The sequence below is a fragment of the Streptomyces sp. NPDC046876 genome, assembly GCF_040645035.1.
Classification (GTDB): Bacteria; Actinomycetota; Actinomycetes; order Streptomycetales; family Streptomycetaceae; genus Streptomyces.
In genome coordinates this window covers 1-54652 of sequence record NZ_JBEYXK010000043.1, presented here as the reverse complement: position 1 = coordinate 54652, position 54652 = coordinate 1, and the positions used below count along the sequence as shown (strand labels likewise).

Below are 54652 nucleotides of genomic sequence, written 5' to 3'. Positions count from 1 at the left end.
CGGAGCCCCCGCATCTTTGAGCCGCGCCAGCGATTGAGGCGGGCGGGGCCGGGGCCGCAGGTCCCGGTTTCGGGAAGGGGCGGGGTGGGGGAAGGCCCCGCAAGGGCTCGGGGCGGCGGACGCCGACAGGGAGGCAGCGGCGGCCCTGCCCGGGTCGGGCGGGGGATGGGGGGCGGCCGGTGGGACGGGCCGCCGGCCTCGGCCGTGACCACCGATCCGCCCCGCCCTGGCGATCATGGACGATCGAACAAACGTTTCGCACGGGTATTCGAATTGCCTTATGGTGGAGACGGGGGAGGTGTTCACCAAGGGAAGCAGGAGGCCGCGGGTGCCCGGGTTTACGCATCTGCACACCGTTTCGGGGTTCTCCATGCGCTACGGAGGCTCCCATCCGGAACGGCTGGCGGAGCGTGCCGCCGAGCGCGGTATGGACGCCCTCGCCCTGACCGACCGCGACACCCTCGCGGGCGCGGTGCGGTTCGCGAAGGCGTGCGCGCAGGCCGGGATCCGGCCGCTGTTCGGGGTGGACCTGGCCGTGTCGGCCGCCCCCGTCCCGGCGCCCGGCTCCGGCCCCGGCCCCAGCCCCAGCCCCGGAGCCGAGGTGTCCCACCGCCGCCGGACCCCCGTCAAGGGCGGGGCCTTCGTGGACGAGTCCGCACCCCGCGCCGTCTTCCTCGCCCGCGACGGCGCCACCGGCTGGGCCGAGCTGTGCCGGATGACCACCGCCGCCCACTCGGGCGCTCCCGGCACCCCGGGCGGCACCCGCGCCGCCGGCGACCAGCCCGTCCTGCCCTGGGAGGCCCTGCACGGCACCGGCGTGTACGTCCTGCTCGGCCCCGACTCCGAGGTGGGCCGGGCCCTGGCCGCCGGCCGACCCGACCGGGCCGCGCGGCTGCTCGCGCCCTGGCGGGAGGTCCACGGGGACTCCCTGCGCCTGGAGGCCGTCCACCACGGCCGCACCGGAACCGGCCCCGGCTCGCTGCGGCTGGCCGCCCGTACCGTCGGCTTCGCCGCCGAGCAGGGCGTCCGGGCCGTGCTCACCAACGCCGTCCGCTACGCCGACCCCGGCCAGGGCCCGGTCGCCGACGTCCTCGACGCCGCCCGCCGCCTCGTCCCCGTCGACCCGCGCGGCCCCCTCGACAGCGGCGAGCGCTGGCTCAAGCCCCCGGCCGCCATGGCCGAGGCCGCCGACCGGATCGCCCGCGCCGCCGGCCTCGGCCCGGGCGACGCGCGCCGGCTGCTCGAGGAGACCCGGCGCACCGCCGAGGCGTGCACGGTCGACCCCGAGGACGACCTCGGCATCGGCTCGGTGCACTTCCCCGAGGCGCACCTCGTCGGCGCGGCCCACCGCACCGCCCAGCGGGTCCTGGCCTCCCGGGCCGCCGCGGGCATGGTGCTGCGCGGCTACGCCGGCGACCCCGCGTACTGGGAGCGGATGCACCACGAGCTCGACATCATCGCCTACCACGGCTTCGCCTCGTACTTCCTGACGGTGGCCCAGGTCGTGGACGACGTACGGGAGATGGGCATCCGGGTGGCCGCGCGCGGCTCCGGCGCCGGCTCCCTCGTCAACCACCTGCTCGGCATCGCCCACGCCGACCCCGTCGAGCAGGGCCTGCTGATGGAGCGCTTCCTGTCCAAGCGGCGCCACGTCCTGCCCGACATCGACATCGACGTGGAGTCCGCCCGCCGGCTGGAGGTCTACCGGCGGATCATCGACCGCTTCGGCACCGAGCGCGTCGCCACCGTCTCCATGCCCGAGACCTACCGGGTCCGCCACGCCGTCCGCGACGTCGGCGCCGCCCTGTCCATGGACCCGGCCACCGTCGACCGGCTGGCCAAGGCCTTCCCGCACATCCGCGCCCGTGACGCCCGCGCGGCCCTCGCCGAGCTGCCCGAACTGCGCGGCGTACGGGACGAGGAGCACGGCCGGCTGTGGGAGCTCGTCGAGGCGCTGGACGCGCTGCCGCGCGGGATCGCCATGCACCCCTGCGGGGTGCTGCTCTCCGACGCCTCCCTGCTCGCCCGCACCCCCGTGGTGCCCACCAGCGGCGAGGGCTTCCCCATGTCCCAGTTCGACAAGGACGACGTGGAGGAGCTCGGCCTGCTCAAACTCGACGTGCTGGGCGTACGGATGCAGTCCGCGATGGCGCACGCCGTCGCGGAGATCCGGCGCACCACGGGGCGGGAGATCGACCTGGACGACCCGGCGCAGGTGCCGCCGGGCGACCGGGCCACGTACGAGCTCATCCGCTCGGCCGAGACCCTGGGCTGCTTCCAGATCGAGTCCCCGGGCCAGCGCGACCTGGTGGGGCGGCTCCAACCCTCCACCTTCCACGACCTGGTCGTCGACATCTCGCTGTTCCGGCCGGGGCCGGTGGCCGCCGACATGGTGCGGCCGTTCATCGAGGCCCGGCACGGGCGGGCCCCGGTCCGCTTCCCGCACCCGGACCTGGCGCGGGCGCTGGCCGAGACGTACGGGGTGGTGGTCTTCCACGAGCAGGTCATCGAGATCGTGCACGTCATGACCGGCTGCGGGCGGGACGAGGCGGACCGGGTGCGGCGCGGGCTGTCCGACCCGGAGTCGCAGCCCCGCATCAAGGTGTGGTTCGCGGCGAAGGCCGGCGAGCGCGGCTACCCGGCCGAGGTGATCGCCCGGACCTGGGAGATCGTCGAGGCCTTCGGCAGCTACGGCTTCTGCAAGGCGCACGCGGTGGCCTTCGCCGTGCCCACGTACCAGTCGGCGTGGCTCAAGGCGCACCACCCGGCCGCCTTCTACGCCGGGCTGCTCACCCACGACCCGGGGATGTACCCCAAGCGTCTGCTGCTCGCGGACGCGAGGCGGCGGGGCGTGCCGGTGCTGCCGCTGGACGTGAACCGGTCGGCGGCCGCCCACCGCATCGAACTGGTGTCCGAGGATCCTGCGGTGTGGGGGCTCAGGCTGGCCCTGGGCGACGTCCACGGCATCAGCGGGGCCGAGGCGGCGCGGATCGAGGGCGGCCAGCCGTACGGATCGCTGCGCGACTTCTGGGAGCGGGCGCACCCCGGCCACCCCGTCGCCCAGCGGCTCGCCCAGGTCGGGGCGTTGGACGCGTTCGGCGCCAACCGGCGTGACCTGCTGCTGCACCTGTCCGAACTGCACGGGGCCCAGCGCGCGGCCGGCGTCGGTGCCGGGTCCCGCGGCGGCGGGCTGCGCGGCGGCGGGCTGCGCAGCGCACAGCTCCCGCTGGAGGGCGGCCGGTCGACGGCCTCGATCGGCCTGCCCGACCTGAACGATGCGGAGCGGCTCAGCGCGGAGCTGGGCGTCCTCGGCATGGACGCCTCGCGGCACCTGATGGGGGACCACCACGACTTCCTGGCGGAGCTGGGCGTGGTCCCGGCCGGCCGGCTGCGCGAGGTCGAGCACGGCCGGACGGTCCTGGTCGCGGGGGCCAAGGCGGCCACCCAGACCCCGCCCGTCCGGTCCGGGCGGCGGGTCATCTTCACCACCCTGGACGACGGGACCGGCCTGGTCGACCTGGCCTTCTTCGACGACAGCCACGAGACGTGTGCCCACACCGTCTTCCACTCGTTCCTGCTGCTGGTCCGGGGCGTCGTGCAGCGGCGCGGGCCGAAGAGCCTGAGCGTGGTCGGCGCGGCGGCCTGGAACCTCGCGGAGCTGGTGGAACTGCGGGCCGCGGGCGGCCTGGACGCGGTCGCCGCCCGGCTGGCCGAGCCGTCTGATTCCGGGCCGGCTCCTGCCGATTCCGATTCTGATTCTGGTTCCGATTCCGATTCTGGTTCCGATTCCGGTTCCGGTCGGCGGGTCCATCTGCCCACGGGTTACGTGATGAACCCGTGGGCCGACCTCCAGCCCGCGGGCGACGGCCCGGCCACCGGGCGCAAGCTGTGGCACTCCAGCCCGGGGAGCGCGGGATGAACGCGGAATCGGCTGCGCGGGGCCAGTCCCCCACCCCGCCCCTTCCCGAAACCGGGCTCCGCCCGGACCCGGTGCGCTCAAACGCCGCGCGGGCTGGATTTGCCGCGCAGCGGCAAAATCCAGCCCCGCCGGCGTTTGAGGCGCGGGGTCCGGGGCGGAACCGCTCCCCGCAGGGGGAAGGCGACGGCGGAGCCACCGTGCTGTGCATCCGGATGCGCCGGCTCGACGGACAGCCGATCGGAGCCCAGATGTACGCCGGCCTGCTGGAACTGCTCGGCGAGCTCACGCCCGCCGTGCAGCCGGCACCCCCCGACACCGCACTCGCGGACCTCCGCGGGGCCCTGCGCTACTTCGGCCGCAGCGCGCCCGAACTGGCGGCCCTGATCCGGGTCCGGGCCCTGGCCCGGTACGGGGTGGACTGCGCGATCGGCGCCGCCGGCAATCCGATGCTGGCCCGGATGGCGGTCGGCGCGGCCGGATACGGGCAGACCGTGACGGTCGGTCAGGATCAGACCGCCGTCAGCGAGTTCCTGGCCCGCAAGCCCGTCGCCGCCCTCGACGGCGTCGGCCCCAAGGCGGCCCGCACCCTGTGCTCGTACGGCCTCGACTCGGTCGGCCGGGTCGCCGCCGCCCCGCCCGCCGTACTGCGCCGCATCCTCGGCCCGCGGGTCGGCCGCGAGGTGCACGAACGCGCCCTCGGCATCGACCGGACCCCGGTCCGGCCCGGCGCGGCCGCCCGCTCGCTGGCCGCCGAACGGCCCTTCGCCCGCGACGAGCTGGACCCCGTACGGCACCGCCGTGCCCTGCTCTCGCTGACCGAGGAGCTCGGCGCGCGGCTCCGTACACGGAACCAGGTCTGCCGGGCCGTCTCCCTGACCGTCCGCTGCGCCGACCGCACCACCCTCACCCGGACCAGGACCCTGGCCGAACCCACCGCGCACTCCGCCGCCCTGACCGACGCGGCCTACTCCCTCTACGCGGGGCTCGGCCTCCAGCGAGCCCGGGTGCGGGCGCTGTCGCTGCGCGTCGAGGGGCTGACCCCGGCCGAACGGGCCGCCCACCAGCTGAGTTTCGACCCGCAGGACGAGAAGGCCCGGCGCCTGGAGGCCGTCACGGACCGGGTCCGGGCGCGCTTCGGGCCGCAGGCCATCGCCCGCGGCACCCTCGCGGCGTAGCGGAGTGCCGCCGGGAGGCGCGGCAGTGGCATAGCGGAGGCCCGCCGGCGGCGCGGTGGACACGTGACTTTTTTACCGACGCGTAACTTCCCTGTTTTGCTACTCGCCCGTAATTTGGCGGATGCAGCACTCCCTTGTGATCCGGATCACGGGATGAACCCCCACGTCCTTTCCCCTTGAGCCGCAAGGAGATCACTCGATGCTGCCCTGGCGACGCCTGCTCCGCCCGCTGGCCGTCCTCGTCCTCACCGCCGCCGCGCTCGCCGCCCCCACCGGCGCCGCACAGGCCGCTTCCGCACCGAGCAGCGGCTGGAACAACTGGTCCTGCAAGCCGTCGGCCGCCCACCCCCGCCCGGTCGTCCTCGTCCACGGCACCTTCGGGAACTCCGTCGACAACTGGCTCGGCTTCGCCCCGTACCTCGTCCACCGCGGGTACTGCGTCTACTCCCTCGACTACGGGCAGCTGCCCGGCGTCCCCTTCTTCAACGGGCTCGGCCCGATCGACAAGTCCGCCGGCCAGCTCGACGCCTTCGTCGACCGGGTGCTGGCCTCCACCGGGGCCCCCGAGGTCGACATCGTCGGCCACTCCCAGGGCGGCATGATGCCGAACTACTACATCAAGTTCCTGGGCGGCGCCGCCAAGGTCAACGCCCTGGTCGGACTGGCCCCCGACAACCACGGGACCACCCTGTCCGGGCTGACCCAGCTGCTGCCGTACTTCCCCGGCGCCGAGGACCTGGTCAGCTCCGCGACGCCGGGCCTGGCCGACCAGATCGCCGGATCGCCCTTCGTCACGAAGCTGAACGCGGGCGGCGACACCGTGTCCGGCGTGCAGTACACGGTGATCGCGACGAAGTACGACGAGGTGGTCACGCCGTACCGCAGCGCGTTCCTCCAGGGCACCGGGAGCAACGTGCGCAACGTCGTCCTGCAGGACCTCTGCCCGCTGGACCTCTCCGAGCACGTCGCCATCGGACTCACCGACCGGATCGCCTGGCACGAGGCGCTCAACGCCCTCGACCCGGCGCACGCCGAACGGACCACCTGCGCCTCGGTCTTCGAGTGACGGTGCGCTTGCGGGGGCGCCTCCGCTAGAAGCCGTCGCGCCGGCCTGACGTCGCCCGGCGGCGGGCCACGGCGAACAGCACGGCCGCCCCCACGGCCAGCACGCCCGCCCCGGCGATCGCGATCGCCGGGGTCGCGCTGCTGCCGCCGGTCTGCGCCAGGCCGGTGCCGGTGCCGGTGCCGGTGCCGCTGTCACTGCTGCCGTTGCCGTTGCCGTTGCCGTTGCCGGTGCTGCTGTCCGCCGCCAGGGGTCGCACGACCGGGGCGTCGGCGGTGGAGCCGTTGGTCTTCGGGTCGTTGTCCCCGTGCCCGTTGTGCTCGACGGTGGACTTGCCCTCGCCATCGGCGATCTGCTGGTCCGTCGGAGCCTTGGGCGCCTCGGAGGGCTGCCCCGAGGGCTTGGCGCTCGGCTTGCTGCCGGGCGTCGAGCTGCCCGTATTGCCCGTGGCTGCGTCCTTCCCACCGAACACCACGTCGGAGCACGTGTAGAACGCCTCCGGGCTGTCCGAGCGCTGCCAGATGCTGTAGATGAGGTGCCGCCCGGACTTGGCGGGCACCGTCCCCGAGAACACGTAGGCGCCGTTCTGCATGCCCGGGTCGGTGGCCTTCGCGAACGGCGCCGGCTCCAGGTCGGACCACTTCAGCGGCTTCGAAGGGTCGTAGCCGTCCTTGGTGATGTACAGCTCGAAGGTGCCCTTGTGCGGGGCCGTGCCCTTGTAGCGGAAGGTGTGGGCGCCGGAGGTCATCGGGCTGGCCGGCCAGTCCGCGCGGGCCAGGTCCAGCCCGCGGTACTTGTCGTTGCCGGCGGAGCAGAGCTGGCCGTTCGGGATCAGCGAGCGGTGGCTGCCCGCCGCGTTGGCGATGTTCACGGCGTTCCAGTCGTAGAACGGCTGGGTGCCGCCGGCCGCGACCGCTGCCTTGCAGGCCGCCGACTTGGGGGACTCGGGCCCCTCCGCGTAGCAGGCCGCCACCCGGCTGACCGGATCCGTCATGGAGCCGTGCGCGGCCGCGGGTCCTGCGGCGTATGCGGCCACCGCGAGCGGGGTCAGGCCGACGGCGGCGATACGGGTCACGGTACGGCTGCGGTGTGCGGGCATGGGTGGCTCCTCGGGACAGGGCAGCTTGGACGGGGTGGTGCGGCGCCGCCCCCCGTGGGCTCGGCGCCGCTCCCGGCTCCGCCAAGCTAGCTGCCCCGCACCGGCATTCCGCCCGCTTCCCGCCCCTACCGAAGATCCTTAGGCTCCGCTTAAGCCACCCATAGGAAGCCCCTCAGGTAACCACCGCACCTCCGCGGGACCACACCGCAGCCCTGCCCATGCACGAACGCCCCTGCCGACCACACCCCGTGGACGCCCGGGCAACGGCGAGGACGATGACCCGGCGGTGCCTGACACCCCCAGCGCGGGGCCCTTGCAGCCAATGACAGCTCCAATGTCCCCAATGCCCGACTCGGCGAAAGACGGTAAAACCAGACCGGCCCCCAAGTACCATCGCAGCTCACGAAGCCTGCTCCCCGCATCCGCGGGGATGCCCCCGAAAACAGCGTGGCTCAGCTCATTCACGAGTCTCTGCTCCCCGCACCCGCGGGGATGACTGTGGTGGTGTCAGGCCAGGAGGGACGTCAGGCCCGCCGGTGAGTGGGCCTGGTGGGTCAGGGTGTCGAGGGCGCGGGTGGCCTCGGTGGCGGCCTGGGGGTCGCGTTCGGCGAGGCCGCTGGCGGCGAACTCGTCCTCGTCCAGGCGCAGCACCTGCGACCCGTCCGCGGAGACCCACAGGTCCAGGTCGAGGTCCTCCACCAGGATCTCGCCGTCCCGTACCACCGCAGGGCGCGTGACGTCGCAGTACCAGCCCTTCAGGACGCCCCCGCCCGTCCGGACCTCCTTGATCGCGTACCACCGCGACCTCCAGAAGTGCTCGGTGAACACGTCGCCCGGCTCGAAGCGCACGAACCCGAAGTCCCGTACGCCGTCGGCCGCCCACGGCGCGCGTACCGTGATCCGGTCGCCCGTGTCGGCGACCACCGCCGCCGGGTAGCGGATCTTGGTGCGGCCGGCCTTGGACAGGGCCACCGTCACCTCCGGCGCCGTGGCCGGCGCGTCCAGCCGCTTGCCGTGGCGGACCTCCGTCGCGCAGACCTCGTACCCGAACCACTTGTTGATGGCGAGCATCGGCCCGTTCCCGACGTCGTTCCCGGTGAACGCCTCCCGGTACCCCGCAGCACGCGCCCGGTGCAGGGAGTCCGTCTTGGCCAGCTTGGCCAGCCCCCGTCCCCGGAACTCCCGCAGGGTGCCCGTCATCGCCGAGCCGTAGCGGGTCGCGCCGTCCGTCCGGGCGGCCGCGAAGGCGGCCACGACCCCGTCGACCAGGACGACCGAGGTCAGCTCGTGGTCGAGCTCCGGGTCCTGCCAGACGGTGCGGATCCAGTCCTGGTAGTCGTCCAGCTGCACCGGCACGTCCCCCGGCTCGTCCGCGGAGGCCGCCGCGTCGGCCTGGAAAAGCGGGCGCGGGTCCTGCGCGAACGCGGAGCCCGGCCGCAGCTCCACGCCCGCCGGGAGCGGGTCCGGGTACGGCGGCAGCGTCCCGCCGGCCAGGTCCAGCCGCTGGAAGTGCGCCGAACGGCTCGCCCGGTAGCCGCGCCGCTCCGCGAAGGCGCGCGAGGCCGCCTCGTCCGGCACCCACGCGTGGACGTCCACCGCGCCCGCCGCACGCAGGTGCTCCTCGGCCGCGCGCACCAGCGCACTGCCCGCGCCGCGGCCGCGGTGTCCGGGGTGGACGTAGGCGTTCACGAACGCCTGCCCGGGCTCGACGCTGTCGTACGCGATGCCGACCTGGGCGGTGCCGATCACGGCCCCGTCGCCGTCCTCCGCGACGAGGAGGCGGTACTTCTTCGCGGCAGGGGCGCCGGCCAGTTCGAAGGCCACCCCGGCGGCGGTGCTGATCATGAACGGCAGCGCCGCCCGCCGCACCCGGGCGACGGCCTCCGCGTCCGAGGGGTCGTTGGGGCGGAGGTCACGGATGGATACGGTCATGGGCCGACGGTAGGCGCAGGGGTGGGGGCCGTGCCTGCGAATTTCCGCGCGGATGGGGGAGAATCAGCCGCGTGACCTCGACGAACCTGAAGATCCGGATCGACGGCTCGGCCGGCTCGGCCGCCCCGTACGAGCAGCTGCGCGCGCAGATCGCCGAGGCGGCGAGGGCGGGCCGGCTGCCGGTGGGCTTCAAGCTGCCGACGGTACGCGGCTTCGCCGAGGAGCTCGGGCTCGCCGCGAACACGGTGGCGAAGGCCTACCGGGCGCTGGAGGCGGACGGGGTGATCGAGACGCGGGGCCGGGGCGGCACGTTCATCGCGGCCGCCGCCGACTCCGCCGCCCGGGAGGCCGCGGCCGCCGCGCAGGCCTTCGCGGACCGGGCGGAGCGGCTGGGGCTGACCCTCGACGAGGCCACGGCGGCCGTACTGGATGCGCTGCGGGCCCGGTACGGCCGGTAGGACTGCGGATACGGCTGGGGCTGCTGCGGCGGCTGCGGCTGCGGCTGCGCTGCGGCTGGGACGGCGGCTGCGGCTACGGCTGGGAGCGCACCGGCCGGAGGCGTGCGCTGAGGTGGTGGTGCATGGGCTGCCCCACCGCGGCCATGTCCTGTTCGACCGTCAGCTCCCCGTCCACCACCTCGTACCGGCGCCGCATGCCGGTGACCTCCTTGGCCTTCGGGGTGCACGCCACCGTGTCCGTGGCGAGCTCGATCCGGGTGCCGGCGACCACGCTGCCGAGGTACGTCTCGACGATGCCCGTCGGGTGGGCGAGGACCACCTCCAGGGAGGCGTCGGGCAGGACCCGCCACCACCCGCTCTCCCGGCCCGACGGGCGCAGGGCCGCCCCGGCCTCGTCGACCAGCCAGGCGCGGGATTCGTAGCGCAGGAACGGCCTGCCGTCGTGGCTGAACGTGATCTCCTGGCGGTAGCGGAAGCCTTGCTCGAGGGTCGGGTACTCGCCGAGGCCGGTGCCCTGCCAGCGGCCCAGGAGGTGTAGGACCGGCTTCAGTTGGGGGTGCGGGTCGGGGCCCTCGCCGAGGAGGTCGGTGTCGGGGTACGGGTTCTCCTGCGGGGCTTCGGACACGGGGGGTGCTCCTGGTTCGGTGTGCGGTATGCCGCCCCGGTCGGCGCGGGGGTGCGGGCGCCGGGGGAGGGCTTGAGCCGTCTCCATTCTCGTCGGCGCCGGCTCGGGGCTGCCGCTGCGTGGAGCGTGTCCCCTCCCCGCCCCTTCCCGCTGTGTCGGATAGCGGCTTCGCCGCGGGCGGGTCCTGCGGCCCCGGCCCCCGCTCCGCCTCAAACGCCGGCGCGGCTCAAAGATCGGGGCTCCGCCCCGGACCCCGCGCCTCAAACGCCGGCGAGGCTGGATTTCCCGCCGGGCGGGCTGGATTTCCCGCCGGGCGGGCTGGATTGTCGCCGGGTGAGTCTGGATTCTCGCCGGTCGCGGCTGGATTTCTGCCGGTCGGGGCTGGATTTCCCGCCGGGTGGGTCTGGATTGCCGCCGTGCGGGCTGGGGTTCCGCCGGGTGGGTCTGGAATTGACGCGCAGTGGCACAATCCAGCCCGCGCGGCGTTTGAGCGCACCGGGCGCGGAGCGCCCGGGACTTCCAGCCCCGCGGGCCCCTAGCCCCATCGCCCCCAGCCCCCGTCGGCGCCCCAGCCCCGCCGGCGTTTGAGGCGGCCCGGGTCCGGGGCGGAGGTCCGGGATACGGCGAAAGGGTGGGGCGGGGAGGAGCTCCGCGCAGCGGGGGACGGGGCGCGTCGACGGGACCGTGCCGGCTCGCGCAGCGGGGGACAGGGGGCGCGTCGACGGGACCGTGCCGGCTCGCGCAGCGGGGGACAGGGGGCGTGCCGGTTCCGGGCAGCGGGGGGCCGGCGGAGGGGGCCGGGGCGCGAGCGCCGCGTCAGAGGTACAGGCCCGCCTCCGGGTCGGTGGGTTGGGGCGGGAGCAGGGGCGACGGGCCGGTCGTGCCGCGGCGCAGGGCGAACAGTTCGGCCAGGGTGGCGCCTTCGCGGGAGACGCCCTCCTCGGTGCCGAGCCACTCCACCGCCTCCCGGTGCGTCAGCCGGCCGACCTCGATGCGGGCCAGGCAGCGCCCGGGCCGGACCACCGCCGGGTGCAGCCGCTCCAGGTCTTCGTTGGTCGTCACGCCGACCAGGACGTTGCGGCCCTGGCCCAGCAGGCCGTCCGTCAGGTTCAGCAGCCGTGACAGCGCCTGGCCCGCGGTGTGGCGGGCCTCGCCGCGGATCAGCTCGTCGCAGTCCTCCAGCAGCAGCAGCCGCCACCGCCCCTTCGCGGTGCCCTCGTCCTCGCCGATCGCGATGTCCATCAGGTAGCCCACGTCGTTGAACAGCCGCTCCGGGTCCAGGACGCAGTCCACCTGGCACCAGTCCCGCCAGGACCGGGCCAGCGTCCGCAGCGCGGAGGTCTTCCCCGTGCCCGGCGGCCCGTGCAGCAGCAGGAGCCGCCCCGCGATGTCGTCCGGGGTGATCTTCATCAGCCGGTCCATCGCCCCGGCCACCGGCGCGGTGTAGTTGGGCCGCACCTCCGCCCAGGTGCCGGCGGTGATCTGACGGGTGGTCCGGTACGGCCCGCGCCGCGGGGACACGTACCAGAACCCCATCGTGACGTTCTCCGGCTGCGGTTCCGGCTCGTCCTGCGCCCCGTCGGTGGCCTCGCCGAGCACTCCGGCGGCGAGCTCGTCGCTGACCGCCGTGACGGTCACGTCCGCGCCCCGGCTCCAGCGGGAGACGAGCACCGTCCAGCCCTCGCCCTCCGCGAGGACGGCGCTGCGGTCGGAGTCGCGGGCGGAGCGCAGCACGGTGGCCCGGGCGGGCAGCAGGGTCGCCTCCGGCTTGACCCGCTCGATGGTGACGCTGCGCGAGTACGGCTGCTCGCCGGACGCGAACCGACCGAGGAACAGCGCGTCCACGACGTCCGAAGGTGAATCGCTGTCGTCGACATTGAGCCGGATCGGCAGTGCGTCCTGCGGGTTGGCTGACATGGCGCCCATGATCCGGCACGAAGTGGCCCCGTGCACCCGTGTTTCCCCGGATCGGGTGCCCGGGTTCCCCCTTCAAACGCGGTGGCCGTGAAGATTCCGGGCGCAAGTCTGCCCCGAACATCCTTGGCATGGACACTTCCAGCGCATCCCCGCTGCTTGTACCACGTACTCAGGAGCCACCCAACTCCTGAGTAACCCCCACCCTCCCCCCACGGAGCCGCACATGCCTCTGCGACGCCTGCGCCGCCTGCCACGCATCGCCGCCTGGACCTCCTCCCTGTTACTCGCCGCCGGCGCCGCCCTGTTCGGCGCGGGACAAGCGGCCGCCGCCACGGCCGACTTCGGCTACGTCGCCCTCGGCGACTCGTACTCCTCCGGCGTCGGCGCCGGCAACTACGACAGCGCGAGCGGCGCCTGCAAGCGCACCTCGCGCGCCTACCCCGCCCTGTGGGCGGCCGCCCACAGCCCCCAGACCTTCGCCTTCACCGCCTGCTCGGGCGCCCGCACCGGTGACGTGCTCTCCGGCCAGCTCGGCCCGCTGAACTCCGGCACCGACCTGGTCAGCATCACCATCGGCGGCAACGACGCCGGGTTCTCCGACGTCATGACGACCTGTGTGCTCCAGTCCGAGTCCTCCTGCATCAGCCGCGTCAACCAGGCCAAGGCCTACGTCGACACCACCCTCCCCGGCCAGCTCGACCAGGTCTACGACGCCATCCGCGGCCGCGCGCCCGGCGCCCACGTCGTCGTCCTCGGCTACCCCCGCTTCTACAAGCTGAACGGCTCCTGCATCGCCGGCCTCACCGAGGGCGAGCGCTCCGCCATCAACGGTGCGGCCGACTACCTGAACGCCGCCATCGCCAAGCGCGCCGCCGACCACGGCTTCACCTTCGCCTCGGTCGCCGGGGCCTTCACCGGCCACGAGATCTGCTCCGCCAGCCCGTGGCTGCACAGCGTCAACTGGGCCAACATCGGCGAGTCGTACCACCCCACCGCCGCCGGGCAGTCCGGCGGCTACCTGCCCGTCTTCACCGGCGCGGCCTGACCGGCTCCGTCCGTACGGCCGTCACAGCGCGGCCGTCACGGCGCCGGCTCCGCGGCCGGCGACGGTGACACCGTGGCGGCCGGCGAACCGCTCGCACCGGGGGAGGAGGCCCCGCCCGTCGGGGTCTCCTTCTCGCAGGTCACGGAGTACTCCACCCATGCGGACGCCGCCTGCGCCGCCCCGCGCACCTCCAGCCGGACCGCGTCCTCGAAGGTCGCCGCCGGGTAGTACGTGAGCGCGGTGTGCTCCAGCTCCCGGCTCGCGGGCCCGTCCGCCCCGAAGGTGACGGACTGCCAGCCGGTGCCGGAGCCGGCGACGCCGCTGCGGGTCGCCCACCGGTACTCCAGCGCGGCGGGCCCGCGGTCCACCTGGACGGTCCCGGTGAAGGCCGGCGCCCGCGAGGCGGCCGGTGGACAGCTCCCGCGGTAGTCGGCCCGTACGGCGTGCACGGCCACCGTGACGTGCGGCGCGGCCGACGCCGAGGCCGAGGCCGAGGCCGAAGGGGACGCCGCGGCCGAGGCGGACGAGGACGCCTGGCCCCCCGACTGCCCCGCCGAGGCCGAGGCCGGAGCGGAGGCCGAGGTGGCAGAACCGCCCGCGTGCCCGCCCGACCCGTTCCCGGCCGCACCCCAGCCGTCCTTGAACAGCAGCCAGACCAGGATCCCGACCGCCAGCAGCAGCGCCACGACCCCGGCGGTCAGCACCGCCCCGGCACGCCCCGAGCCTCCCGGACCGCCCGGGCCGGCCGCCGGAGCCGCACCGGCCGCGCCGGGCCCGGGCAGCGGTGCGGTCCCGGACACCGGCACCGGCATGGGCAGCGGGGGTGTCGCCCTCGCCCCCGCGACGGCCGTCGGCGCCTGCGCCCCCGACACCGGCCCGCCCGGATCCCGTACGGTCCCGCCCGCCCCGATGATCCGCAGCATCCGGGCCGCCTCCGCCGCCGGGAGCCGGTCGTCGGGGTCCTTGCGCAGCAGCCCCTCCAGTACGGGCACCAGCGGCCCGGCCCGGCGCGGCGGCGGCAACTCCTCGTCCACCACGGCCCGCAGCGTGGCCAGCGGCGTGTCCTGCCGGAACGGCGGGACGCCCTCCACGGCGGCGTACAGCAGCACCCCGAGCGACCACAGGTCGGAGGCGGGACCCGGCTCCCGCCCGAGCGCCCGCTCCGGCGCGAGGAACTCGGGGGAGCCCACCACCTCGCCCGTCATCGTGAGCGCCGAGGAGCCCTCCAGGCGGGCGATCCCGAAGTCGCTCAGCACCACCCGGCCGTCGTTGGCCAGCAGTACGTTGGCGGGCTTGACGTCCCGGTGCAGCACACCCGCCTCGTGCGCCGCCCGCAGCGCGGCCAGGACCTGCTCGCCGAGGTGCGCGGCCCGCTGCGGGGTCAGCGGGCCCTCCGCCTCCAGGACCTCGGCCAGCGACAGGCCGCGGACCAGCTCCATCACGATCCAGGGCCGGCCCTCCTCGGTGACCACGTCGTAGACCGTGACGACCCCGCGGTGCGAGACGCGGGCCGCCGCCCAGGCCTCCCGTTCGAGCCGGCGGTACATCCGCCCGACCTCGGCGCCGTCCAGCCCGGCCGGGGCCCGTACCTCCTTGACGGCCACCTCGCGGGCCAGGACCTCGTCCCGGGCCCGCCACACGATGCCCATGCCGCCCCGGCCCAGCAGGCCGAGCAGTCGGTACCGGCCCGAGACGACGCGGCCGGAGCCCTCCTCCGCGTCCGTCCCGCCCATGCTGTCAGTCACGCGAGCCCCCAGGTGAGTCCATGCGTCATCGGGCGGTCACTCCAAGTTAGCGCAGTGCGCGCCGCCCGGCCCCCGCCGCGACGGGACTCGCCCGCCGACTTCCCTGAAACCCCCTCAGGAGCCGCCGTGCGTGCGGAGAGTAACCGTCGACTCCGCTGAGTAATCGTCAACTCCCCGTCCACATAGGGGTAATTCACACCACCGGGATACCCGAGGACGTAGCGGGGGCGATAGGGTTACCCTGCCCGGGCCGGGTGCCCTCGTACGGGTGGGGAGAGATCATGGAACAGATAGCAATGCGCAGCAGGCCGCCACGCGTGCCTGCCATCACCTGCGGCAGCAGTGCGACCAGCTCGCGCCTCGACCGCCACCTCGCCGTGCTCGGCGGGCCTGCCGTCCCGCACCGCGAGACCGCCGAGGCGACCCTGCTGATGCGCGAACTCACGTCCCGCGACCACACGCACCGTCTGCGGAGCCGGAGCGCGCGCGTGTCGCTCTTCGCGCCGCTGCGCCGGCTGCGTCGCTCGCTCTTCGGCAGCCGCCGTTCGTAAGAACTGTCCCCGACCCCGAGAAGTTTCGCCCCGGCCCTACGCAACCACACCTTCCCGGCGCAGTGTCGTGATCTGCGCGCCCGTCATCCCCAGGGCGCGCAGCAGGGCCTCGGTGTGTTCGCCGAGCGCCGGCACCGCGCCCATGTGCGGTGCAGCGCCTCCCGGCAGTCCGATCGGCGGCAGCAGCGCCCGCAGCGGACCGGCCGGTGATCCCACCTCCCGCCAGCGGTCGCGCGCCGCCAGCTGCGGGTGCCGTGCGAGTTGGTCCACCGAGTTCAGGCGGGCGCAGGCGATACCCGCCGCCTCCAGCCGCCCGATCGCCTCGCCGGCGTCGAGCCGGGCCAGCGCCTCGGCCACCACGGCGTCGGTCTTCTCCCGGCCGCGGGTGCGCGCCGCGTTCGTCGCGTACGCCGGGTCCTCGGCCAACTCCGGCCGATCCAGAACCTGTTCGGCGAGCCGCCGCCATTCGCGGTCGTTCTGAACGGACAGCAGCACCCGGTCGCCGTCCGCCGTCGGGTAGGCGTCGTAGGGGGCGATCACCGCGTGCGCGAGGCCCGTGCGCGCGGGCTGGCGGCCACCGTGCATCGTGTGGTGCAGCGGGTGCCCCATCCACTCCGCGAGCGCGTCGAGCATGGAGACCTCCACGCGGCCCCCGCGCCCGGTGACCCCGCGCCGCACCAGCGCCGCGAGGACGCCCGAGAAGGCGTACATGGCCGCCGCGATGTCCGCGGCCGGGATGCCCGCCTTGACCGGCTGCTCGGGCGTGCCCGTCACCGAGACCAGGCCCGCCTCGCACTGCACGAGCATGTCGTAGGCGCGCTTGTGGGCGTACGGGCCCTGCGAGCCGTAGCCGGAGACGTCCACGGCGACCAGCCGCGGGTAGCGCGCGCACAGCGCGGCCGAGTCCAGGCCGAGGCGGGCGGCGGCGCCGTGGGCGAGGTTCTGCACGAACACGTCCGCGCCGTCGAGGAGGCCGTGCAGGATCTCCAGGCCGCGCGGGTCCTTCAGGTCCAGCGCGATCGACTCCTTGCCGCGGTTGGCCCACACGAAGTGCGAGGCGAGCCCGCCCGCGGCCGTGTCGTAGGCGCGGGCGAAGTCGCCGCCGTCGGGCCGCTCCACCTTCACCACCCGGGCGCCGAGGTCGGCGAGCTGCCGGGTGGCGAACGGCGCCGAGACCGCCTGCTCGACGGCGACGACGGTGACCCCTTCGAGGGGCAGCGGATCCACGGGCTGCGGGTGCGTGTCAGGTGCCATGGGGCCTGCCTACCGGCTCGGACCCGGCCCTGTCACCGGGTCCGGTGCCGGTATCCGGCGTTTCGCACGTTTTTTCCCGTGCCCCGGCCGCAGCGTCGGGCCCGTATCAGGCGCCGGGCCCGTCACCGGCGCCGGGCCCGTCACCGGCGCCGGGCCCCTCAGTGGCGCACGTCCCTCTCGGTGGCGTACGTCCCTCGGCGGCTTGCCTCCCTCGGCGGCGCCGGCCCGTCAGTCCCGGCCGCGTGCGAAGCGGCGCGTGGCCGGCGGGGCGAAGAGGACCAGCAGGAGCAGCGACCAGGCGACGGCGCCCGCGACGGGGTGGGCCGCAGGCCAGGCGGCTCCCGCCGCGGCCTCGCCGCCCGCGTTCCCGCACAGCGACCGCACCGCGGTCGCGACCGAGCTGATCGGGTTCCATTCCGCGACCGTGCGCAGCCAGCCGGGCAGTCCGGCGGTCGGCAGGTACGCGCTGGACAGCATCGGCAGGACGAAGGTGGAGCTGCCGAGTTGCCCGGCCGCCTCCTCGCTCTTGCTGAGCAGGCCGAGGTACGTCCCCACCCAGGCGGTCGCGAACCGGAAGAGCATCAGCACGCCCAGCGCCCCGAGCGCGCCCGGCAGCCCGTTCTCGATCCGCCAGCCCATGGCGAGGCCCACCAGCATCAGCGGCACCAGCGACACCGCCGTGGTCAGCAGATCGGCGGCCGTCTGCCCGAGCGGCACCGCGGCGCGGCTCATCGGGAGCGTGCGGAAACGGTCCATCACTCCGCGGTGGGCGTCCTGCGCGGCCGTGAACATGCCGGTCATCAGCCCGTTCGCGGCGGTCGCGGCCAGCAGCCCGGGCACCAGGAACTCGCGGTACTCCGAGCCCGGCATGGCGAGCGCGCTGCCGAACACGTAGCCGAAGAACAGCAGCATCATGATCGGCATGGTCTGGGTGAGGACCAGTAGCGCGGGCGCGTGCCGGGCCTTCTGGAGCTGGCGGGTGAGGACGGCGGCGCCGTCCGACAGCAGGGCGGTGGCGCTCATGCGGCGGGCTCCTTCGCGGTGCGGGGCGCGGACGCGCCCGGGGCGTCGTGGGGTCCGGTGCGGTCGTCGGCGCCGGCGCCGACGCCGGCATCAGTGCTGCCGGTGCCGCTGCCTCCGGGGCCGGCCTCCCGGACGCGGGTCAGGCGCAGGAACACCTCGTCGAGGGTGGGCGCGCGCAGGCTCGCGTCGGTGACCGGGATCCCGGCGGTGTCGAGGGCGCGGATGATCCGGGGCAGGGTCAGTGCCGGGTCCAGGACGGTGACCCCGGCGGTCAGCCGCTCCGCGTCGAGCACGGGCCGCCCGCCCGTGAGCTGGTCGAGGACCACGGCCGCGCCCGCGAGCGCGGGGGTCTCGGCGACGGTGACCTCCGCATGGGCGCCGATCCGGGCCTTGAGCTCGGCCGGGGTGCCCGTGGCGGCTGCCCGGCCGCGGTCGACGACCACGATGTCGTCGGCGAGGCGGTCGGCCTCCTCCAGGTACTGCGTGGTGAGCAGGACCGTCGTCCCCTCGTCGGCGAGGGCCCGCACCGCGGTCCAGATGTGCTCGCGGGCCGCCGGGTCGAGGCCGGTGGTCGGTTCGTCGAGGAAGAGCACCCGGGGCCGGGTGATCAGCCCGGCGGCCAGGTCCAGGCGCCGGCGCATGCCGCCGGACCAGGTGGAGGCCACCCGGTCGGCCGCCTCGTCCAGCCCGAAGCGGTCCAGCAGTTCGTCGGCGCGGGTCCGCCCCCGCGCGCCGCGCAGTCCGGCGAGCCGGGCGAACAGGCGCAGGTTCTCCCGGCCCGTCAGGTCCCCGTCGACCGAGGCGTACTGCCCGGTGACCCCGATGGCCCGGCGGACGGCCTCCCCGGCGCGCACGACGTCGTGTCCGGCGACCAGGGCGCGGCCTGCGGAGGGCCGGGTGAGCGTGGTGAGGATGCGGACGGCGGTGGTCTTGCCCGCGCCGTTGGGGCCGAGGAGGCCGCAGACCGTTCCCTCGGGGACCGCGAGGTCGAGGCCGCGCAGGGCGTGCACCTCGCCGAAGCGCTTCTCGAGCCCCTCACTAAGTACAGCGTACGTAGTAGTTGTCATGGGCGGCACCCTAGCGCATTACGTACGGTGTACGTAACTAGGATGGTGGCGAGGTGATGACCGATGACAGCCAGCGGGCGACCCGCTGAACCCGAGGTGATCTGGGCCCGCCCGCAGCGCGCCGGCCGCGGCCCGCGGCCCGCGCACACCCGCGGCTCGATCGCGGCCGAGGCGGTGCGGATCGCCGACGCGGAGGGGATCGACGCCGTCTCCATGCGGCGGGTGGCGGCCGGGATCGGCGCCGGGACGATGTCCCTGTACAACTACGTGCCGCGCAAGGAGGACCTGTACGAGCTGATGGTCGACGCGGTCAGCGGCGAGTACGAGCTGAGCCCGCCGACCGGGGACTGGCGGGCCGACCTGCTGGCCCTGGCCCGGCAGACGCGGGAGCTGATGCACCGCCACCCGTGGCTGCCCAGGCTGCTGTCACCGGTGTACGGCTTCAGCCCCCACGCCCTGCGCTACCTGGAGCACAGCCTGGACTGCCTGGCCCCGCTGGAGGTGTCCGGCGGCGAGAAGCTGGAGCTCGTCGCCGCGGTCAACGGGACGGCGGCGACCTTCGTGGCGAACGAGCTCGCCCTCGCCGAGCGGGCCCGCTCGCTGCCGTGGAGCGAGGCCGCCGAGGAGGGCGTACGGATGGCCTGGCTCGGCTCCCGCCTGGCGAGCGGCGCCTACCCGCGGCTCGCGGAGGCCCTCGCCGACAGCCACCCGGTGGCCGAGGCGACCGCCGACATGGCCGCCGTCTTCGACCGCACGGTGACGCGGCTGCTGGATGCCTGGGACCGGGCCTGAGGGAGCAGGGCCGAGGTGGCCGGGCCCACGGACCGCGGGAGGCCCGGCGGCCTGTCAGAGCAGGGCGAACTGCCCGCCCGGACCCTCCTCCCGGTGGTCCAGCACCGACGCCGGGCGGCGCGACCGGGGCGGCACCGGCAGCACCCCGGCGGCCGCCAGCCCGGCGCGCGTCAGCCCGGCGCGCGCCGGCAGCGGCCCGGCCGCGAAGGCCGCCCGCTCCCCGGCCAGCCCGGCCAGCAGGGCGAGCGTGGTCACCAGGGCCAGCAGCTCGGAGGTCCAGGCCTGCGGCCACTCGGCCGGGCCCAGCGCGTCCAGCCCCTCGGCCTGCGGGTCCCGGTGCGCGCAGCGGGCCGCGAACCAGGCCTGCAGCACCCGGGTCCCGCCCTGCACCTCGTACTCCCAGGCCTCCCGCGGCACCGGCGAGACCGTGCCCGCCCCGAGGCCCAGCGTCTCGGTCTCCGGGTCGTAGCCCAGCGCGCCGGGCCAGGCCGTTACCGCGGAGCGGACGTACGGACGGCGCCCGCCCGGCAGCCGCGGCGCCTCGCCCCCGGGCCCGCCGCGCAACTGGACCGCGAGCAGCCGCCGGCCCAGCTCCACCCCGGCCCGCCAGACCTCGGGATCCGCCGTGAGCGGGACCTCGTACCCCCGCGTGCCCGGCCGGCCCGCGGCGAGGATCCAGCACAGCACGTCCCGCGGGGCGACCGGGGCGCCGTAGCGCTCGGCCAGCAGCGCCGGCAGGCCCGGCGCGAGGTTCGGCTCGGCCCCGCCGGGACGGCGGTACAGCGGGCGGATCCTGCCGACCCGGCCGACCGGCAGGTGTGCGGTGACCAGCAGGCCCGCGCCCGGGGCCTCGACCGCGAAGAGCTGGTGCCCGTCCCGGACCCGCCACAGCTGCGGTCGGGCGGTGTCGATCAGCCGTTGGTCGGGCAGCAGCCACTGCTCGTCGAAGGGGGCGCGCAGCACCCGTACGGGCTCCGGGCAGGGGCCGGGCGCGTCGGCGAAGCCGGAGGTGGAGGCGGAGCGCTGGCCGGGCAGCGCGGCCGCCCCGGCGGTGGCCGACCGGGTCCGGGTCGGCCGGAACAGCCGCTCCTGCTCCCCGGCTTCGGCGCCGGCCAGGACCGCCCAGCGGGTGCGCAGGGTCGCCGGATCGGGGGCGGCGACCCAGTCGCGGCCCAGGCGCGGGCCGCTCTCGGCCCAGGGCATCAGCTCGTCCAGCAGCGGGGCCGGCAGCGGTTGGTCAGGGCTCACCCGGCAGATGGTAGCGACGGGCTCCGGAGGCCGCCGCGGCCCGCACGGCTGTGTCCGGACCGAAGCGTTACGCTCCTTATGTACGGAAGGTCCGCATGTGCGCCTTCCGAAGAGCTCCGAAGAGCCGAGGAGTGGTCATGAGTCAGTACGACGAATACTCGACTCCGTCGCAGGCCGAAGGCGAGCGGCTCGACGAGGACATGGACGAGAAGGAGAAGAGGGCGGCCCACCACCCCCAGACCCAGCGCACCACCCCCTCGCAGGCGGAGGGAGAGCGCAGCGCCGAGGACGACGAGAAGTAGGGCCGAGGACGACGAGCAGCAGGGCGGCCGCCGGCCCTCAGTGGGCGTCGACGGTCACCGTGAAGGAGAACCGGTCGCCCCGGTACCGGATCCGCGCCACGTCCACGACCCGGCCGTCCTCGTCGTACGTGACGCCCGTGTAGTGCAGGATCGGGCTCAGCAGCGGCACCTGCAGCAGCTCCGCCGTCTCCGGGTCGGCGAGCCGCGCCTCGACCGTGTCCGTGATCCGGCTGATCCGCACCCCGACCACGTCCCGCAGCACCTTCGTCATCGGCCAGCGCGCCAGGTCGTCCAGGTCGACCTTGTCCGCGATCTCCGGACGGACCGCGTTCTCCGCCCAGTTGGTCGGCTCGCCGCTCTCGCCGTCATGGCGCAGGCGCCGGTACGTGACCACCTCGGCCGTGTCCGGGAAGTGCTCCAGCAGCTCCCCGGACACGGCCGTGCGCGCGTGCCCGAGCACCGTCGTACGGTCGCCCGACTGCTGCGCCACGATCGCGTCGACCGAGCCCAGCAGCCGGACCGGCGCGCTGCGCCGCGCGCCCGGCTCGATGAACGTGCCGCGCCGCCGGTGCCGGCTGATCAGCCCCTCGCCCTCCAGCTCCTTGAGCGCCTGCCGCATGGTCAGCACGCTCACCCCGTAGTGCTCGGCGAGCTGCTCCTCCGTGGGCAGGCGCAGCGAGGCGTCCGGCGTGCGGCCCAGTATCGAGGCGCGCAGCGACTGCGACACCTGGTACCAGAGCGGCAGCTTCCGGTTGAGCACCAGCGAATCGGGGGCGAAGGCGGTCACGGGTGGTTCTCCGTAGGGACGAGGTGTGGGGCCCGCAGCCCCTCCCGGCGGTGGCCGGGGGAGCATCTTAGGCGCGGAAGTGACGCTCCAGACCCTGCCAGACGTCGTCATAGCCCTGCTGGAGGTGCTCGGCGCCGGCCGCCTGGGCGGTGGTAGTGATCGGCCAGCGGGTCTCGAACATGAAGGCCAGGCCGTCGTCGATCTTCTGCGGCTTCAGCTCGGCGGCGCTGGCGCGGTCGAAGGTCTCCCGATCCGGTCCGTGCGCGGACATCATGTTGTGCAGGGAGCCGCCGCCCGGGACGAACCCCTCGGCCTTGGCGTCGTACGCGCCCTCGATCAGGCCCATGTACTCGCTCATCACGTTGCGGTGGAAGTACGGCGGGCGGAAGGTGTCCTCGCCGACCAGCCAGCGCGGCGCGAAGACCACGAAGTCCACGCCCGCCAGCCCCGGAGTGTCGGAGGGCGAGGTCAGCACCGTGAAGATCGACGGGTCCGGGTGGTCGTAGCTGATGGAGCCCAGGACGTTGAAACGGCGCAGGTCGTAGACGTAAGGGGTGTGCGTGCCGTACCAGGCCACCACGTCCAGCGGGGAGTGGTCGTAGGTGGCGGACCACAGGTTGCCGCAGAACTTGTTGACCACCTCGGTCGGGCGGTCCTCGTCCTCGTACGCCGCCACCGGTGCCCGGAAGTCGCGGGCGTTGGCCAGGCCGTTGGCGCCGATGGGGCCGAGGTTCGGCAGCTCGAACGGCTGGCCGTAGTTCTCGCAGACGTACCCGCGCGCGTCGTCGTCGAGCAGCTCGACGCGGAAGCGGACGCCGCGCGGGATCAGGGCGACCTCGCCGGGGCGGGCGGCGAGCAGGCCGAGCTCGGTGCGCAGCAGCAGGCCGCCGCGCTCGGGGACGATCAGCAGCTCGCCGTCGGAGTCGCTGAACACCCGGTCGGTCATGTCGGCGTTGGCGGCGTAGAGGTGGATGGCCATGCCGGTGCGCTGGGTGGCGTCGCCGTTGCCGCCGAGCGTCCACAGGCCGGCCAGGAAGTCGGTGCCGGGGGCCGGGGCGGGCAGCGGGTTCCAGCGCAGGCGGTTGGGGTCGGCCTCGGCGTCGGTGAACGGCGCGGTGCGCAGGGCGCCGTTGCCGGTGCGGGTGAACCGCGGGTGGGCGGCGGAAGGACGGATCCGGTACAGCCAGGAGCGGCGGTTGTGGCTGCGGGGCTCGGTGAACGCGCTGCCGCTGAGCTGCTCCGCGTACAGGCCGAGGGGGGCGCGCTGGGGCGAGTTGCGGCCGTGGGGGAGTGCGCCGGGGACGGCCTCCGAGCTGTGCTCGTTGCCGAAGCCGGTGAGGTACTCCAGGGCCTCGGCCGTCTTCCTGGCCTGCTCGCTCATGGGTGCTTCCGCTCTGTCGAAGGAATCCTATGGCCGACAGTAGGATTCCGCGGCGCGCGCGTCAATGGCGGTCCGGAGCCGGGGGCGGGGCGGTGCGGTGCGGCCGGATTGGGTGCGTCGCGGGGGGTCCCAAAAGATGAACATTGCTCTACTCTCTCGCGCATGTCGTGGACCTCGCGGACCTCGTGGACCTTGTGGACGTCGTGGGCGTGGACGTCGTGGGCGTCGGGGGCGTCGGGGGCGTCGTGGGCGTCGTGGACCCGGACCCCATGGACCCTGCGGAGCCCCCGGACCCGCAGGCTCCGGCGGCCCCCCTCCGCGCCGACGGCGCTCCTCGCCGCCGTCGCCGCCCTCCTCGCCCTCGGCGCCCTCCTCGCCGCCGCGCCCGCCGCGCGTGCGCACGAGGAGCGCCCCGTGGCCCTCCCCGACGGCTCCGGCTCCGTACCGCAGTACCGGCAGGCCGAGCCCGACCTGCTGGTCTGCAAGACCGACCGGCCCGCCTTCGAACGCCGGATCTCCGCCTTCCCCGAAGCGCTGCGGCAGCGCAACCTGGCCCTGTACGAGCGGTGCGAGAAGAGCGGCTACCGGCACCTGCAGGAGGCCGTCGACGCCGTGGACCGGCCCGGCATGAACATCGCGATCCTCCCCGGCCTGTACGAGGAGGAGCCGTCACTGCCGAAGCCGACGGGGGAGTGCGCCGCGCTGAAGGCCCCGAACTCCGCGCTCGGCTACCAGATCCTGTCCTACGAGCAGCAGGTGCAGTGCCGGCACAACCAGAACCTCGTCGCGATCCTCGGCAAGACGAACCTGCAGATCGAGGGCACGGGCGCCTCCCGCCTCGACGTGGTCATCGACGCGAAGTACCAGAAGCTGAACGCCATCCGTGCCGACAAGTCCAACGGCATCTACTTCCGCAACTTCACCGCCCAGCGCACCACCTTCAACTCCCTGTACGTACTCGCCGGCGACGGCTTCGTCATCGACGACGTGCTGACCCGCTGGAACGACGAGTACGGCTTCCTCACCTTCGCCAGCGACCACGGGCTGTACAAGAACTGCGAGTCGTACGGCAACGGCGACTCCGGCATCTACCCGGGCAGCGCCTCCGACATCAACGACGGCCGCGGCTACGACGTGCCCCGCCACTCCATCGAGATCACCGGCTGCCGCAGCCACCACAACATGGTCGGCTACTCGGGCACCGCCGGAGACTCGGTCTGGGTCCACGACAACGAGTTCGACCAGAACATGGGCGGCGCCTCCATGGACAGCGCCTTCCCCGGCCACCCCGGGCTCCCGCAGAACCACGCCCGGTTCGAGCGGAACCTGATCCACGACAACAACGCCGACTACTACCACCACGTCGCCGACGGCACCTGCGCCAAACCGCCGATCGAGCGCGGCTACGAACAGGGCGTGGTCTGCCCGCAGATCTCCATGCCGCCCGGCACCGGCATCATCACCGCCGGCGGCAACTGGAACGTCTACGAGCACAACTGGGTGTACGGACACCGGCGCGCCGGCTTCTTCCTCTCCGCCGTGCCGGCCTTCATCCGCGGCGAGAAGGCCTGGTCCAAGCAGGCCGACACCTCCCACCACAACCGGTACGCCGACAACGTCCTCGGCCGCGACAGGTCCGGCACCTCCCGCCCCAACGGGATGGACGTCTGGTGGGACGGCCAGGGCCGCGGCAACTGCTGGCAGTCCGGACCCGACGGCTCCACCCCGGGCGCCCTCCCGCAGTGCGGGGAGCGCCGGGGCGCGGTGTCGGGCGGCTCGGCCCGCCTGGTCGGCGAGCCGGTGAAACTCGCCCAGCTCCTCGTCTGCGCCGACTACAACGTCCAGGCGCGCCGGCTCCCGGCCGGCTGCGACTGGTACGGGGCGCGCGGCACGGCCCGCGTCGAGACCCAGATCGCCCTGGCGGTGGCGGCGGTGCTGCTCCTGGTCGGCGGGGTGCTGTGGTGGCGCCGCCTGCGCCGCTCCCGCCTGGGCACGGCGGCGACGCTGCTGGGCGTGGCCGGGCTGGCCCTCGACGTGGCCGGCTCCACCCTGCCGCTCACCCCCACCGCCGTCCCGGCGCTGGCCCTGCTCCTGCTGGGCCTGTGGTGGACGGGCGCGGGCCTCGCCCTGCGGGCCGACCGCCCCTGGCTGGCGCGGCTGACCCTGCTCCTGGCGGCCCTGACCCTGCTCGACGCCTTCGACAAGGGCGTCCTGATGCTCCCCTGGACGCCCGTCGGCCCCGCTTGGCCCCGCGCCCTGGTCGCCGTGGTCTGGGCGCTGTGGGCGGTCGTCGCCTCGGCCCGCCCGGGCCCGACCCCGGCCGGTCTCGACGGCCCGGGCGGCGACCCCGCCGGCGACCGGGCCCCCGTGCCCACCCCCGCCGGCCCGGTCGTCGAAGCCACGGCAGCCCCGACCCCGCCCCCCGGAACATGACCCGGGCACCCTCCGCGGGCCCGGCGGGATGCAGCGGCCCACCCGACGACAGGAGGCCCGAGGTGACTGCAGCAACCGCAGCAACCGCAGCAACTGCAGGGGCGGCAGCAACTGCAGGGGCGGCAGCAACCCCAGGGACGGCAGCACCCGCAGGGACAGCAGCACCCGCAGGGACGGCAGCACCCGCAGGGACAACGGCACCCGCAGGGACGGCAGCGCCCGCAGGGACGGCAGTGACCGCCGCCCGGCAGGGCAGCCGCCTGCGCACCGCCGCCCTCCTCGCCGCCGTCCTGCTGCTCGCGGGCGGCGCGGCGACGGGCTGCGGCGGGCGGCCCACGACCCACCACAAGCCCGGCACCAGCCACGAGCAGGCCACCGGCAGCGTCGGCACCCTGCTCGACGCGCAGGACGGCAACGGCCACCGGCTGCGCGAGGTGCCCGCCGAGGGCGCACCGCAGGTACGGGTCACGGTCCACCCCGACTCCGAGGACGGCTGGAACCTGCAACTGGCGGTGGAGCACTTCCGGTTCACCCCCGACAGCACCGGCGGCGCCGCCCTCCCCGGCGCCGGCCACGCCCACCTGGAGCTGGACGGCCGCAAACTGGCCCGGCTGTACGGCCCCTGGTTCCACCTGCCTGCCGCGCAGGTCCCCGAGGGCGCGCACACCCTGACCGTCCGCCTCTACGCCGATGACCACACCGCCTGGGCCGTCGCCGGAAAGCCCGTCGAGGGCACGGCCCCGCTCACCGCCGCCGCACCGGGCGCGTCCGCCGGCGGCCACGACCACGCCGCACCCCCGGCCGGCCCGGCCCCGTCCGACGGGCCCCCGCAGGCCGGGGCCGACCGCACGGTCACCATTACCGTCCGGGACGGCAGGGTCAGCCCCGCGCCCGGCCGCACCGAGCTCAAGCGCGGCGAGCGCATCGCCCTGCGCGTCACCAGCGACCGCGCGGACACCCTGCACGTCCACGGCTACGACAAGGAACTCGCCCTGCCGGCAGGCCAGGAGGCCACCCTGGTCCTGACGGCCGACCGCACCGGCCTCTTCGAGGTCGAGACCCACACCTCCCGCCTCGTCCTGACCCAGCTCCTCGTCCGATGACCCCGCCGACGCCGACAGGGCAGGCGGTGCCGCTCGAGGCGCTCGCCGGACCCCTGCCGGCCGCTGCGACCCTCCCCGTTCCCGCGCTCGCACACGGTCCCGCCGTCGGCCCCGGCCCCGTGCTCGGCCCCGGTCCCGGCGTGGGCACCGGTGGCGGCGGCCAGGGCGTGGTCCTTCACCCGGCCGACCCGCTCACCGCGCTCGCGCACGGGATCGGCTCCCAGCACGATCTGCCGGTCTCTCCCTTCTACGCATTCGCCGGCGCCTTCACCGCACTGTTCGTCTCCTTCCTCGCCCTCGCCCTGCTGTGGTCCGCGTCCCGGTTCCGCGGAGACCGGTCGGGCCTCGCCCTGCCCGCCGGCCTCCAGCGGGCCGCCGACGCTCCCGTCACCCGCGCCGCCCTGCGCGGGCTCGGCCTCACCGCCTTCCTCGCACTCGTCGGCTCCCTCCTTCTCGGTCCCGACGACCCCGCCCGCAACCCCGGCCCCGGCGCCGTCTACGTCCTGTTCTGGGTCGGCCTCGTGCCCGCCTCCCTCCTCCTCGGCCCCGTCTGGGGGCTCCTCAACCCGCTGCGGACCCTGCACCGGGCGCTGCATCGCGCGCTGCACCGCCTGCTGCCCCGCACCCGGCGCCGCCGACCCGGCCCGCTCCCCGCACGGCTCGGCCAATGGCCCGCCGCCGCCGGACTGTTCGGCTTCACCTGGCTCGAACTCGTCGCCCCCGATCCCGCATCCACCACCACCCTTCTGTCCGCTCTCGCCCTCCACACCGCCTGCCAACTCGCCCTCGCCGCCCGCTTCGGCGAGCGCTGGTTCGCCGGCGGAGACCCCTTCGAGGCGTACTCCGCCCTGCTGGCCCGGCTCTCCCCGCTCGGCCGGCGCGCCGACGGCCGCCTCGTACTGCGCAACCCCTTCCACGGACTCGACGCGACGCCCGAGCGGCCCGGACTCGTCGCCACCGTCTGCGTCCTGCTCGGCTCCACCGCCTACGACGGCTTCAGCGACAACCCTTCCTGGATCGGCACCCTGCAGACCTCCCCCCTCGGCCGCACCCCGACGGCCACCCTCGGCCTCCTGGCCTCCATCGCCCTCGTCGCGACCCTGTACTGCCTGTGCGCCGCGGCCACCCGTCTGGTCAGCGGCCCGCACCCCCGCCCGCTGACCGCCTTCGCGCACTCACTCGTGCCGATCGCGCTCGGCTATCTCACCGCTCACTACTTCTCCCTTCTCGTCACCGAAGGACCACGCACAGTAAGCATCGCACTGGGCACTGACAATGCCCCAGAACCCGTGCCCCCCTTGGGATCCGGCGGTCTCGCCGCCCTCCAGGTCATCGCCGTCGTCGCCGGCCACGTACTCGGTGTGATCGCCGCCCACGACCGGTCCGTCCGCCTCTTCCCGCCCGACCGGGCCGTCGCCGGACAGCTGCCGCTGCTCGCGCTGATGATCACGTACACCCTCGGCGGCCTCGCCCTCCTCCTGAACTGAGACCGCTGCTGTCCCCGCGCGCCCGGAGCGGCATCATGGACCCCGTGCCCCCCACCCATCCCCTGCGCCGTACGCCCGTCCAGCAGCGCAGTGCCGACCGGCTCGCCCGGATCCTCGACGCCTGCGCCGCACTCCTGGACGAGACCGGCTACGAGAACCTCAGCACCCGCGCCGTGGCCCTGCGCGCCGGAGTGCCGATCGGCTCGGTCTACCGCTTCTTCGGCAACAAGCGCGCCATGACCATCGCCCTCGCCCACCGCAACCTGGACCGCTACACCGAGGGCATCGCGGACCGCCTCGCCGAACTGCCGGGCGCCGACTGGCGGCCCGTGGTCGACGCCGTGCTGGACGAGTACCTCGCCATGAAGCGGACCGTCCCCGGCTTCGCGCTCGTCGACTTCGGGGTGCCCGCTCCGCCCGAGGAGGGGCCGGACGCCGACCCCAACCGGCACGTCGCCGTACGCCTCACCGAGCTGCTCGGCGCCCACCTCGGCCTGACCCCGGACGCCGACCTGGAGCGGGCGGTCCTCGTGGCCGTCGAGGCCACCGACGCGCTCACCAAGCTGGCCTTCCGCAGCGACCCGGCGGGCGATCCCGCGATCGTGGCCGAGATCCGGGCGATGATGCACGCCTACCTCGCCGGCGTCCTCGACTGACGGTCAGGAGCTTCCCCTCCGCTGCACGGGCCGCCGCCCGTTTCCGGTCCGGGGCCGCCGGGGCCTCCCCAGCATGCGTACTGGTCGGTATGCTCTTGCCGCCCGCGTGCTGCGTGCCACGGGCTGCAGCCCGCTGCCCCCGGGAGAGCCCATGCCCCGCACCGCCCTGCGCATCTGCCCCCTCTGCGAAGCCACCTGCGGCCTCACCCTCACCGTCGAGGGCAGTACCGTCACCGGCGCCCGCGGAGACCGCGACGACGTGTTCAGCCGCGGCTTCATCTGTCCCAAAGGCGCGGCCTTCGGCGCCCTCGACGCCGACCCCGACCGGCTGCGCACCCCCCTCGTCCGCCGGGGCGGCCGGCTGCGCGAGGCGACCTGGGCCGAGGCCTACGAGGCCGTCGCCACCGCGATCCCCGCCCTCGTCCGGGAGTACGGGGCCCAGAGCGTCGGCGTCGTCCTCGGCAATCCGAACACCCACACCATGGCCGGGGCCCTCTACCCGCCGCTGCTCCTGAAGACCCTCGGCACGCGCAACCTCTTCACCGCCAGCACCCTCGACCAGATGCCCAAGCACGTCTCCAGCGGGCTCCTCTTCGGCGACCCCTTCGCCATCCCGGTCCCCGACCTCGACCGCACCGACTTCCTGCTGCTGGTAGGCGCCAACCCGGTCGAGTCCAACGGCTCCCTGTGCACCGCCCCCGACTTCCCGGGCCGGCTCAAGGCGCTGCGCGCCCGCGGCGGCACCCTCGTCGTCGTCGATCCGCGCCGCACCCGCACCGCCCGCCTCGCCGACCGGCACCTCGCGCCGCGCCCCGGCAGTGACGCCCTGCTGCTCGCCGCTCTCGCCCACACCCTGCTCGCCGAGCGGCTCGCCGCCCCCGGAGAGCTCGCCGAACACCTCCTCGGGCTCCGGGAACTCGCCGTGGCCCTCGGGAGTTTCACTCCTGAGGCCGTGGCCCCCGCCTGCGACCTCACGGCCGCCGAGATCCGCACCCTCGCCCGCGACCTGGCGGCCGCGCCCACCGCTGCCGTCTACGGGCGGATCGGCAGCTGCACCGTCGAGTACGGCACGCTCGCCAGCTGGCTGGTCGACGTGCTGAACGTCCTCACCGGCAACCTCGACCGCCCCGGCGGCGCCCTGTTCCCGCTCCCGGCCGCCGGCCCGCGGCCACGCCCCGCGGGCCCGGGCAAGGGCTTCACCCTCGGCCGCTGGAGCAGCCGGGTCAGCGGCCACCCCGAGGCCAAGGCCGAACTGCCCATCGCCGCCCTGGCCGAGGAGATCGAGACGCCGGGGGACGGCCGGATCCGCGCCCTCGTCGCCATCGCCGCGAACCCGGTGCTGTCCGCCCCCGACGGCCGGCGCCTCGACGCGGCCCTGGCCGGGCTCGACTTCATGGTCAGCGTCGACCCGTACCTCAACGAGACCTCGCGCCACGCCCACGTCGTCCTGCCGCCCCCGCCGCCCGCCCAGAGCCCCCACCACGACTTCGCCTTCAACGGGTTCGCCATCCGCAACCAGGCGCGCTACACCCGCCGCGCCGTACCGCTGGAGGCGGGGCTGCTCGACGAGTGCGAGATCCACGCCCGGCTCGTCCTCGCCGTCGCGGGCCTGCACGGCGCCGCCGTCCCCGACGCCGCGGCGGCCGTCGACGAGCCCGTGATCCTCGCCGCCCTCGCCAAGGAGACCGCCGACCCGCACTCACCCCTGCACGGGCAGGACCCGACCCGCCTCGCCGGCCTGCTCACCGGCGAGAGCGGCCCGGAGCGGCGGCTCGACCTGATGCTCCGACTCGGCCCGTACGGGGACCTCTTCGGCGCCGCCGGCCGGCCTGCCGGCAGCGCCGCGCGCCCCGACGCGGACGTGCGGCCCGACGCGGAGGTGCGGCCCCACGCGGACGCCCGCCCCGAAGCGGACGTCCAGGGCGGCGCGGAGGTGCGCACCGTGGCGGGCGCGCGCGCCGACGCAGCCGCGCGGCCCCACCCCGCAGACGCCCGCCCCGACGCGGACGTGCGCCCCGACGCGGACCTGCGCACCGGCGCAGACGTGCGCCCCGGCGGGGGCGGGGGCGTGGGCGGGGCGGCGGGTGGGGGGCTGAGTCTGGCGCGGCTGCTCGCGCAGCCGCACGGCATCGACCTGGGCCCGCTGCGGCCCCGGCTCCCGGGCGGGCTGAGGACGCGCAGCGGCAGGATCGAGCTGCTGCCGGACCCGATCGCGGCCGAGCTCCCCAGGCTGCGCGCGGCGCTCGCCGACCGCCCCGCCGCCCTGGTGCTCGTGGGCCGCCGCCACCTGCGGTCCAACAACAGCTGGTTGCACAACGTCCCGGCCCTCACCGGAGGTTCCAACCGCTGCACCCTCCAGGTGAACCCGCAGGACGCCGACCGGCTCGGCCTCACCGAGGGCGGCCGGGCCCTGGTCACCGCCGACGGCGGCAGCCTCGAGGTCCCGGTCGAGGTCACCGACAGCGTGCGCACCGGCGTGGTCAGCCTCCCGCACGGCTGGGGCCACGACCGCGAGGGCGCCCGCCTGTCGGTGGCCGCGGCCGAGCCGGGTGTCAACGTCAACCAGCTCCTCGACGGCTCCCGGCTGGACCCGCTGTCCGGCACGGCGGTGCTCAACGGCTTCCCCGTCGCCCTGACACCCCTGCCCTGAGCTGGGGTTTTGCTCGTATTGCTCACGCGCGGACGTCTTGTTGGGCTGCCGCGCGGACCCCTACGTTCCCTGCATGCTGACCTTCCTCGGCTTCGCCATGATCGCCACCTTCCTGGTCCTGATCATGATGAAGAAAATGTCGCCCATCGCGGCGCTCGTCCTGATCCCGGCGGCCTTCTGCGTGTTCGCAGGAAAGGGCGCGCACCTGGGTGACTACGTCATCGAAGGCGTCGGAAAGCTCGCGCCGACCGCCGCCATGCTGATGTTCGCCATCGTCTACTTCGGCGTGATGATCGACGTCGGTCTGTTCGACCCGATCGTCCGCGCCATCCTGCGCTTCTGCAAGGCCGACCCGGTGCGGGTGGTCGTCGGCACCGCGGTGCTGGCCGCCGTCGTCTCCCTCGACGGCGACGGCTCCACCACCTTCATGATCACCGTTTCGGCGATGTACCCGCTCTACAAGCGGCTCGGCCTCAGCCTCGTGGTCATGACGGGCGTCGCCGCCACCGCCAACGGCGTCATGAACACCCTGCCCTGGGGCGGTCCGACCGCCCGCGCCGCCACCGCCCTCAAGCTCGACGCCGCCGACATCTTCGTCCCGATGATTCCGGCCCTCGCGGTCGGTCTGCTCTTCGTCTTCGGCCTCGCGTACGTCCTCGGCCTGAAGGAGCGCCGCCGGCTCGGCACGCTCGCCCTGCCGGACGCAGCCGCGGCGGCAGCCGCAGCCCCGGCAGATGCCGAGTCCGAGTCCGTGGCGCGCCTGGTCGCCGCCGGCAAGGGCTCCGCCGGGTCCGGCGGCGGCGCGGAACCCCCGAAGGCCCCGGTCGAGGCCACGGCCGCCGACACCGGCACCGCCTCCGGGGCCCCCGCGGCCGACACCGCCCCGCCGGGGGACGGGTTCCAAGGCCTCGACCCGCACCGGGCGACCCTCCGGCCGCACCTGTACTGGTTCAACGCCGGCCTGACCCTGGTCCTCCTCACCGCGATGATCATGGAGTTGCTGCCGATCCCGGTGCTGTTCCTGCTCGGCGCCGCCCTCGCCCTCACCGTCAACTTCCCCCACATGCCCGACCAGAAGGCCCGGATCGCCGCCCACGCGGACAACGTCCTGAACGTCGCCGGGATGGTCTTCGCCGCCGCCGTCTTCACCGGTGTCCTCAGCGGTACCGGCATGGTCAAGCAGATGGCCGACTGGCTTGTCGGTGCGATCCCCGAGGGCATGGGCCCGCACATGGCGCTGGTCACCGGGGTGCTCAGCCTGCCGCTCACCTACTTCATGTCCAACGACGGCTTCTACTTCGGCGTGCTGCCGGTGCTCGCCGAGGCCGGCGCCGCGCACGGCGTCTCCCCGCTGGAGATCGCCAGAGCCTCGCTCGTCGGCCAGGCCCTGCACATGTCCAGCCCGCTGGTTCCGGCCGTCTACGTCCTGGTCGGCATGGCCCGGGTCGAGTTCGGCGACCACACCCGCTTCACCGTGAAATGGGCGGCCCTGACCTCCCTCGTCGTCCTCGGGGCAGGGATGGTTTTCGGCATCGTCTGATGCCGCCGGACCCTGGTGGACCGAAAACCGCCCACGCCGGTTTGTAGGGTGGCCACACGAGGTCAGGTAGGTCTACGCGCTCGCGCGTGCTCGGGAGGAATGCCATGAAGCCCCACGACGGGATGTACATCGCCGGCGAGTGGCGGCCCGCCGCCGGACGCGACCGGATCGAGGTGCAGAACCCGGCCGACGAGCAGGTCATCGGCGGGGTCCCGGCCGGCACCGCCGAGGACGTGGACGCGGCGGTGCGCGCGGCCCGTGCGGCCTTCCCCGGCTGGGCGGCCACGCCCCCGGCCGAGCGGGCCGCCCTGATCGGGGCGATCCGCGATGTGCTGGTCGCCCGCAAGAGCGAGTTCGCCGAGCTCATCACCGCCGAACTCGGCTCGCCGCTCGGCTTCTCCGAGATGGTCCACGTCGGGGCGCCGATCGCCGTCTCCTCCTCGTTCGCCGAGCTGGGCGCCTCGTACGCCTTCGAGGAGCGGATCGGGAACTCCACCGTGCTGCTGGAGCCGGTCGGCGTCGTCGCGGCCATCACGCCCTGGAACTACCCCTTGCACCAGATCGTTGCCAAGGTGGCACCCGCTCTCGCCGCCGGCTGCACCATCGTCCTCAAGCCGGCCGAGGACACCCCGCTGACCGCACAGCTCTTCGCCGAAGCCGTGCACGAGGCAGGCGTCCCGGCCGGAGTGTTCAACCTGGTCACCGGTACCGGCCCGGTGGCCGGGCAGGCGCTGGCCGCGCACGAGGGGGTCGACCTCGTCTCCTTCACCGGCTCCACCGCGGTCGGCCGGCAGATCGGCGCCACGGCCGGCGCCGCCGTCAAGCGCGTCGCCCTCGAGCTCGGCGGCAAGTCGGCCAACGTCATCCTGCCCGGCGCCGACCTGGCCAAGGCCGTCGCGGCCGGCGTGGGCCACGTCATGAACAACTCCGGCCAGAGCTGCAACGCGCTCACGCGGATGCTCGTCCACCGCGACCAGTACGAGGAGGCCGTCTACCTCGCGGCCGCCGCCGTCGCCAAGTACCCCTGCGGCGACCCCCGCGACCCGGGCACCCGCCTCGGTCCGGTGATCAACGCCAAGCAGCGCGACCGCGTGCGCGGGTACATCGACCGGGGCATCGAGGAAGGCGCCCGCGTCGTCGCCGGCGGCCCCGAGGCCCCGCACCCGTACGGCTACTACATCGCCCCGACCGTCTTCGCCGACGTCACGCCCGAGATGGCCATCGCCCAGGAGGAGATCTTCGGCCCCGTGCTGTCGATCCTGCCGTACGAGGACGAGGACGACGCCCTGCGCATCGCCAACGGCACCGTGTACGGGCTGGGCGGTGCCGTCTGGGCCGCGGACGAGGAGAGCGCCGTCGCCTTCGCCCGGCGCATGGACACCGGCCAGGTGGACATCAACGGCGGCCGCTTCAACCCGCTCGCACCCTTCGGCGGCTACAAGCAGTCGGGCGTCGGCCGCGAACTCGGCCCGCACGGTCTGGCCGAGTACCTCCAGACCAAGTCCCTGCAGTTCTGAGTCCCGCGAAGAGCCCGAGAGACGGAGTCGTCATGGTCCGCGCCGCCATCCTGCCCGCCGTCGGAGCCCCGCTGGAGATACGGGAGATCGTCCTGCCCGATCCCGGCCCCGGGCAGGTCCGGGTGCGGCTCGCCGCTGCCGGGGTCTGCCACTCCGACCTCTCCCTCACCGACGGCACCATGAGGGTCCCCGTGCCCGCCGTCCTCGGCCACGAGGGCGCTGGGACGGTCCTCGCCGTCGGCGAGGGCGTCACCCACGTCGCCCCCGGCGACGGCGTGGTCCTCAACTGGTCCCCGTCCTGCGGTCAGTGCCACCACTGCTCGATCGGGGAGGTGTGGCTGTGCGCGAACGCCCTCACCGGCGTCGGGGCGGTATACGCCCACGACACCGAGGGCACGCCCCTGCACCCGGGGCTGAACGTGGCCGCGTTCGCCGAGGAGACGGTCGTCGCCGCGAACTGCGTGCTCCCCGCGCCCGCCGGGATCCCGCTCGACGAGGCCGCCCTCCTGGGGTGCGCCGTGCTCACCGGCTACGGCGCCGTCCACCACAGCGCCCGGGTCCGCTCCGGGGAGTCGGTGGCCGTCTTCGGCGTCGGCGGCGTCGGCCTGGCCGCCCTGCAGGCCGCCCGGATCGCCGGGGCCGGACCGATCGTGGCCGTGGACGTCTCCCCGGCCAAGGAGGAGCTGGCCCGGGCCGCCGGGGCCACCGAGTTCGTCCTCGCCACCGACACCACCGCCAAGCAGATCCGCGCGCTCACCGGCGGGCAGGGCGCGGACGTCGCCGTCGAGTGCGTCGGCCGGGCCGAATCCATCCGCGGGGCCTGGGACTCCACCCGCCGCGGCGGGCGGACCACCGTCGTCGGCATCGGCGGCAAGGAGCAGCAGGTCACCTTCCACGCGCTGGAGGTCTTCCACTTCGCCCGCACCCTCACCGGCTGCGTCTACGGCAACAGCGACCCGGCCCGCGACCTCCCGGTGCTCGCCGACCACGTCCGCGCCGGCCGCCTCGACCTCGGCTCGATGGTCACCGACCGCATCACCCTCGACGGGATCCCGGGCGCCTTCGACGCCATGCTCGCCGGCAAGGGCGGCCGCTCGCTCGTCGTGTTCTAGTCCCCCTGTGGTTCTTCCGGTCGTCCTCTAGGGCGCCGACCCTGCGGCGGGACCGGTCGGCCGGTCCCGCCGCAGGGCTTCGTACTGCAGGGCCAGGCCGTCCAGCAGGGCGGCCAGCCCGGTCTCGAACGCGCCCTCGTCCACCTCGCGCTGCCGCTCGGCCAGCAGGTGGGCCCGGCCCAGGTGCGGGTAGTCCGCGGGGTCGTACGCGGCCTCGTCGTCCGGGAAACCCCGCGCGAACGAGCCCACTGCCGAGCCCAGAATGAAGTACCGCATCAGTGCGCCGATCCGCGTCGCCTGCGCGGGCGGCCACCCGGCCGCCGTCATCGCCCCGAACACCGCGTCCGCGAGCCGCAGTCCCGCCGGCCGCCGCCCGGGGCCGCGCGCCAGTACGGGCACGATGTTCGGGTGGTCCGCCAGTGCCGCCCGGTAGGAGTGCGCCCAGTCGTGCAGGGCCTCCCGCCAGTCCCGCCCGGCCCCCGCCTCGAACATCGACAGGTCGACCCGCGCGCTCACCGCGTCCGCCACCGCGTCCAGGATCTCGTCCTTGGTCCGGAAGTGGTTGTACAGCGAGGGCCCGCTCACGCCGAGCGCGGCCGCCAGCCGCCGCGTCGACACGGCCTCCAGTCCCTCCGCGTCCACCAGTGCGCCCGCCGCCTCGACGATGCGGTCACGGCTGAGGAGGGGCTTGCGCGGTCTGGCCATGCGCCACATAGTAGGGCCCGACCCCAATAAACTACCGATGCTAGTTAATGGTCCTGCTGCCCGAACTCCCCCCGGAGGTGCCCGTGAACCTGGAACTCAGCGAGGAGCAGAATGCGGTGCGCCGCCTCGCCCGCGAGTTCGGCGAGCGCGAGATCGCCCCCTACGCCGCCGCGTGGGACCGCGCCGAGAGCGTGGACCGCGGCATCGTGAAGAAGCTCGGCGCGCTGGGCTTCCTCGGCCTGACCGTCCCGGAGGAGTACGGCGGCTCCGGCGGCGACCACCTCGCGTACGCGCTCGTCCTCGAGGAGCTCGGCCGCGCCGACTCCGCCGTGCGCGGCATCGTCTCCGTCTCCCTCGGTCTCGTCGCCAAGACGATCGCCGCCTGGGGCAGCGAGGAGCACCGGCGCGCCTGGCTGCCCCGCCTCTGCTCGGGTGACGCACTCGGCTGCTTCGCCCTGACCGAGCCCGGCACCGGCTCCGACGCCGGCAACCTCACCACGCGCGCCGTCCGCGACGGCGACGCGTACCTCCTCAGCGGCACCAAGACGTTCATCACCAACGGCACCTGGGCCGACGTCGCCCTCGTCTTCGCCCGCACGAGCGACAGCCCCGGCCACCGCGGCATCTCCGCCTTCCTCGTGCCGACCTCGGCGCCCGGCCTCACCCGCCGCGAGATCCACGGCAAGCTCGGCCTGCGCGGCCAGGCCACCGCCGAACTGGTCCTCGACTCCGTCCGCGTGCCCGCCGCCGCGATGCTGGGCCCCGAGGGCAAGGGCTTCTCCGTGGCCATGTCCGCACTGGCCAAGGGGCGGATGTCGGTGGCCGCCGGCTGCGTCGGCATCGCCCAGGCGGCCCTGGACGCGGCCGTCTCGTACGCATCCCAGCGCGAGCAGTTCGGCAAGCCGATCGCCGGGCACCAGCTCGTGCAGGAGCTGATCGCCGACATCTCGGTCGACGTGGACGCGGCGCGCCTGCTGACCTGGCGGGTGGCCGACCTCATCGACCGCGGGCAGCCCTTCGCGACCGAGTCCTCCACCGCCAAGCTCTTCGCCTCGGAGGCCGCGGTGCGCGCCGCGGGCAACGCCCTGCAGGTGCACGGCGGTTACGGCTACATCGACGAGTACCCGGCCGGCAAGCTGCTGCGCGACGCCCGCGTGATGACCCTGTACGAGGGCACCAGCCAGATCCAGAAGCTGCTGATCGGCCGCGCCCGCACCGGTGTCTCCGCCTTCTGAGCGCCTGACGTCCGGGTGCGGGGCTGAGTACGGGACTGAGTACGCGCACGGATGTGGCGCCGGTCACGCCGCCCGATGCTGGTGCCCATGAACGAGACACCGGTCAAGCAGCGGAACACGGGGGCGTACTACGCCCAGGCCGTCGCCTCCTTCGGCATCGCGCTCGGTGCCGTGGCCCTCGGGATCTACCAGCTGGCCGCGGACGGCTGGGTCCGGGCCTTCCTCGGCATCGCCGTCCTCTACCTCACCACCTCCGCCTTCACCCTCGCCAAGGTCATCCGCGACCGCCAGGAGCTCACCCAGATCGTCAGCCGGGTCGACCAGGCACGGATGGAGAAGATCCTCGCCGACTACGACCCCTTCCAGCCGAAGGTCTGACCGGCGGCGGCCGACGCGCCGACGACGGCTAAGCGCTTGCTCACCCTCCGGTAAGCTGGTCGCTTCCTGCAGTGACGAGAGGGTGGGCGAGCGATGGACAGCGCGGAGGAGACGACCGGCGGCTACCGGCCGTGGTCGGAGGTCACCCCCGACGCGGCGCGGCGGCTGCTCGTCGCCGCCGTCGAGGCGTTCGCCGAGCGCGGCTACCACGCGACCACCACGCGGGACATCGCAGGGCGGGCCGGGATGAGCCCCGCCGCGCTGTACATCCACTACAAGACCAAGGAAGAGCTGCTCCACCGGATCAGCCGGATCGGCCACGACAAGGCGCTCGACATCCTGGAGACCGCAGCCTCCCGCCCGGGCTCCGCCGCCGACCGGCTCGACGCGGCCGTGCGGTCCTTCGTGCTCTGGCACGCCGCGCACCACACCACCGCGCGCGTGGTCCAGTACGAGCTCGATGCCCTCGCCCCGGAGCACCGCTCCGAAATCGTGGAGCTGCGCCGCCAGAGCGACGCCGTCATGCGCCGCATCCTCACCGAGGGCGTCGCGGCGGGGGAGTTCCACGTCCCGGACGTCCCCGGCACCACGCTCGCCGTCCTGTCGCTGTGCATCGACGTGGCCCGCTGGTTCAACGCGTCCGGCCGGCGCACGCCGGAGGAGGTCGGCGCGCTCTACGCCGACCTCGTCCTGCGCATGGTGGGCGCAGCGGCTCAGAAGTAGTAGCGCGACAGCGACTGCGCCACGCACACCGGCTTGTCGCCGCCCTCGCGCTCCACGGTGACCGTCGCCGCGACCTGGACGCCGCCGCCGGCGGCCTCCGTCACCTCCGTGATCACTGCGGTGGCGCGCAGCCGCGAGCCGACGGGCACGATCGCCGGGAAACGCACCTTGTCCATGCCGTAGTTGATGCCCATCCGCATGCCCTCGACCCGCATGACCTGCGGCACCAGGCTCGGCAGCAGCGACAGCGTCAGGTAGCCGTGCGCGATCGTGGAGCCGAACGGTCCGGTTGCGGCCCGCTCCGGGTCCACGTGGATCCACTGGTGGTCGCCGGTCGCGTCGGCGAACAGGTCGATCCGCTTCTGGTCCACCTCCAGCCATCCGCTCGGACCGAGCGTCTCGCCGATTCCGGCGCGCAGTTCCTCGGCGGACGTGAACACCTTCGGCTCGGCCATGCCTCTCCTCTTCCGGGGGTTCGGGCGAACAAGCGCTTGCTCAGCATGCTGGGGCCGCATGTATCTGTCAACGGATCGGGGCCGGGCCGACTACCCTCGGCCTCGTGCCGCAGATTCCCGAGAAAATCCACGAGCTCACCGTCGGCCAGCTGTCCGCCCGCAGCGGCGCGGCCGTCTCCGCGCTCCACTTCTACGAGACCAAGGGGCTGATCAGCAGCCGCCGGACCTCCGGCAACCAGCGCCGCTACAGCCGCGACGCACTGCGCCGGGTCGCGTTCGTACGGGCCGCCCAGCGCGTCGGGATCCCGCTCGCCGCCATCCGCGACGCACTCGCCCAGCTCCCCGAGGAACGCACCCCCAACCGCGAGGACTGGGCGCGCCTTTCGGAGATGTGGCGCGGAGAGCTGGAACAGCGCATCAGCCAGCTGATGCGGCTGCGCGACCACCTGGCCGACTGCATCGGCTGCGGCTGCCTCTCGCTGCAGAACTGCGCACTGTCCAACCCGGACGACGTCTTCGGCGAGCAGCTCACCGGCTCGCGGCTCTAGGCAGCCCCGCCGCGGGGCGCCCGGAGCGCTCGCTCCGGCCGCCCGAACCTCCTGGTCGGCGGCGCCCATTGGACGTTCCGCCGAGGGCGTCCGGCGTCCATGGTCGGGAAGGCACCTTGCCCGCAGGGCCGTTGGAGCATTGGGATGGCCGAGATCAACGCGGCGGGGCCGCTCCCCGGCGCCGAGAAGGGGGGCACCTCCATGCTCGACGGCTGCACGCCCTGGCCCGAGGCGTTCGTCGACCGCTACTGGGCGGCCGGGCACTGGCGCGGCAACACGCTGGACAACCTGCTGCGCGGCTGGGCCCTGCAGTACGGGCCGCGCACCGCGCTCGTCCACGGCGACACCCGGCTCACGTACGCGGCCCTGAACCGCCGGGTGGACCGCATGGCCGCCGGGTTCCGGCTGCGGGGCCTGCGGCCCGGGATGCGGGTCGTGGTCCAGCTGCCGAACGTCCCCGAATGCGTCGTCACCGCGTTCGCGCTGATGCGGGCCGGCACGGTCCCCGTGTTCTGCCCGCTCCCGCACCCCGCGGCCGGGGTGGCCGGGCTCGTCCGGGTCACCCAGGCCGTCGGCTACGTCGGCCCCGCCGCGTACGAGGGCCTCGACCTCACGGCGGTGGCCGCGGACATCGCGGCCCGCTGGCCCTTCCTGCGGCGGGTGTTCACCCTCGAGGCGCCGGGGGCCTCCTCCCCGTACGGCGGCCTCACGACCGACCCGGCGGGCTGCCAGTACTCCCCGCTCGGCACCGTCGACGCGCCGCCCGAGCCGGCGCTCGCACAGAGCGCCGACCAGGTGGCGTTCCTCCTGCTCCCGGGCGGCGGCGCCGCCGGGGCGCCCCGGCTCGTTCCGCGGACCCACAACGACTACGCCCGCCAGGCGCGGGCCGCCGCCGAACTGGTGTCGCTCACCGAGGACGACGTGTACCTCGCCGCGCTGCCCGCCGGATCCGCCTTCGCCCTCGGGAGCCCCGGCATCGTCGGCACCCTGTCCGTGGGCGGCACCGTCGTCCTGGCCGATACCGCCGAACCCGGCGCCTGCCTCCCGCTCATCGAGCGCGAGCGGGTCACCGTCACGTCGGTGGCGCCCGACACCGCCGAGCCGTGGCTCGACGCGCTCCCCGCGGTCCGGGCCGACGTGAGCAGCCTCCGGCTGGTGCAGGTCGGCGGCGACGCCACGCCGTTGCCCCGGGCGACCGCCGAACGGATCGGCCCCGAGCTCGGCTGCCGGCTCCAGCAGGCCTTCGGCCTGGCCGAGGGGCTCCTCACGCTCACCCGGCCCGGTGATCCGGACGAGGCCGTGCTCACCACGCAGGGCCGACCGCTCTCGTCCGACGACGAGATCCGCATCGTCGACGCCGAGGGCAAGGACGTGCCCGACGGGGAGCCCGGCGAACTCCTGGCCCGCGGCCCGTCCACCCTGCGCGGCTACTACCGGGCGCCGGAGCACAATGTGCGGTCCTTCACCGCGGACGGCCACCTCCGCACGGGCCGCCTCGCGCGACGCACCCCCGACGGCAACCTGGTGGTGACCGGCCGCGTCGAGGACGCCCCGCCGCCGCCCGGAGCCCGGCACTAAGTCGTCTCTTTCGGATCTTGCCGGGCGGCGCGGGTCCTGGGCACCTCCCAGCAGTAGCCGGGGGAGCGAGATCCGGAAGGGGCAGCCTGGCCTTCCGGCCCGACCAGGGGTCCGCCGGCGCCGCCGCGGGCGGCGGTCTCGGCCCGGGCCGCGGCGAGGGCGGCTGTCACCAGTACGGCGGTGGAGGGTGCCGGGCGGCCGTCGGGCAGGTGCAGTACGTCGCCGACGCCGATCCGCGCCCCGGTCCCGCACCGGGCGGCCAGCCGCAGCGCCGGCCAGGCGGCGCCGTCCCGCCCGACCAGCAGCAACGGCACCCCGGGCACCAGCCGCCGCAGCCGCCCCACGGCCTCCGGCTCGACCCCGGCCAGCTCGACCACCACCCGAACCCACCCGCACGGGCCCGGGCCGGCTGTGCCCGGTCCGGCTGTGCCCGCGTCGGCTGTGCCCGGGCTGGCCGTGCCCACGCCGGGTGCGCTCGCGCCGTCCGTTGCCGCGCCGTTCGGGGCTGTGCGGCCCGAGCCCCCGCCTCCCGCGCCCGCCCCCGCGCAGTTCGGGCTCGTGTCGGCCGTTCCGCCGCAGGCCGCGCCGGGTGTGCGCGCCCTGTCCGCACACGTGTCGGCGGTTCCCGCGCCGGTGGCGCCCGCGCCGTTCGGGGCTGTGCGGACGACGCCCCCACCTCCCCCGCCCGCGCCGTTGGGGGTTGTGCGGCGCGCGGCTCCGCCGGGCGTGGCCGGGGCGTTCGGGCTCGGGCCGGTCGCGCTCGGGGCCGGCGGGCCGGCTCCGTCCGTGGTCCGCCCGGCCAGGAAGCGGGTCAGCTCCTCCACATCCTGCCCCGGGGCACCGCCGTCCCGTGGGGGCCACGGGAGTACCGCGTCCACCGCCACGCCGCGGGACAGGAGGGTCCTGGCGAGTGCGCCGGCTCCCGGGTCCGCGAAGTGCACCGTGGCGCGGTCCGGGAGGACCGTCCAGGACCGGATCCGCGCCTGCCGGCCCGCCGGATCCGGTTCGGCGGCGATGCTCGCGCACACCGACAGCGGTACGGAGACCCCCGCGCCCCGCAACGCCTCCAGCAGCGGGCCCACGACCCGCGGCGACAGGCTCTCCCGCCCGCACGGGGTCCGCGGATGGACCAGCAGCTCCGCCGCCCCGGCGGCCACCGCCCCGCGCGCGGCCTCCACCACGTCCCCGGGGGACAGCGGCACGGCCGCCCCGTCGCCGGCGCCGCGCGTCCCGTTGAGGGCGGCCTGGATCCGCAGGTCCGGGCTCATGCAGCTCCGGCGGCGGAGGCCGCCGGAGCGGCGTGCGCCCAGGCCGAGTCCGCGAGCGCGGGCCTGGGCACCACGATCCCGCAGCCGGCGCAGACCGGGCCGTCCCAGGCCCACGCTCCCTCCCACGACCCGTGCGCAGCAGCAGCGGCAGCGGCACCCGCACCGGCAGCAGGCCCCCGCCCCCGTCTCTGCGGCGGCACCGGCGCGGGCCAGTGCAGCTCCTGCTCACCGCAGACGGGGCAGCCCGTCCCCGGCTCCGACTCCAGCGCCGCGACCAGCCGCCGCAGCACGTCCCCGAGCGTCCCCTCGGGCCGCACGCCCGGATCCGCGCACCGCACCACCGCGTCCCCGCTGCCGCCCCACGCCCACTCCGGCCGCCGCAGCCCGTGGTGCTTCTCGCGCCTGCGGCGCTCCGCGAACTGCCGCTCGTACTCCAGCCAGACCGCCCGCGCCTCCTCCAGCTCCTCCAGCGCCGCGACCAGCCGCTGCGGATCCGCGGCCCGGTCCTCGGGGCCGATCCCGTGCCGGTCGCACAGGTGCCACCAGGTCGCCCGGTGCCCGTACGGTGCGAACCGCTCCAGGCATCGGCGCAGCGAATGGCGCCGCAGGGCACGGTCGTTGCGCGCGTCCCGCACCTGGTAGGCCAGACTCCGGAAACCTGCCATCACACCTTCACCTCCGTCGCGCCCACGCCCACCGCGGCGTCGTACTCCGTCGGACGACGACGCACCGTGAGATGTGCCCAACATGCCCGGCCGGGTGCAGGCGCATGCGGGGGCGGACGAGGCGTGCGGGTGGCACATGGCCGGAACTCAGCGCCCCATGCGCCCCGCAGCCACCACGACCCGTGCCAGCTCCTCGTGGCAGATGTCGCTGTGCGCCCCCGACGGCGGACCGCCCCGCCGCACCACGGAGGCGGCGTCCACGCTGACGCAACCGGCCGCCGGAACCCCCTGGCGCAGCGCCGCGTCGAGCGTGAGCCGCGGTGCGCCGGGCACCGCCTGCACCCCGTCGTGCCCGACCGCGCCCCACCGCTCGTCGAAGCCCAGCAGTCCGGCCGAATCCCCTGCCATCCGGGAGGCCAGCGGATAGAAGACCTTCAGGGCGGAGTCGTGCTCGGAGTGGCACGCCACCACCGGTCCGGCGACCTTGTGCTGCAGGCCGCGCAGGGTCCCGCCGCGGCCCCGGTCGTGGGGGAGCCGGTCGGCGAAGGCGTAGTGGGAGAAGGCTCCTTGGAGCAGCGTCAGGGACGCCGCGTACCGGGCGCCGTCCGGCACCGCGCGCAGGGCGAACGACACCACGCGCGCCCCGAAGCTGTGGCCGATCAGGTGCATGCGCAGGGCCGGCCGGCGCGCCGCCAGCTCCGCGAGGACCGGGCCGAGGCCGCGCTCGCCGACGACCCCGGCCCGCTTCTTCATCTGGTAGTACGAGGCCTGCCGCAGCAGCTCCTTGGCGCCGCCCCACAGCATCCGCACGCTCGCCCCGGCGGTGAGCCCCGGCCCGTCGCCGGCCCCGGGCGCCGGCCCGCCGGCCGCGGCCAGCCCCGCGGCGAGGGCCCGGCACACCTCCCGTACGTCCTCGACGAAAATGGCGGGAACCTCCCGCCGGTCACCATCCGCCACGGCCGCCGCCCACGCCGCCCCTGCCACCGGCACCCCGGCCACCCCTGCCGCATCCGCCTCCCCGACGCCCGCCAGCTCCCGTACGAGCGCCCCGAACTCGGCCAGGGCGGACTGCGACTCGGGCCGGTCCTCCAGCAGTTCGGCGATCCGGTCCAGCTGCGCCTCCCGCCCCGGCCAGAACTCCCCGAGGGCCCGCCGGGTCTGCGGGTCCAGCGCCGTCCCGTGCCCCGGCTCCGCGAGCGCGCCGAGGGATTCGAAGTCCGGGATCGGCTCGTCCGAGAACCGGATCGAGGGCCAGAAGACCCCGGCGTACCCCAGCCGCACCCCCGGCCCCACCAGCCCCGGGAAGGGCGCGAAGAAGCGGTCGTACAGGCGGGTCGAGGTGGAGCGGTCGCTGTTCCAGCCGTGGGCGAAGACCAGCAGGTCGGTCGCCTCCATCGCCGCGACCGCCTCCGCCCCGGCCCTGTCGGTGTCCCCCTCGGCGTCGAAGGCCAGCTCCGCGTACGGCCCGACCCCGACCCCGAAGCCGAGCCCGATCCCGACCCCGCCTCCGACCCCGGACACACCCGGCCCGCCCCCGCCGCCGGTCCCGAACTCCGCACCGCCACCGGCTCTGCCCGTTCCCGCCGCCATGGGTTCCCCCTCCGCGCCGCGTCCCTGGTGCCGTCCAGCATCCTGCTGCGGCCCCCGCCCGGCCAGACCCTTGCGCCTACCGGTACAGCAGGTACCGCTCCCGCACCGCCGCGAACCGTGCCAGCCCCACCGCCCACGCCCCGGCGATCTCCTCCACCCCCGACCCCGCGTCGACCATCCGCCGCACCAGGTCCGAGCCGGTCAACCGGTCGATCCAGTGGTCCTCGCGCCACGCGAACCCGCTCCACGCCCGCCGCGCCGTCACCAGCAGCCCGATCCCCGCCCGGACCGGATCGAACGCCTCCCGGTCGTGGACGACCAGCCGGACCCCGCCGCAGGTCCGCCCGGCGTGCTTGGAGAAGGACGGCGTGAAGTACGCCTCCCGGAACCACACCCCCGGCAGCCCCAGCGCGTCGGCCGCCTCCGCCCACCGCCGGTCGACGCCCTCCGCGCCCAGCACCTCGAACGGCGTGGTCGTCCCGCGCCCCTCGGAGAGGTTCGTCCCCTCGAACAGGCAGGTGCCGGCGTACGCGAGGGCCGTGTCCGGGGTCGGCATGTTCGGGCTCGGCGGGACCCACGGCAGCCCGGTCTGCCCGAAGAAGGAGCCGCGCCGCCACCCGGACATCCGCACCGTGTGCAGCCGGACCGGGGCGTCGCGCAGGAACTCCCCGTTGAACAGCAGCGCCAGCTCCGCCGCCGTCATGCCGTGCGCGAGGGCGATCGGTTCCCGGCCCACGAAGCTCGCGTACGGCCGCTCCAGGACGGGCCCGGCGGCCCGCAGCCCGCCCGCCGGGTGGGGCCGGTCCAGCACGACCACCGCCTTGCCGGCCAGGGCGGCCGCGCGCATGCAGTCGTACAGGGTCCAGATGTAGGTGTAGAAGCGCGCCCCGACGTCCTGGATGTCGAAGACGACGGTGTCGACGCCGGCCGCGGTGAACACGTCCGCGAGGTCCTGCCCGCTCTTGCCGTACGTGTCGTACACCGCCAGCCCGGTCGCCGGGTCCCGGCCCGGCCCCTCGGACCCGCCCGCCTGCGCCGTCCCGCGGAACCCGTGCTCGGGGCCGAACACCGCGACCAGCCGGACCCGGTCGTCGCCGTGGAGCACGTCGACCAGGTGGCGGGCGTCGGCGGTGATCCCGGTGGGGTTGGTGACCACCCCGACCCGCTGCCCGGCGAGGAGGGCGTACCCGTCCGCGGCGAGCCGCTCGAAGCCCGTGCGCACCCGGCCCGCGCGCACCGGCAGGCCGCCGGGGCCCGCCGCACCGGCCGAGCCCGCCGCCGCCGGACCCGCCGGACCCGCCGCACTCACCGAATCCGCCGCACCCGCCACGCCGGCCACCCCCGCCGAACCCACCGTTCCCGCCAGTCCCAGCAGCCCCCGTCGAGACACCGTCATCCGGCCACGCTAGGGGCCCGCCCCCTTTCGCCCCGACATACCGACCGGTTAGTCTGCCCGGCGACCGGCCCCGCCAGGAAAGGTGATCCCGTGAGCGCGTACCAGGACCAGCGAGTCGTCGTCACCGGCGCGGGCGGCGGCATCGGCGCCGCCCTCGCCCACCGCTTCGCCGCCGAGGGCGCCACCGTCGTGGTCAACGACCTCGACGCCGCCAAGGCCGCCTCCGTGGCCGGCGAGATCGGCGGGCGCGCGATCGCGCTCCCCGGGGACGCCTCCGGCGTCGTCGAGGAGGCCCGCCGGGCCCTCGGCGGCCGGGTCGACGTCTACTGCGCCAACGCCGGACTCGCCTCGGGCGGCGACGCGTTCGCCGACGAGGCCGTGTGGGAGGCCGCCTGGGACACCAACGTCATGGCCCACGTCCGTGCCGCCCGGCTGCTGCTGCCGGACTGGCTGGAGCGCGGCGGCGGCCGCTTCGTGTCCACCGTCTCGGCCGCCGGCCTGCTGACCATGATCGGAGCGGCGCCGTACAGTGTCAGCAAGCACGGTGCGCTCGCCTTCGCGGAGTGGCTCTCGCTGACCTACCGCCACCGCGGCGTCCAGGTCCACGCCATCTGCCCCCAAGGGGTCCGCACCGACATGCTGACGGCCGCCGGCTCGGCGGGCGAGCTCGTCCTCGCACCGACCGCCATCGAGCCGGAGGCGGTGGCGGACGCACTGTTCGACGGCATGGAGAAGGGCCGGTTCTTGATCCTCCCGCACCCCGAGGTGGCGGACTTCTACGCCGCGCGCGCCACGGACCCCGACCGCTGGCTGAGCGGCATGAACCATCTCCAGCAGAAGTGGGAGGGCCGGTGACCGCACCGCCGGCCGCGCCCCCGCCGCCCCCGCCGAAGACCCCGCCCGCGCCCGGCGGCTCCCGCTACGCCGCCAAGCCGTGGCTCGCCCTGCTCAGCCCGGCCCAGCGCGCCCCCCTCGCCGCACCGCCCAGCGTGCTGCACGCCTTCCGCGCCGCGGCCGCCCGCGCCCCCGGGCGCACGGCGATGGCCTATTTCGACGGCCGCATCGACTACGCCCGGGCCGATGCCCTGTCCGACTCCCTCGCCGGCCACCTCGCCGCCCACGGCATCCGCCGCGGCGACCGGGTCGCCGTGATGCTGCAGAACACCCCGGCCTTCGTGCTGGCCGTCCTGGCCGCCTGGAAGGCCGGGGCCGTCGTCGTCCCGCTCAACCCCATGTACAAGGAGGCCGAGGCCCGGCACGTCCTGGCCGACTCCGGGGCCGCCGCACTGGTCTGCGAGGCCCGCGCCTGGCCCGCGTACCTGCGCGCGGCGGCAGCCGGCACGGCCGTACGGATCACGCTGACCGCATCCGACCGGGACTTCCAGACCCGCGACGACGTACGCGTCCTTGCACCCGGGCGGGAGCCGCAGGCCCCCGACGCCGCCGACCTGGCCACCGTCGCCCGCCGCGGCCACCCCGCCCCGCCGGACCCCGCCCTCACCCCCGCCGACACCGCGCTCATCAGCTACACCTCCGGCACCAGCGGCACCCCGAAGGGGGCGATGAACCCGCACGGCGCCCTCACCCACAACGCCCAGCGGCAGGTCGCCGGGCACCCGCTCGCCGAGGGCTCCGGCTACTTCGCCCTCGCCCCGCTGTTCCACATCACCGGCATGGTCTGCGAGCTCGCCGCCTGCTTCGCCAACGCCGGCACCCTCGTCCTCGCCCACCGCTTCGACGCCGGCGCCGTCCTCGACGCCTTCCTCGAACACCGCCCCGCCTACACGGTCGGCCCCGCCACCGCCTTCATGGCCCTCGCCGCGCACCCCGCCGCCACCGCGGACCACTTCACCTCCTTCCAGGTGGTCTCCTCCGGCGGCGCCCCGCTCCCGCCGGCCCTGGTCGCCCGCATGCGCGCCGACTTCGGCGTCCGCCTGCGCAACGGCTACGGCCTCACCGAGACCACCGCTGCCTGCGCCAGCGTCCCCGTGCACCGCGAGGCCCCCGTCGACCCCGCCTCCGGCACCCTCTCCGTCGGCCTGCCCGGCGCCGACACCGTCGTCCGCATCCTCGACGAGCACGGCGCCGAGGTGCCCTTCGGCGAGACCGGCGAGATCGCCGTCCGCGGCCCCCAGGTGGTGCCCGGCTACTGGGGCCTGCCCGAGGAGACCGCCCTCGCCTTCCCCGGCGGCGAACTGCGCACCGGGGACGTCGGCTTCATGGACGAGGACGGCTGGGTGTACGTCGTCGACCGCAAGAAGGACATGATCAACGCCTCCGGGTTCAAGGTCTGGCCGCGCGAGGTCGAGGACGTCCTCTACACCCACCCCGCCGTGCGCGAGGCCGCCGTCGTCGGCGTCCCCGACCCCTACCGCGGGGAGAGCGTCAAGGCGTACGTGAGCCTGCGCCCCGGCGCCTCGGCCGAGCCCGCCGAACTGTCCGCGTACTGCGCCGCCCGCATCGCCGCGTACAAATACCCCCGGCTCGTGGAGATCCTGCCTGTCCTGCCGAAGACGACGAGTGGCAAGATCCTGCGACGGGAATTGCGCGACCGCGGCTGAAAACGGCCGTCGGCCGCCGGCCGGCCCCGTACCGGCCGCGCAACAGGGAAGGGAAGGTCACCGCCATGGCTGCAAGGACGACGGAGCCCGGGAACGCGCACGAGGCGCCCGTGCCGCAGCGGCTGCTGGCCGTGGCCACCCGGCTGTTCGCCGAGCGCGGCTACGACCGCACCTCCGTCCAGGAGATCGTCGAGGCGGCCGGCGTCACCAAGGGCGCCCTCTACCACTACTTCGGCTCCAAGGACGACCTGCTGCACGAGGTGTACGCGCGGATGCTGCGCCTGCAGCAGCAGCGCCTGGACGCCGTCGCCGACTCCGACGCCCCCGTCGCGGAGCGGCTGCGCGCCGCCGCCGCCGACGTCGTGGTCACCACCATCGAGAACCTCGACGACGCGGCGATCTTCTTCCGGTCGATGCACCACCTCAGCCCGGAGAAGTTGGGGCAGGTGCGGGCGGAGCGGCGCCGCTACCACGAGCGGTTCCGGGCGCTGATCGAGGAGGGGCAGCGCACCGGCGTCTTCTCCACCGCCACCCCCGCCGACCTGGTGGTGGACTACCACTTCGGCTCCGTCCACCACCTCTCCACCTGGTACCGCACGGACGGCCCGCTGACCCCCCGGCAGGTCGCCGACCACCTCGCCGACCTGCTGCTGCGCGCCCTGCGCCCGTAGCCCGCGCACCCCGGCCGACAGCCCGACACGCCCGACGGGGAAGCGGGAGAGCGACCCGGGCCCGTCCGACCCCGATCCGCCGGACGGGCCCCGGCAGCGGGTGGCCCGCCGACCGTCAGCCGGTCAGCGGTACCGCTTCAGCTCCCGGTGCGCCAGCGAGCGCTGGTGCACCTCGTCCGGGCCGTCGGCCAGCCGCAGCGTGCGCGCCGCCGCCCACAGCTCGGCCAGCGGGAAGTCCTGGCTGACCCCGCCCGCGCCGTGCAGCTGCACCGCGTCGTCCAGGATCCGCACCACCGCCCGCGGAGTGGCGATCTTGATGGCCTGGATCTCGGTGTGCGCCCCCCGGTTGCCGACGGTGTCCATCAGCCAGGCCGTCTTCAGCACCAGCAGCCGCAGCTGCTCCACCGTGACCCGCGCGTCCGCGATCCAGTTCTGCACGACCCCCTGCGCAGCCAGCTCCTTGCCGAAGGCCGTACGCCCCACCGCCCGCCGGCACATCAGCTCGATCGCCCGCTCCGCCATGCCGATCAGCCGCATGCAGTGGTGGATCCGGCCCGGACCGAGGCGGGCCTGGGCGATCGCGAAGCCCGCGCCCTCCTCGCCGATCAGGTTCGCGGCCGGCACCCGCGCCCCGTCGAAGACCACCTCGGCGTGGCCGCCGTGGTCGTGGTCCTCGTACCCGTACACGGTCATCGCCCGGCGGACCTCGACGCCCGGGGTGTCGCGCGGCACGATGACCATCGACTGCTGGCGGCGCGGATCGGCCCCGTCCGGATCGGTCTTGCCCATGACGATGAACACCTTGCAGTCAGGGTTCATGGCGCCGGAGATGAACCACTTCCGCCCGGTGACGACGTACTGCGAGCCGTCCGCCGAACGCTCGATGCGGGTCTCGATGTTGGTGGCGTCCGACGAGGCCACCTCGGGCTCCGTCATCGCGAACGCGGACCGGATCTCCCCGGCGAGCAGCGGCTGGAGCCACTGCTTCTTCTGCTCCTCGCTGCCGAACTGCGCCAGTAGCTCCATGTTCCCGGTGTCCGGCGCCGCGCAGTTGGTCGCGGTCGGCGCCAGGTGCGGGCTGCGGCCGGTGATCTCGGCGAGCGGGGCGTACTGGAGGTTGGTCAGCCCGGCGCCGTACTCGGCATCGGGGAGGAAGAGGTTCCACAGGCCCCGGCGGCGCGCCTCGGCCTTCAGTTCACCGAAGACGGCCGGGGTGTCCCAGGGCGAGGCCAGCCGCGCGCGCTGCTCGGCGGCGACGGGCTCCGCCGGGTACACGTACTCCTCCATGAACGAGAGCAGCCGGGTGCGCAGTTCCTCGGTCCGGGCGTCGAATGCGAATTCCACGGGTGTGCCTCAGCCTTCCTGGAGGGTGGTCAGACCGTGCTCGATGAAGACCGGGACCAGCTCGCCGATCCGGTCGAAGCCCTCGCCGACCGTCTGGCCGAGGGTGTAGCGGTAGTGGATGCCCTCGAGGATCACGGCGAGCTTGAACCAGGCGAACGCCGTGTACCAGGAGATCGCGCCGGTGTCCCGGCCCGAGCGGGCGGCGTACCGCTCGATCAGCTCGGCCGGCGAGGGGTGCCCGGGCGCGGCGCTGGTCGTGCTGACCGGCGAGTCGGCCAGCCCCAGGTCGGAGCTGTACATCACCAGCAGCCCGAGGTCGGTCAGCGGATCCCCGAGCGTGGACATCTCCCAGTCCAACACCGCCCGGACCGTGTCCTCGGGGCCTGCGACCAGCACGTTGTCGAGCCGGTAGTCGCCGTGCACCACGGTCGGCGCGGGGGAGCCGGGCAGGGCGCGGCCGAGTGCGCCGTGCAGCTCGTCGATGCCGGGCAGCTCCCGGCCCCGGGAGGCCGCGAGCTGCTTGCCCCAGCGGCGCAGCTGCCGGTCGAGGAAGCCCTCGGGGCGGCCGAAGTCGCCCAGGCCCACCGCCGCCGGGTCCACCGCATGCAGGTCGACGAGGGTGTCCACCAGGCCCAGGACCACCCGCCGGGTGCGCTCCGGGCCCAGGGCGGCCAGCCGGTCCGCGCTGCGGTACGGGATCCCGTCGACGAACTCCATGACGTAGAACGGCGCCCCCAGAACCGACTCGTCCTCGCACAGCAGCAGCGGCTCGGGCACCGGCACGGCCGTGCCGTGCAGCGCCTCGATGACCCGGTGCTCGCGGCGCATGTCGTGCGCGGTGGCGAGCACGTGGCCGAGCGGCGGGCGGCGCACCACCCAGCGGGCCGTGCCGTCGGTGATCTCGTACGTGAGGTTCGACCGGCCCCCTTCGATCAGCCGGCCGCGCAGCGGCCCGGCCACGAGCCCGGGGCGGACGCGGTCGAGATGGCCGCGCAGCCGCTCCAGGTCGAGGCCCCGGGGGGCGGTCGGGGCAGACGCCGATGCCATGGTGCGCACCTCCGTACGGAGTTGACGGTGACGGGATGACGTTCCGGCGCACCGGCGGCCCGGGCGGGCACGGACGGAAGCACCGGAGGCCATCATGCCGACCAGTCGGTATGTCGTCCAGTGGGCCGTGCGCCGGAGGTGGGAGCGGAGGCGCGGCCCGGGCCCGCGCCCGGGCCCCGGCCTCGGCTCAGGCGTGGCAGAGGATCGGCGTCCCGCCGTTCATCACGGTCATGTCCCGCAGCACCGCCAGGATGTCCAGCGGCGCCCCCTCCGGCTCGCCCGCCAGCTCCGCGTACGCCCGGTGCACGTTGGCCACCAGCCGCTCGCTCTCCCGCCAGGCCGCGAACTCCCCGAGGTCGGCCTTCTGCGCCACCTCCAGCGGAGCCAGCCCCTGCTCCCGGCCTTCCCGGGCGATCGCCTCCACGTACCGCAGGTAGCGCTCGGTGGAGTCGTACGCCGAGGCGTCGGTCAGCGGCCCGTGCCCGGGGACCACGGTCTCGGCGTCCAGCGAGCGCAGCAGCTCCAGCGCCCGCAGCGAACCGGCCAGCGATCCCATCGCCAGGAAGGGCGTGCCGCCGGCGAAGACAAGGTCGCCCGTGAAGACGACCCGCTGCCGCGGCAGCCACACCACCGAGTCGCCGGTGGTGTGCGCCACGCCCGGGTGGATGACCTGCACCTCCGTCGCGCCGAGGTGCAGGGTCGTCCGGTCGCTGTACGTGAGGTCCGGCGGGGTGATCTCGATCGCGCCGAAGTCGGTCGCCGGCCAGATCATCTCCAGCTGGTGCCCGGCGGCGAGCTGCTCGCTGCGCGCGTTGTCGTGCGCGAGGATCAGGGCCTCCGCGGCGAAGACGCCGTTGCCGTACGTGTGGTCGCCGTGGTGGTGGGTGTTGACCACCGTGCGCGGCAGCGGCACCCCGGCCGCGGCGACCACCTCGCGCAGGGCGAGGGCCCGGCGCTCGGTGGCCGCGGTGTCGACGAGCAGGGTGCGGCCCCCGTCGCTGACGAAGCCGGCGTTGTTGAGGCACCAGCCGCCGTCCGGCTGGACGTAGGCGTACACCCCGTCCGCGGGCTGGACGAGGTACGGCTCTTCCGCGGTCATCTGCGCTCTCCCGGTTCACTGTGACAGGCAGTCAGCATCCTGCCAGCCGCGGCGGAACCGGGGGAGAGCGGGGCGCCCGGGCGTGCCGGGCGCGGCGTCAGTGGTCGTCGTAGTGGCCCTCGTGCGCGGCGTGCCGGTGCCCGTCGTGCAGGTAGTCCAGGTGGTCGCCGTGCGGGACGGAGTCGTGGCCGCAGCCCTCGCCGTGCGCGTGCCCGTGGCCCTCGTGCGGGGTGTGCCCGCCGGGTTCGCACTCGTCCCAGTGGCCGGAGTGCTCCCGGTGCAGGTGTCCGTCGTGGGCGTAGTCGACGTGGTCGCCGTGCGCGACCTCGGTGTGCCCGCAGCCGGGGCCGTGGGCGTGCGCGTGCGTCGGGTGCTCGTGGTGCAGGGTCGTCATGGCGCCGAGGCTAGTGCGGAGCATCCCGGAATGCCCGTTACGTCCCCACTGGAGGTCCCGCGTGGCGCGGACGGACCGGATCGGACCGGATCGGACCGTCCGATCGGCAGCTCAGACGATGACCGCCACGGCGAACACCGCCAGCGCCACCGTGCAGGCCACCGCCGCCAACGCGGCCCGAGGCGCGAGCCCCGGCGGCCGGCCCGCCGCCAGCTGCTGCAACCGCCGGTGCGCCACCACCAGGAACGCCAGCCAGATCAGCGCGATCAGCGCCGCGCCCAGCACCTCCGTCGGCGAGCCCGACCCGCGCAGCGCCTGCCGCAGCGCCAGCACCGCGACCACCGAGCAGGCCAGCGTCGTACGCCGCCAGGCGAGCCGGGTCCGCTCCGGCTGCAGGCCCGCGTCGCGGCCCTCGGCGGGGGAGCAGCCGGTCACGACCGGTCCGTCCACCCGAGCAGCACGACCGCCATCATCGCGACCGCGACCAGCCCCACGCCCAAGGCCAGCAGCACCGGGAAGCGCGACAGCGGCAGGTCCTCGCCCCGCCGCATCGCCCGCTCGCACCGCACCCAGTGGTTCACCGCCCGCAGCGCGCAGGCAGAACCCACCGCGAGCAGCGCGAGCGCCATCCCGACGCGTACGCCCCAGCGCAGGTCCGGCAGGAACTGGTCCACCGCGAAACCGCCGCCGATCAGGGCGAGCGAGGTCCGGATCCAGGCCAGGAACGTCCGCTCGTTGGCCAGCGAGAACCGGTAGTCCGGGGTCTCGCCCTCGTCCCGCACGCGCTGCGGGGCGAACCAGAGGCGCACGTCCTTGCCGAAGTCGATCACGTGGCCAATCTACGTCCCACCGCCCCCCGCGGCTCCCGCACCCTCGCCTGCCCCCAGGGCCCGACCCATCCGCCCCCGCCCCGCGCGTGGCCCGTGAGCCCGGCACATCCGGTCCCGCCCGTGTGTGGGCCGTGGGCCCGGCAATCCAGCCTCGCCCATGCTGGGACGGGGCTCCGGCAATCCAGCCTCGTCGGCGTTTGAGGCGCGGGTCGGGGCGGGCCCGGTGCCCGGGTCGGAAGCAGATGCGCGCGCCGATGTGCCGACGAGGTCAGAAGTACTCCGCT

The 54652-nt window shown here is 74.8% G+C and carries 47 protein-coding genes and 1 pseudogene; 24 read left to right on the top strand and 24 right to left on the bottom strand.

Translation table 11 applies throughout. The features are described 5' to 3' along the window. Positions 1-328: 328 nt before the first annotated feature. The 3 genes from ABZ924_RS22370 (at position 329) to ABZ924_RS22360 (ending at position 6160) form a co-directional block, all read left to right on the top strand. Positions 329-3919, top strand: a complete 3591-nt coding sequence (locus tag ABZ924_RS22370; protein WP_361912423.1) for a DNA polymerase III subunit alpha — start codon at positions 329-331, stop codon at positions 3917-3919. 212 nt (positions 3920-4131) lie between these two features. Next, the gene (locus ABZ924_RS22365) at positions 4132-5094 is read left to right on the top strand and encodes a hypothetical protein (protein WP_361912437.1); all 963 of its coding nucleotides are present in this window, start codon (positions 4132-4134) and stop codon (positions 5092-5094) included. Between the two features lie 199 nt (positions 5095-5293). Next, complete coding sequence (locus ABZ924_RS22360; protein WP_361912420.1) at positions 5294-6160, top strand: alpha/beta fold hydrolase; 867 nt, start codon at positions 5294-5296, stop codon at positions 6158-6160. 25 nt (positions 6161-6185) lie between these two features. On the opposite strand, the gene ABZ924_RS22355 is transcribed toward ABZ924_RS22360, so the two are convergent. The 3 genes and pseudogenes from ABZ924_RS22355 to ABZ924_RS22345 form a co-directional block, all read right to left on the bottom strand. After that, positions 6186-7256: a lytic polysaccharide monooxygenase gene (locus ABZ924_RS22355; RefSeq protein ID WP_361912417.1), complete on the bottom strand. Its 1071-nt coding sequence runs from the start codon at positions 7254-7256 to the stop codon at positions 6186-6188. 507 nt (positions 7257-7763) lie between these two features. After that, positions 7764-8084: a DUF402 domain-containing protein gene (locus ABZ924_RS22350; protein ID WP_361912435.1), complete on the bottom strand. Its 321-nt coding sequence runs from the start codon at positions 8082-8084 to the stop codon at positions 7764-7766. A gap of 174 nt (positions 8085-8258) precedes the next feature. After that, positions 8259-9188, bottom strand: a pseudogene (locus ABZ924_RS22345) (GNAT family N-acetyltransferase); the annotation flags it as partial. Between the two features lie 71 nt (positions 9189-9259). Between ABZ924_RS22345 and ABZ924_RS22340 the strand changes: the two are divergent. After that, complete coding sequence (locus tag ABZ924_RS22340) at positions 9260-9646, top strand: GntR family transcriptional regulator (protein WP_361912414.1); 387 nt, start codon at positions 9260-9262, stop codon at positions 9644-9646. A 73-nt stretch (positions 9647-9719) separates the two neighbouring features. Here ABZ924_RS22340 and ABZ924_RS22335 read toward each other — a convergent pair whose 3' ends face one another. Beyond that, a complete protein-coding gene (locus ABZ924_RS22335; protein WP_361912411.1) occupies positions 9720-10271 on the bottom strand; it encodes an FABP family protein in 552 nt (183 codons plus the stop codon). Positions 10272-11087: 816 nt separating this feature from the next. Beyond that, the gene (locus ABZ924_RS22330; protein WP_361912408.1) at positions 11088-12188 is read right to left on the bottom strand and encodes a DUF5925 domain-containing protein; all 1101 of its coding nucleotides are present in this window, start codon (positions 12186-12188) and stop codon (positions 11088-11090) included. A gap of 223 nt (positions 12189-12411) precedes the next feature. Here ABZ924_RS22330 and ABZ924_RS22325 point away from each other — a divergent pair, with 223 nt between their 5' ends. Continuing rightward, positions 12412-13233: an SGNH/GDSL hydrolase family protein gene (locus tag ABZ924_RS22325; protein ID WP_361912405.1), complete on the top strand. Its 822-nt coding sequence runs from the start codon at positions 12412-12414 to the stop codon at positions 13231-13233. 35 nt (positions 13234-13268) lie between these two features. Here the strand turns inward: ABZ924_RS22325 and ABZ924_RS22320 are convergent, their stop codons facing one another. Continuing rightward, positions 13269-14966: a serine/threonine-protein kinase gene (locus ABZ924_RS22320; RefSeq protein WP_361912432.1), complete on the bottom strand. Its 1698-nt coding sequence runs from the start codon at positions 14964-14966 to the stop codon at positions 13269-13271. 293 nt (positions 14967-15259) lie between these two features. Between ABZ924_RS22320 and ABZ924_RS22315 the strand changes: the two genes are divergently transcribed. Then, positions 15260-15529, top strand: coding sequence for a hypothetical protein (locus ABZ924_RS22315; protein ID WP_078628425.1), 270 nt, complete (start codon positions 15260-15262; stop codon positions 15527-15529). Positions 15530-15565: 36 nt separating this feature from the next. On the opposite strand, the gene ABZ924_RS22310 is transcribed toward ABZ924_RS22315, so the two are convergent. The 3 genes from ABZ924_RS22310 to ABZ924_RS22300 all read right to left on the bottom strand — a co-directional run bounded on the left by ABZ924_RS22310 (position 15566) and on the right by ABZ924_RS22300 (position 18873). After that, positions 15566-16783: a CaiB/BaiF CoA-transferase family protein gene (locus ABZ924_RS22310; RefSeq protein WP_361912403.1), complete on the bottom strand. Its 1218-nt coding sequence runs from the start codon at positions 16781-16783 to the stop codon at positions 15566-15568. A 228-nt stretch (positions 16784-17011) separates the two neighbouring features. Then, positions 17012-17806 carry an ABC transporter permease gene (locus ABZ924_RS22305; protein ID WP_361912400.1) on the bottom strand — a complete coding sequence of 265 codons (795 nt, stop codon included), beginning with the start codon at positions 17804-17806 and terminating at the stop codon, positions 17012-17014. Then, positions 17803-18873: an ATP-binding cassette domain-containing protein gene (locus tag ABZ924_RS22300; RefSeq protein ID WP_361912398.1), complete on the bottom strand. Its 1071-nt coding sequence runs from the start codon at positions 18871-18873 to the stop codon at positions 17803-17805. The genes ABZ924_RS22305 and ABZ924_RS22300 overlap by 4 nt, the downstream gene beginning before the upstream one ends. 63 nt (positions 18874-18936) lie before the next feature. On the opposite strand from ABZ924_RS22300, the gene ABZ924_RS22295 reads away from it, so the two are divergent. Continuing rightward, positions 18937-19665: a TetR/AcrR family transcriptional regulator C-terminal domain-containing protein gene (locus tag ABZ924_RS22295; protein ID WP_361912395.1), complete on the top strand. Its 729-nt coding sequence runs from the start codon at positions 18937-18939 to the stop codon at positions 19663-19665. Positions 19666-19719: 54 nt separating this feature from the next. On the opposite strand, the gene ABZ924_RS22290 is transcribed toward ABZ924_RS22295, so the two are convergent. Next, on the bottom strand, positions 19720-20868 hold the full coding sequence (locus tag ABZ924_RS22290; RefSeq protein ID WP_361912429.1) for a type ISP restriction/modification enzyme: 1149 nt from the start codon (positions 20866-20868) through the stop codon (positions 19720-19722). A 182-nt stretch (positions 20869-21050) separates the two neighbouring features. Here ABZ924_RS22290 and ABZ924_RS22285 point away from each other — a divergent pair, with 182 nt between their 5' ends. Next, positions 21051-21215: a hypothetical protein gene (locus ABZ924_RS22285; protein ID WP_361912392.1), complete on the top strand. Its 165-nt coding sequence runs from the start codon at positions 21051-21053 to the stop codon at positions 21213-21215. A 37-nt stretch (positions 21216-21252) separates the two neighbouring features. On the opposite strand, the gene ABZ924_RS22280 is transcribed toward ABZ924_RS22285, so the two are convergent. Both ABZ924_RS22280 and hmgA read right to left on the bottom strand, forming a co-directional pair. Continuing rightward, positions 21253-22002, bottom strand: a complete 750-nt coding sequence (locus tag ABZ924_RS22280) for a GntR family transcriptional regulator (RefSeq protein WP_361912389.1) — start codon at positions 22000-22002, stop codon at positions 21253-21255. Positions 22003-22069: 67 nt separating this feature from the next. Beyond that, positions 22070-23383 carry a homogentisate 1,2-dioxygenase gene (gene hmgA, locus ABZ924_RS22275; RefSeq protein WP_361912387.1) on the bottom strand — a complete coding sequence of 438 codons (1314 nt, stop codon included), beginning with the start codon at positions 23381-23383 and terminating at the stop codon, positions 22070-22072. 162 nt (positions 23384-23545) lie between these two features. Between hmgA and ABZ924_RS22270 the strand changes: the two genes are divergently transcribed. The 8 genes from ABZ924_RS22270 (at position 23546) to ABZ924_RS22235 (ending at position 35881) form a co-directional block, all read left to right on the top strand. Continuing rightward, positions 23546-25816 carry a right-handed parallel beta-helix repeat-containing protein gene (locus ABZ924_RS22270; protein ID WP_361912384.1) on the top strand — a complete coding sequence of 757 codons (2271 nt, stop codon included), beginning with the start codon at positions 23546-23548 and terminating at the stop codon, positions 25814-25816. A 233-nt stretch (positions 25817-26049) separates the two neighbouring features. Beyond that, positions 26050-26919, top strand: a complete 870-nt coding sequence (locus tag ABZ924_RS22265; protein ID WP_361912381.1) for a hypothetical protein — start codon at positions 26050-26052, stop codon at positions 26917-26919. 167 nt (positions 26920-27086) lie between these two features. After that, positions 27087-28406, top strand: a complete 1320-nt coding sequence (locus tag ABZ924_RS22260) for a hypothetical protein (RefSeq protein ID WP_361912426.1) — start codon at positions 27087-27089, stop codon at positions 28404-28406. Between the two features lie 35 nt (positions 28407-28441). Beyond that, positions 28442-29062 (top strand): TetR/AcrR family transcriptional regulator, encoded by a 621-nt coding sequence (locus ABZ924_RS22255; protein WP_361912378.1) that lies wholly within the window; start codon positions 28442-28444, stop codon positions 29060-29062. A 151-nt stretch (positions 29063-29213) separates the two neighbouring features. Then, entirely contained in the window at positions 29214-31712 is a 2499-nt protein-coding gene (locus ABZ924_RS22250) for a molybdopterin-dependent oxidoreductase (protein ID WP_361912375.1), read from the top strand. Between the two features lie 73 nt (positions 31713-31785). Continuing rightward, positions 31786-33252 (top strand): citrate:proton symporter, encoded by a 1467-nt coding sequence (locus ABZ924_RS22245; RefSeq protein ID WP_361912372.1) that lies wholly within the window; start codon positions 31786-31788, stop codon positions 33250-33252. A 104-nt stretch (positions 33253-33356) separates the two neighbouring features. Continuing rightward, a complete protein-coding gene (locus tag ABZ924_RS22240) occupies positions 33357-34769 on the top strand; it encodes an aldehyde dehydrogenase family protein (RefSeq protein WP_361912369.1) in 1413 nt (470 codons plus the stop codon). A gap of 32 nt (positions 34770-34801) precedes the next feature. After that, positions 34802-35881 carry a Zn-dependent alcohol dehydrogenase gene (locus ABZ924_RS22235; RefSeq protein WP_361912366.1) on the top strand — a complete coding sequence of 360 codons (1080 nt, stop codon included), beginning with the start codon at positions 34802-34804 and terminating at the stop codon, positions 35879-35881. Between the two features lie 27 nt (positions 35882-35908). Here the strand turns inward: ABZ924_RS22235 and ABZ924_RS22230 are convergent, their stop codons facing one another. Then, entirely contained in the window at positions 35909-36586 is a 678-nt protein-coding gene (locus tag ABZ924_RS22230; protein ID WP_361912363.1) for a TetR/AcrR family transcriptional regulator C-terminal domain-containing protein, read from the bottom strand. An 83-nt stretch (positions 36587-36669) separates the two neighbouring features. Between ABZ924_RS22230 and ABZ924_RS22225 the strand changes: the two genes are divergently transcribed. The 3 genes from ABZ924_RS22225 to ABZ924_RS22215 all read left to right on the top strand — a co-directional run bounded on the left by ABZ924_RS22225 (position 36670) and on the right by ABZ924_RS22215 (position 38922). Then, positions 36670-37821: an acyl-CoA dehydrogenase family protein gene (locus tag ABZ924_RS22225; RefSeq protein WP_361912360.1), complete on the top strand. Its 1152-nt coding sequence runs from the start codon at positions 36670-36672 to the stop codon at positions 37819-37821. Positions 37822-37908: 87 nt separating this feature from the next. Further along, on the top strand, positions 37909-38199 hold the full coding sequence (locus ABZ924_RS22220; RefSeq protein ID WP_361912358.1) for a YiaA/YiaB family inner membrane protein: 291 nt from the start codon (positions 37909-37911) through the stop codon (positions 38197-38199). A 93-nt stretch (positions 38200-38292) separates the two neighbouring features. Then, positions 38293-38922 carry a TetR/AcrR family transcriptional regulator gene (locus ABZ924_RS22215; protein WP_361912355.1) on the top strand — a complete coding sequence of 210 codons (630 nt, stop codon included), beginning with the start codon at positions 38293-38295 and terminating at the stop codon, positions 38920-38922. On the opposite strand, the gene ABZ924_RS22210 is transcribed toward ABZ924_RS22215, so the two are convergent. Next, positions 38913-39377 carry a MaoC family dehydratase gene (locus tag ABZ924_RS22210; RefSeq protein WP_361912352.1) on the bottom strand — a complete coding sequence of 155 codons (465 nt, stop codon included), beginning with the start codon at positions 39375-39377 and terminating at the stop codon, positions 38913-38915. The two genes, ABZ924_RS22215 and ABZ924_RS22210, sit on opposite strands and share 10 nt — an antisense overlap. 104 nt (positions 39378-39481) lie before the next feature. Here ABZ924_RS22210 and soxR point away from each other — a divergent pair, with 104 nt between their 5' ends. Then, positions 39482-39925, top strand: coding sequence for a redox-sensitive transcriptional activator SoxR (gene soxR / locus ABZ924_RS22205; protein WP_361912349.1), 444 nt, complete (start codon positions 39482-39484; stop codon positions 39923-39925). A gap of 144 nt (positions 39926-40069) precedes the next feature. Then, positions 40070-41503, top strand: coding sequence for an AMP-binding protein (locus ABZ924_RS22200; RefSeq protein WP_361912346.1), 1434 nt, complete (start codon positions 40070-40072; stop codon positions 41501-41503). Here ABZ924_RS22200 and ABZ924_RS22195 read toward each other — a convergent pair. From ABZ924_RS22195 to ABZ924_RS22180, 4 genes are all read right to left on the bottom strand, one after another. Further along, positions 41500-42771: a 3-keto-5-aminohexanoate cleavage protein gene (locus tag ABZ924_RS22195; RefSeq protein ID WP_361912343.1), complete on the bottom strand. Its 1272-nt coding sequence runs from the start codon at positions 42769-42771 to the stop codon at positions 41500-41502. The genes ABZ924_RS22200 and ABZ924_RS22195 overlap by 4 nt on opposite strands. Further along, positions 42768-43436 (bottom strand): hypothetical protein, encoded by a 669-nt coding sequence (locus ABZ924_RS22190; RefSeq protein WP_361912340.1) that lies wholly within the window; start codon positions 43434-43436, stop codon positions 42768-42770. The genes ABZ924_RS22195 and ABZ924_RS22190 overlap by 4 nt, the downstream gene beginning before the upstream one ends. A 147-nt stretch (positions 43437-43583) precedes the next feature. Next, positions 43584-45026 (bottom strand): serine-threonine protein kinase, encoded by a 1443-nt coding sequence (locus tag ABZ924_RS22185; RefSeq protein WP_361912337.1) that lies wholly within the window; start codon positions 45024-45026, stop codon positions 43584-43586. Between the two features lie 76 nt (positions 45027-45102). Continuing rightward, positions 45103-46422, bottom strand: a complete 1320-nt coding sequence (locus tag ABZ924_RS22180; RefSeq protein ID WP_361912335.1) for a DUF1343 domain-containing protein — start codon at positions 46420-46422, stop codon at positions 45103-45105. 90 nt (positions 46423-46512) lie between these two features. Here ABZ924_RS22180 and ABZ924_RS22175 point away from each other — a divergent pair, with 90 nt between their 5' ends. The 3 genes from ABZ924_RS22175 (at position 46513) to ABZ924_RS22165 (ending at position 49654) form a co-directional block, all read left to right on the top strand. After that, positions 46513-47277: an SDR family NAD(P)-dependent oxidoreductase gene (locus ABZ924_RS22175; RefSeq protein ID WP_361912332.1), complete on the top strand. Its 765-nt coding sequence runs from the start codon at positions 46513-46515 to the stop codon at positions 47275-47277. Then, positions 47274-48983, top strand: coding sequence for an AMP-binding protein (locus ABZ924_RS22170; protein ID WP_361912329.1), 1710 nt, complete (start codon positions 47274-47276; stop codon positions 48981-48983). The genes ABZ924_RS22175 and ABZ924_RS22170 overlap by 4 nt, the downstream gene beginning before the upstream one ends. 65 nt (positions 48984-49048) lie before the next feature. Then, a complete protein-coding gene (locus tag ABZ924_RS22165; protein WP_361912326.1) occupies positions 49049-49654 on the top strand; it encodes a TetR/AcrR family transcriptional regulator in 606 nt (201 codons plus the stop codon). 123 nt (positions 49655-49777) lie between these two features. Here the strand turns inward: ABZ924_RS22165 and ABZ924_RS22160 are convergent, their stop codons facing one another. From ABZ924_RS22160 to ABZ924_RS22135, 6 genes are all read right to left on the bottom strand, one after another. Next, a complete protein-coding gene (locus ABZ924_RS22160; RefSeq protein WP_361912323.1) occupies positions 49778-50998 on the bottom strand; it encodes an acyl-CoA dehydrogenase family protein in 1221 nt (406 codons plus the stop codon). Positions 50999-51007: 9 nt separating this feature from the next. After that, a complete protein-coding gene (locus ABZ924_RS22155; protein ID WP_361912320.1) occupies positions 51008-52045 on the bottom strand; it encodes a phosphotransferase family protein in 1038 nt (345 codons plus the stop codon). 187 nt (positions 52046-52232) lie between these two features. Continuing rightward, the gene (locus ABZ924_RS22150) at positions 52233-53144 is read right to left on the bottom strand and encodes an MBL fold metallo-hydrolase (RefSeq protein WP_361912317.1); all 912 of its coding nucleotides are present in this window, start codon (positions 53142-53144) and stop codon (positions 52233-52235) included. A gap of 97 nt (positions 53145-53241) precedes the next feature. Continuing rightward, entirely contained in the window at positions 53242-53538 is a 297-nt protein-coding gene (locus ABZ924_RS22145) for a hypothetical protein (RefSeq protein ID WP_361912314.1), read from the bottom strand. A gap of 111 nt (positions 53539-53649) precedes the next feature. Continuing rightward, the gene (locus tag ABZ924_RS22140) at positions 53650-53988 is read right to left on the bottom strand and encodes a DUF202 domain-containing protein (RefSeq protein WP_361912311.1); all 339 of its coding nucleotides are present in this window, start codon (positions 53986-53988) and stop codon (positions 53650-53652) included. Further along, on the bottom strand, positions 53970-54368 hold the full coding sequence (locus ABZ924_RS22135; protein WP_361912308.1) for a DUF202 domain-containing protein: 399 nt from the start codon (positions 54366-54368) through the stop codon (positions 53970-53972). Before ABZ924_RS22135 ends, ABZ924_RS22140 begins: the two co-directional genes overlap by 19 nt. Between the last annotated feature and the right edge of the window lie 284 nt (positions 54369-54652).

What these genes read in the sequence shown, in the direction of transcription:
- ABZ924_RS22365 (WP_361912437.1), top strand. Translation starts at nt 4,132, where the DNA reads ATGCGCCGGCTCGACGGACAGCCGATCGGAGCCCAGATGTACGCCGGC.
- ABZ924_RS22360 (WP_361912420.1), top strand. Translation starts at nt 5,294, where the DNA reads ATGCTGCCCTGGCGACGCCTGCTCCGCCCGCTGGCCGTCCTCGTCCTC.
- ABZ924_RS22355 (WP_361912417.1), bottom strand. Translation starts at nt 7,256, where the DNA reads ATGCCCGCACACCGCAGCCGTACCGTGACCCGTATCGCCGCCGTCGGC.
- ABZ924_RS22330 (WP_361912408.1), bottom strand. Translation starts at nt 12,188, where the DNA reads ATGTCAGCCAACCCGCAGGACGCACTGCCGATCCGGCTCAATGTCGAC.
- ABZ924_RS22325 (WP_361912405.1), top strand. Translation starts at nt 12,412, where the DNA reads ATGCCTCTGCGACGCCTGCGCCGCCTGCCACGCATCGCCGCCTGGACC.
- ABZ924_RS22320 (WP_361912432.1), bottom strand. Translation starts at nt 14,966, where the DNA reads ATGGGCGGGACGGACGCGGAGGAGGGCTCCGGCCGCGTCGTCTCGGGC.
- ABZ924_RS22315 (WP_078628425.1), top strand. Translation starts at nt 15,260, where the DNA reads ATGGAACAGATAGCAATGCGCAGCAGGCCGCCACGCGTGCCTGCCATC.
- ABZ924_RS22310 (WP_361912403.1), bottom strand. Translation starts at nt 16,783, where the DNA reads ATGGCACCTGACACGCACCCGCAGCCCGTGGATCCGCTGCCCCTCGAA.
- ABZ924_RS22305 (WP_361912400.1), bottom strand. Translation starts at nt 17,806, where the DNA reads ATGAGCGCCACCGCCCTGCTGTCGGACGGCGCCGCCGTCCTCACCCGC.
- ABZ924_RS22300 (WP_361912398.1), bottom strand. Translation starts at nt 18,873, where the DNA reads ATGACAACTACTACGTACGCTGTACTTAGTGAGGGGCTCGAGAAGCGC.
- ABZ924_RS22295 (WP_361912395.1), top strand. Translation starts at nt 18,937, where the DNA reads ATGACAGCCAGCGGGCGACCCGCTGAACCCGAGGTGATCTGGGCCCGC.
- ABZ924_RS22290 (WP_361912429.1), bottom strand. Translation starts at nt 20,868, where the DNA reads ATGCCCTGGGCCGAGAGCGGCCCGCGCCTGGGCCGCGACTGGGTCGCC.
- ABZ924_RS22285 (WP_361912392.1), top strand. Translation starts at nt 21,051, where the DNA reads ATGAGTCAGTACGACGAATACTCGACTCCGTCGCAGGCCGAAGGCGAG.
- hmgA (WP_361912387.1), bottom strand. Translation starts at nt 23,383, where the DNA reads ATGAGCGAGCAGGCCAGGAAGACGGCCGAGGCCCTGGAGTACCTCACC.
- ABZ924_RS22270 (WP_361912384.1), top strand. Translation starts at nt 23,546, where the DNA reads ATGTCGTGGACCTCGCGGACCTCGTGGACCTTGTGGACGTCGTGGGCG.
- ABZ924_RS22255 (WP_361912378.1), top strand. Translation starts at nt 28,442, where the DNA reads ATGGACCCCGTGCCCCCCACCCATCCCCTGCGCCGTACGCCCGTCCAG.
- ABZ924_RS22250 (WP_361912375.1), top strand. Translation starts at nt 29,214, where the DNA reads ATGCCCCGCACCGCCCTGCGCATCTGCCCCCTCTGCGAAGCCACCTGC.
- ABZ924_RS22245 (WP_361912372.1), top strand. Translation starts at nt 31,786, where the DNA reads ATGCTGACCTTCCTCGGCTTCGCCATGATCGCCACCTTCCTGGTCCTG.
- ABZ924_RS22240 (WP_361912369.1), top strand. Translation starts at nt 33,357, where the DNA reads ATGAAGCCCCACGACGGGATGTACATCGCCGGCGAGTGGCGGCCCGCC.
- ABZ924_RS22235 (WP_361912366.1), top strand. Translation starts at nt 34,802, where the DNA reads ATGGTCCGCGCCGCCATCCTGCCCGCCGTCGGAGCCCCGCTGGAGATA.
- ABZ924_RS22230 (WP_361912363.1), bottom strand. Translation starts at nt 36,586, where the DNA reads ATGGCCAGACCGCGCAAGCCCCTCCTCAGCCGTGACCGCATCGTCGAG.
- ABZ924_RS22220 (WP_361912358.1), top strand. Translation starts at nt 37,909, where the DNA reads ATGAACGAGACACCGGTCAAGCAGCGGAACACGGGGGCGTACTACGCC.
- ABZ924_RS22215 (WP_361912355.1), top strand. Translation starts at nt 38,293, where the DNA reads ATGGACAGCGCGGAGGAGACGACCGGCGGCTACCGGCCGTGGTCGGAG.
- ABZ924_RS22210 (WP_361912352.1), bottom strand. Translation starts at nt 39,377, where the DNA reads ATGGCCGAGCCGAAGGTGTTCACGTCCGCCGAGGAACTGCGCGCCGGA.
- ABZ924_RS22200 (WP_361912346.1), top strand. Translation starts at nt 40,070, where the DNA reads ATGGCCGAGATCAACGCGGCGGGGCCGCTCCCCGGCGCCGAGAAGGGG.
- ABZ924_RS22195 (WP_361912343.1), bottom strand. Translation starts at nt 42,771, where the DNA reads ATGAGCCCGGACCTGCGGATCCAGGCCGCCCTCAACGGGACGCGCGGC.
- ABZ924_RS22190 (WP_361912340.1), bottom strand. Translation starts at nt 43,436, where the DNA reads ATGGCAGGTTTCCGGAGTCTGGCCTACCAGGTGCGGGACGCGCGCAAC.
- ABZ924_RS22185 (WP_361912337.1), bottom strand. Translation starts at nt 45,026, where the DNA reads ATGGCGGCGGGAACGGGCAGAGCCGGTGGCGGTGCGGAGTTCGGGACC.
- ABZ924_RS22180 (WP_361912335.1), bottom strand. Translation starts at nt 46,422, where the DNA reads ATGACGGTGTCTCGACGGGGGCTGCTGGGACTGGCGGGAACGGTGGGT.
- ABZ924_RS22165 (WP_361912326.1), top strand. Translation starts at nt 49,049, where the DNA reads ATGGCTGCAAGGACGACGGAGCCCGGGAACGCGCACGAGGCGCCCGTG.
- ABZ924_RS22155 (WP_361912320.1), bottom strand. Translation starts at nt 52,045, where the DNA reads ATGGCATCGGCGTCTGCCCCGACCGCCCCCCGGGGCCTCGACCTGGAG.
- ABZ924_RS22150 (WP_361912317.1), bottom strand. Translation starts at nt 53,144, where the DNA reads ATGACCGCGGAAGAGCCGTACCTCGTCCAGCCCGCGGACGGGGTGTAC.
- ABZ924_RS22145 (WP_361912314.1), bottom strand. Translation starts at nt 53,538, where the DNA reads ATGACGACCCTGCACCACGAGCACCCGACGCACGCGCACGCCCACGGC.